We start from the raw sequence: 56,775 nt of genomic DNA, 5'->3' as shown, positions 1-56,775 counted from the left end.
TCAACCTGGGGGTTCATGACTATGTCATCAAACCATTGCGGCTGTTTCGCATCCAGCAGAGTCTGGACGAGATCCTGCAACTGCACAGCCGCCTCTGCGAGCGGGGTCGGCTGGAGCAGGAAGATCTCGACAAGCTGCTGGGCAAGGGAGGGCGCTCCCAGATCAAGGAGATGCGCGTCACTCCCAAGGGGATCGACAGCATCACCCTGCGTCAGGTGCTGGATCTGCTGGCGGGCGAGCCGGAGAACGTCTTTTCCACCGACACGGTGGCGCTGCGGCTCTCCCTCAGCCGCACCACGGCGCGCCGCTATCTGGAGTATCTGGAGTCGGAAGATCGGGTGGATGTGGATCTCAACTACGGCCAGCGGGGGCGACCGGAGCGGCGCTACCGCTGGCGCCGGGCTGGTTGAGATGCGCACTGGTGTACATTGCAGAAACAACAAGGGAGCCATGGGCTCCCTTGTTGTTTCCGGACGATGTTGGTTCTCAGGCGGCTTCCCGTTCGGCTACCGGCGCACGCCCCTTCAGCTGGGAGGCCATCACCCCGCCCAGGATCAGCCCGCCACCCAGCAGGTGATAGCCGTGGATTGGCTCGCCCAGGCCGACGACGGCGATCAGCGCCGTACAGAGCGGCATCAGGTTCATAAAGACCGAGGTGCGCTCTGCCCCCATGCAGGCGAGGCCGCGCATCCAGCAGTAAGCCGCCAGCAGGGAGGAGGCGAGCCCGGCGAAGAGCACCAGTCCCCACCCTTCGGCCGGCACTGCCATCGAGTCGGCACTGAGAGCGAGCGGCACCAGCAGTAGCACCGCCAGCAGGATCTGCATGTAGAGGTTTAGCCAGGGGCCAAACGGCAGGTGCCAGCGGCGGATCAATAGGCCGTAAAGGGCGTAGCTGGCGGAGCCCAACAACATCATGCCATCCCCCGGGTTGATGCCGTTATGGAGCAGGGCGAGCGGTTCGCCCTTGCCAAGCAGCCAGAGCACCCCGAACAGGGAGAGACTCATGCCGAGCAGTGCCTGTTTGCCGGGACGCTGGCCGAAGAAGAGCGCCCCTTGCAGCAGGGTGAGCAGTGGAATGAGGGAGCCGATCACCCCCATATTGGTAGCCGAGGTGCTGTGGGCGGCGTAATAGGCGAGGCACTGGTAGAGCACCATACCGAGCGCCGCCAGCACCAGCAGCTTGCCGAGCCAGGGGCGAACCTCACTGCGTCGCCGCCAGAGGGTTGGCAGACAGAAGGGGGTCAGCGCCAGGGCGGCAATCACCCAGCGATAGAAGGAGATAGCCGCGGGGTCGAGCACGCTGGCGGCCGCCTTGGACACCACGGTATTGGTAGCCCAGATCAGCACCGCCATCAGCGGAAAGAGAAGAGGGGAAAAGATTCGCATCAGAGGCTCCTTATTAACAGGGGGCCAAGTCTACCCTTGTCTTTATATTATCAAGTAGCGTAAAACAGACAGATGACCCAGCAGAAAAGACAACTCTTTCTGATGCACCTTATTCCGGCCCACCCGGGCTGCGTTTGCCCGCAACTGATGGCTGCTTTTGGCCTGTGCCGGGGACCGAGCCAACAGGGCGTTGCATCACGCCTGTTACTCTCTCTCGCTGACAAGGGGCGCTGATGGCCACTCACCACTTTCAGCCGCTAGATGTCGTTCTGCCCGCTCCCAATCCGCTCTTTTTCAGTTACCAGCAGATGCTGGCCGACAGCGCGACCGTGCTGCACTCCCACCCCTGGGGCCAGCTCAATATGATCAGTCTGGGGATCATGGAGATAGAGCTGGGGGATCAGCGACTGGTGGCTCCTGCCGACTATCTTATCTGGGTGCCGGCGGATCTCGAGCACACCTCCTACAACGAGCAGACCCTCGACTACACCTCCATCTACGTCAGCCACGAGCTGGCGGCCAAGCTGCCGTCAGAGCCCAGATTGCTGCTGCTTACCCCACTTATTCGCGCCCTGCTGAGCGATTTTTGCGAACGGCGGGTGAGCCATATGGCGGATGAGTGGGATCAGCGTCAGGCCGAGTTGCTGGTGGAGCGACTGGCGCGCACCCGCTGTCAGGAGAGCTACCTGCCGATGAGTCAGGACAAGCTGTTGGCTCCCATGCTGGCGGCGTTACACAGCGATCCTGCCGATCCCCGTACTCTGGTCCAGTGGGCCGGACAACTGCACACCACAGAGCGCACACTGGCGCGGCGCTGCCTGCGGGAGTTGGGGATGAGTTTCGGCCTGTGGCGGGCGCGGCTGCGGTTGCTCAAGGCGCTGGCCTGGCTCAAGGGGGACATGCCCATTCAGGAGATCAGCTGGCGGCTCGGTTACGGCTCCACCTCGGCCTTTATCGCCATGTTCAACCGGGAACTGGGCTGCTCCCCCCAGCGTTATCGCCAGCAGTCAGGCCGATAACAAATCGCCGGACATGTCATCTGGTAAAGCAAAACAAGGAGGGCGCCCGCAGGCGCCCTTTCTGATGGTATCTGTTCGCGCTAGAAGAAGCCGAGCGGGTTGATGTCGTGACTCACCAGCAGGTTCTTGGTGTTCTGGTAGTGATCCAGCATCATCTTGTGGGTCTCGCGGCCGATCCCCGACTTTTTGTAACCGCCAAAGGCGGCGTGTGCCGGGTAGGCGTGGTAGCAGTTGACCCAGACCCGGCCAGCCTGAATGCCACGCCCCATGCGCCAGGCCAGATTGCTGTCGCGGGTCCACAGGCCAGCCCCCAACCCGTACTGGGTGTCGTTGGCAATGGCCAGAGCATCGGCCTCGTCCTTGAAGGTGGTGACCCCGAGCGCCGGCCCGAAGATCTCCTCCTGGAACACCCGCATCTTGTTCTGACCTGAGAAGATGGTGGGCTGGATGTAGAATCCCCCCTCCAGTCCGCTCACCTTGGCCGGGCCGCCGCCGATCAGCATCTTGGCCCCTTCGCCGCGGCCGATCTCCATGTAGCCCAGGATCTTGTCGAACTGCTCGCGGGACGCCTGCGCACCCACCTGAGTGGCGGTATCGAGGGGGTTGCCCTGCACTATGGTGCGGGCGCGGGCCAGCACCCTGTCCATGAAGTCGTCATAGATGCTGGCCTGCACCAGCGCGCGGGAGGGACAGGTACATACTTCCCCCTGGTTGAAGAAGGTCATCAGCATCCCTTCTACCGCCTTGTCGATGTAGCTGCTCTCGTGCTGCATCACGTCGGCGAAGTAGATATTGGGGGACTTGCCCCCCAGCTCCACGGTGGAGGGGATCAGCTTGTCGGCTGCGCAGCGAAGGATATGGGCGCCCACTTCGGTCGAACCGGTAAATGCCAGTTTCTGGATCCGGTTGCTGGTGGCCAGCGCCTGACCTGCCTCGGCGCCGAAGCCGTTGACCACGTTGACTACGCCGGCAGGCAGGATGTCCTTGATGAGATCCATCATCAGCATGATGGTGACCGGGGTCTGCTCGGCGGGCTTGAGCACGCTGCAGCAACCGGCCGCCAGCACAGGGGCAAGCTTCCAGGCGGCCATCAGCAGCGGGAAGTTCCACGGGATGATCTGGCCGACCACGCCGATGGGCTCCTTGAAGTGGTAGCTGACGGTGTTCTGATCCAGCTCGGCGGCCGAGCCCTCCTGAGCACGAATGCAGCCAGCGAAGTAGCGGAAGTGATCCACCACCAGCGGCAGGTCTGCCGCCAGGGTTTCGCGCACCGCCTTGCCGTTCTCCCAGGTTTCGGCGATGGCGAGTCGCTCGATGTTCTGCTCGATGCGATCGGCGATGCGCAGCAGCAGATTGCTGCGCTCGGTGACGCTGGTCTTGCTCCAGCTGGCGAACGCCTTGTGGGCGGCGTCCAGCGCCAGCTCGATGTCGGCGGCGTCGGAGCGGGCCACTTCGCAGAACACCTTGCCGTCCACCGGCGAGATGTTTTCAAAGTAGCGGCCGGCGCGCGGCGCCACCCAGTCGCCACCGATGAAGTTGTCGTAACGGGACTTGAAGCTGACCAGGGCACCTGCCTGACCGGGAGCGGTATAAATCATCTTATCATCCTTTATGTGTGTGATCCTGACCGGACTGGCTGACAGACCGGTTGCCAGCTGATATCGCAAGGGGCGTGCCAAAGGGTCTGACCAGCAGGTAAAAGGTTACAAAAACGTTATCAAATGGGGTGTGGCGGCGTATCTTGGTTAACCAATGACCACGGCTATTGCGATAAAACTGTACCGTTTCTGGACAGTGGCCGAGACAGTCGTGCTGTTTGTGAACAGGAGGCGTGATGAGTGAGTCACTTCAACCCGGTCCCGGTCCGATCCAGCGTTCCTGGCAGCGTTGCCTGTATCAGGGGCTGAGCCGCCAGCAGAGTGCCGATCTGGACTTGCTGCCCCAAGGGGAGCTGTCGGCCCGTCAGGATCAGCACAGGGCGCTGATTTCCTGCTTCCAGCGCTTCGTGCTGCCGCTGTTTGCCCAGTTGCTGGCCGGTCGCCCCTGTCGCCTGTTGTTGTGTGACGGTGAGGGGGCCATTCTGGCCGCCAGTGGTGATGAGGGGTTCGCCCGCCATGCCGAGCGTATCTTTTTGCGCAGTGGCGCCCGCTGGGGGGAGGCGAGCAAGGGCACCAACGCCATCGGCACCGCGCTGGCCGAGCAGAGCGAGGTACAGGTGCTCGGCAATCAGCACTTCTTCGCCCAGCACAGCTTCCTCAGTTGCAGCGCTTGTCCGTTGCTCGGGCCGGATGGGCAATTGCTCGGGGTGCTCGATATCTCCACCGATGCGGCTCACCACGATGGCGATATGCTGGGCACGGTGCGGCTGCTGGCAATGACCCTCGAAAACGCACTGCTGGCACGTCAGCCGGGCTGGCTGGTGGATCTCGATCCCCAGAGCCTCTGGTCCGCTCGCCTGTTGCTGGGAGAGGAGGGGGAACTGCTCGGCGCCAACCGGGCCGGTCGGCTCTGGCTCGGCCAGCACCCTTTCGATGGCAGGCAACTGCTGCGCGAGGGGCGTGGCTTGCGGCTGGTGCCAGAAGCGGACGCGACACCTTCCCGCGCCGTGCTGCCGGGTCACTCAAGCCCGGTGCCACATCCGCAGCAGGTGCCGCTCAAGATGCTGGAGCGCGGCATTTCGCTGCTTATCGAGGGGGAGACCGGCAGCGGCAAGGAGCATCTGGTGCGGGCCCTGCACCGAGCGTCCAGTCGGCGGGAGCAGCCACTGGTGTGCGTCAACTGCGGCGCGTTACCAGCAGATCTGGTGGAAGCCGAGCTGTTTGGCTATGTGGGCGGGGCCTTCAGCGGTGCCCGCAGCCAGGGCAGTCAGGGTTATCTGCGCGCAGCCCACGGCGGCATGCTGATGCTCGATGAAATTGGCGAACTGCCGCTGCAGGCTCAAACCCGACTGCTGAGGGTTTTGCAGGAACGCAGCGTGACACCGGTTGGCAGTCACAAGCCGGAGGCGGTGGATTTCTGGCTGGTCAGTGCCAGCCACCGGGATCTGGCGGCCATGGTGCAGAGTGGCGAATTTCGCGAAGACCTCTATTACCGGATCTGCGGCTGGCGCCAGCAGCTGATGCCGCTGCGCCGTTGGCCTGCCGCTGAGCGTCTGGAGCTGATCCTGCGACTGTTGGCGGAGATGGACCCGACCCTGCGTCTGACCCGCGATGCGGAGCAACAGCTGCTGGCTCATCCGCTGCCCGGCAACGTGCGCCAGCTCAAGCAGGCACTGGAAGTGGCCTGTGTGCTGGCAGAGGGGTTGGGCTGGATAGAACCCGCCCACCTGCATCTGCCCAGTGTGGCCACTGAGCCCGGCGCCTTGCCGATGGGGGAGGCGACCAGCTTGCGTGAACAAACCCGGCGGCAGGTGCAGCAAACGCTGGCGGCATGCGGCGGCAATGTGAGCGAGGCCGCGCGCCAGCTGGGGATCAGCCGCACCACCCTCTACCGGACGCTGCGCGAAGCCCCTTGAGTGCTCACTCCCCCTCATCGGTCGTTTTCAAGACGCACATGACGGCTGGAGCCCTGCCCATCCAGCCGCTATGATGCGCCCTTGCCGGGGCATTGCGCCCTGTTGATCCAACTATTGAGGAGTTTTCTGCCATGTCACAACACATCGGTGCATTGACCCTGCTGGTCGCCGATTACGATCAGGCCATTCGCTTTTTTACCGAGGGACTTGGCTTCGCGCTCCTGGAAGACACCCGGCTCGATGAACCGGGCAAACCGGGCAAGCGCTGGGTACGGGTTGCCCCCAAAGGCGCCCCCGGTTCGGCGCTGCTGCTGGCTCGCGCCGCCACGCCCGAGCAACAGGCCGCCATCGGCCAGCAGGGCGGCGGTCGGGTGTTCCTGTTTCTCGAGACCGATGACTTCTGGGGGGATTACCAGCGCATGCAGGCGTACGGTGTGCATTTTTGTGAACAGCCACGTAGCGAGCCATACGGTATGGTGGTGGTGTTCGAGGATATCAGTGGCAACCGCTGGGATCTGCTGCAACTCGCTGCTGCCAACTGAATCTGAAAACGTTTATCATCCCGCCTGTCATAAAGTCATAAAAGTGTCACAGAAAGTTCTAATAATTGGCGCACCCATCTTCACAGAGGAGAGAGAAGGGAATGGCTAAGCGAATTCTGGTGGTCGAGGACGAAGCACCGATCCGCGAAATGCTCTGCTTCGTGCTGGAGCAGAAGGGATATGAGACGATTGAAGCGGAAGATTACGCCGATGGACTGGCGAAGGTGCGCGAACCCTACCCCGAACTCATCGTGCTGGACTGGATGATGCCGGGCGGCAGTGGCATCCAGTTTATCAAGCAGCTCAAGCAGGATGAGGTGACGCGCCAGATCCCGGTGGTGATGCTCACCGCCCGCGGTGAAGAGGAGGACAAGGTGCGTGGTCTGGAGGCCGGTGCCGACGACTACATTACCAAGCCGTTCTCGCCCAAGGAGTTGACCGCTCGCCTCCATGCGGTGATGCGCCGCGTGTCGCCCACCTCGGTAGACGAGGTGATCGAGGTGCAGGGGCTGAAACTCGATCCTGTCTCCCACCGGGTCAGTGCCGAAGAGAAGGCGCTCGACATGGGGCCGACCGAATTCAAGCTGCTTCACTTCTTTATGACTCACCCCGAGCGGGTCTACAGCCGTGAACAGCTGCTCAATAATGTCTGGGGTACCAATGTGTACGTCGAGGACAGAACCGTGGATGTGCATATTCGTCGCCTGCGCAAGGCGATTGAAGAGACAGGGCACGACAGATTGATCCAGACGGTGCGTGGAGCCGGATACCGCTTCTCAACCCGTCTCTAGAGGCAGTTATGTTGCAACCTTACGCCTGGCGGCGACAGTTGTGGCGAATGGCGTTTTTTTACGCCCCCTTCGCATTGGTTGGCTGGTTGATTGATCATCTTGCCCTCTGCCTGTTGGTGGCTGCGGTGTTGCATCTGGGCTGGCACTATCGCTTCCAGAAGCGGCTCTCTGACTGGCTGTGGCACGACCGCAGCCTGGTGCCCCCCAGCGGCAATGGCAGCTGGGAGTACATCTTCAACGGTATCTACAAGCTGCAGCAGCGTCACCGCGCCCGTCGCCGCGAGCTGGCGGGGCTGATCCGCCGCTTCCGGGAGGGGGCCGAGGCGCTGCCCGATGCCGCCGTGGTGTTTCGCACCGATGGCAGCATCCTCTGGTGCAATCGGCTGGCGGAGCAACTGCTCGGTTTTCGCTGGCCGGAGGATGCTGGCCAGCATATCGGCAACCTCATTCGCAATCCTGCCTTTAACGCCTACCTGGGCAAGGGGGCATATGACGAGCCCCTCGAGATGCACTCCCCGGTCAACGAGGAGAAGTTTCTCGAGTTTCGCATCATGCCCTACGCCTCGGATCAGGCGATGCTGGTGGTGCGGGATGTCACCCGTTTGCGCAGTCTCGAGAAAACTCGCAAGCACTTCGTTTCCAACGTCTCCCACGAGCTCCGCACCCCGCTGACCGTGCTCAAGGGTTATCTGGAGATGACCGAGGAGCCGCCCCCGCCCGCCATGTGGGCCAAGGCGCATCGGGTGATGATGGAGCAGACCATCCGGATGGATAATCTGGTCAATCAGCTGCTCACCCTCTCCCGTATCGAGGCGGCCCCGACCGTGGATCTCTCCCATCTGGTGGACATGCCTGCCATGCTGGGGCTGCTGGAGCTGGAGGCGCGGGCGCTCTCGGGCGAACGGGCCCACCAGATCGAATTTGTGGTGCAGCCCAATCTGCTGGTGCGCGGGGATCAGGAGCAGCTGCGCAGTGCCGTCTCCAACCTGGTCTACAACGCCATTCACTACACCCCGGCGGGGCGAAAAATTACCGTGGAGTGGCGCAAGCAGGGTGCGATGGCGCTGTTTGCCGTGAGCGATGAAGGGGAGGGGATTGCCCCCGAGCATCTGGCGCGGCTGACCGAGCGGTTCTATCGGGTCGACAAGGCACGCTCGCGCCACACCGGCGGCTCAGGCTTGGGCCTTGCCATCGTCAAGCATGCCCTCAGTCATCATGACTGCCAGCTCGATATCGAGAGCCGGGTCGGCCTTGGCAGCCGCTTCAGCTTTCTCATCCCGAGCCGTATGGTGGTGATTAAATAGTCTTTTATGGCAATGAGTTAGCTGCAAAAAGAGGGCCTTTGAACGGGCCCTCTTTTCATTTGTTCAAATCTGTCGTCATGTCATTAAAGTGTCACATTAAATCCATAAATTTGTCACTGCCAGGTCAGATACTGGCGCCGTCTTAAGAACGGACCTTCTGTAACTTTGGAGAGATTGGATGAAACTCAACAAACTGGCTGGTGTAATCGGATTCACCGCAGCAACCCTGTTTTCTGTCAGCGCCCTGGCTGCCGGTGTGGATAAAGACCTGCCGGATTACACACCGACCAGCGGCATTTCGGGCAACCTGTCCTCTGTCGGCTCGGACACCCTGGCCAACATGATGACCCTGTGGGCCGAAGAATTTAAGCGTTTGTACCCCAACGTCAACGTGCAGATCCAGGCCGCCGGTTCTTCTACCGCCCCGACTGCCCTGACCGAAGGGGTTGCCCAGTTCGGTCCGATGAGCCGTGCCATGAAGGCCGGTGAAGAGGAAGCATTCGAGAAGCGTTACGGCTACAAGCCGACCGCCATCCGCGTTGCAGTCGATGCCCTGGCGGTGTTCGTCAACAAGGACAACCCCATCAAGGGGCTGACCATGCCGCAGATCGACGCCATCTTCTCCAGCACCCTCAAGTGCGGCGAAGCCAAGGCTGCCACCAAGTGGTCTGATCTGGGTTTGGATGGCAACTGGTCCAGCAAGGATCTGCAACTGTTCGGTCGCAACTCCGTATCCGGTACCTACGGTTACTTCAAGGAGCACGCCCTGTGTAACGGCGACTTCAAGAGCGGCGTGAACGAGCAGCCGGGTTCTGCTTCCGTGGTGCAGTCTGTCTCTGCCTCCCTGAACGGCATCGGCTACTCCGGTATCGGTTATGTCACCTCCGGCGTGCGTGCAGTACCGCTCTCCAAGGATGGCAAGACCTTTATCGAAGCGACCTCCGATAACGCCATCACCGGCAAGTATCCGCTGTCACGCTTCCTGTACGTTTACGTGAACAAGCATCCGAACAAGCCGCTCTCCCCGATGGAGCAAGAGTTCGTCAAGATGATGCTCTCCAAAGCGGGCCAGAACATCGTTGCCAAAGATGGCTACGTGCCGGTGCCGGCCAAGGTGGTACAGGCTGACCTGAAAAAGCTGGGTATCATGTAACTGCTTGCAATCAGCATGCCCTGATAAAACGAGCCCCAAGCGGGCTCGTTTTGTTTTTGGCGGCTGTCAGTTTTGTTAATAGCGCAGGACGGATATTTTTCCGCCAGCCGGGGGCTGGCTCCCTTGCGCAGCAGGTCGGCATTTCCGAGAATAGGGCAACGTTATGGCAAAGGATCCCTTCATGATTGCGTCCCTCACCAAGTTTGGCCTGGTAGCCCTCTGTAGTTCCCTGCTGGTCGCTTGCGCCCAGTCGCCGACCGGCCGCAGCCAGATGCTGCTCTACTCTCCCCAGCAGATGAACCAGCTGGGCGCCGACTCCTTCGAGCAGATGAAGAAGCAGGAGAAGGTGAGCAAGGATGCCAAACTCAACGCCTATGTCTCCTGTGTCGCCAAGGCGGTGACCGCCCAGGTGCCGGCCAGCTATGGCATCACCAACTGGGAAGTGGTGGTGTTTGACTCCAAACAGGTCAACGCCTTCGCCCTGCCCGGCGGCAAGATCGGGGTCTACAGCGGCCTGCTCAAGGTGGCCAAGAATCAGGATCAGCTGGCGACCGTCATCGGCCACGAGCTGACTCACGTGCTGGCCCAGCACTCCAACGAGCGACTCTCGCGCAGCCAGCTGGCGGGGATCGGTCTGGCGGCTGCGGACATTGCCATGGGCACCAGCGAGTATCGCGGCGCCACCATGGCCGCCCTTGGCCTCGGGGTCGAGGTGGGGGTGATGTTGCCCTATGGCCGAACTCAGGAGAGCGAAGCGGATCGGCTCGGACTTGAGCTGATGGCGCGCGCCGGGTTCAATCCGGCCGAGGCAATCCCCCTGTGGCAAAACATGAGTGCCGCCGCCGGTGGCAACACCCCGCCGCAACTGCTCTCCACCCATCCGAGCAACGAGAACCGGATCGCCGAGTTGCAGGCGCAACAGGCGCAAGTGCTGCCGCTCTATGAGCAGGCTCGCGCCAACGGTCTGGTGCCCCAATGCAAGGTATAAGCCTGCGCATGGCGCGCAGCGACGATGCCGCCGCCATGACGGTGATGCAGCGAGCCAGCTGGCTCGCTGCCTATGGCCAGGTGCTCGGTGCCGATCTGCTGGAGCAGCTGGACGTCACCGCCCATCTGCAGATCTGGCAGAGCCGTCTGGCCGAGCCGGGCCCAAGGCCCATGCTGCTTTGTCTCGATGAGGTGGTGATTGGCCTGCTCTACTGGCAACCACAGCAGGAAGCGGGACAGAGTCATGCCCTGATCCGCGCGTTTTACCTCCATCCCGACCACTGGCGACAAGGTTATGGTAAACGGCTGTGGCAGGCGGTGGCGATGCAGATGCGCCGCGCCGGTTGCCATAGCGTCAAATTGTGGCTGCTCGATGGCAACCACATCGGCGAGGGGTTCTACCTGCGCCGTGGCTTCGTTTTTGATGGCGAGGAGCGCACCCTGATAAGCCTCGGGCAGCCCTGCCTGCAGCGACAAATGAGCCGTTTGCTCTGATCACTCTCCCGTTTTTCGCCTTCGGTCACTTTATTTTTTTTGCGAATTAATACAATGTCCCCCTTGAAACAGAGTTGGATAAACACGGGCTGACAAGGGAGTGCTGGCATGTATTACGGCTTTGATATCGGTGGCACCAAGATCGCCTTCGCGGTCTATGACGGTGCATTGAACCTCTGCCACGAGGAGCGCATGAGCACCCCGGGCAACGATTACGAGGGGTTGCAGCAGTTGATCCGCTCCCGGGTCGAGCAGGCGGATGCCCGCTTCGGCGCACGGGGCTCGGTCGGTATCGGTTTTCCCGGTGTCATCAACAGCCAGGATCACAGCATAGTGGCAGCCAATCTGCCCTCCATCAATGGTCGCCATCTGGGCGCCGATCTGGCCGAGCTGCTGGAGCGGCCGGTCAAGGTGGATAACGACGCCAACTGCTTCCTCTGGTCCGAAGTGCATCAAGGGGCAGCCGACGGCGCAGGCAGTGCGCTCGGCGTCACCATCGGCACCGGCATCGGCGGCGCCGTCTATCTGGCGGGCAAGCTTATTCAGGGGCGCAACTGGCTGGCTGGCGAGATTGGTCACTACCCCTTGCCCGCGACCATGCTGATGAAGTACCCCGAGTTGCCCCGTCCCCGTTGCGGCTGCGGCCGTCTGGTCTGTTTTGAAACCTATGCCTCCGGCACCGGTCTGGAGCGTCTTTATCACCATTTCCATGGCCAGCGCGCCACGGGTCACCAGATTGTGGGACGCTTCGAGGCCCATGAACCCCATGCGGTCGAGACGGTCGACTGCTGGCTGGAGATCATGGCCGCCGGGCTTGCCACCGCCATTTCGGTGATTGATCCCGAGGTGGTGGTGTTGGGGGGCGGCCTGAGCGGCCTGCCCGCCCTCTATGAACAGCTGCCGCTGCGTCTGCCCGGTCACTTGCTGCCCGGGGTCGCCCTGCCCGAGATACGCCAGGCCCGCTTCGGCGGCGCCGGTGGTGTGCGCGGCGCAGCCTTGCTCAATCTATGAGATCAGATGTGGGGTCTGATCTCCCCGAAAAAGGAGTCCTCATGACCCGTCTTGAAATCTGTATCGACAACCTGGAATCCCTCTTCACCGCCCAGCAATCCGGGGCGGATCGCATCGAGCTCTGCTCTGCGCTGGGTCTGGGTGGCCTGACCCCCTCCTACGGTTTTATGCAGCAGGCAGCCCGCCACGCCAGCGTTCCGGTGTACGCCATGATCCGCCCGCGCGCCGGGGATTTTTGCTTCAACGACGGGGAGTTCGAGATGATGCTGCAAGATATCGCGGCCGCACGTGCTGCGGGGTTGCAAGGGGTTGTGGTCGGTTTGCTGGATGAGGAGGGGCGGGTGCCTGCCGCCAAACTCAAACAGCTGGTGGATGCTGCAGGACCGTTGGGGGTCACCTTCCATCGCGCCATCGACCTCTCTTCCGACTGGCGCCTCGATCTGGAGACCATAGTCGCGGCCGGTTGCGAGCGCATTCTGAGCTCGGGCCATGCGCCGACCGCGCTGGCTGGGCTGGAAACCCTGCAGGAGATGCAGCAGGCGCTGGCGGGGCGTGCCAGCCTGATGCCGGGGGCCGGGGTCAATGCCGACAACGTGCGTACCATCATCGAGTTCACCGGGGTGAGCGAAGTGCATATGTCCGGCATGGGCTGGCGCGGTGGCATGGTGCCGCACGGAGTGAATATGGGCACTTCGGATGATGGTCGGGTCAATATCACCGATGGCGCCAAGGTGGCTGCGGTCAGAGCCTTGCTGGATCGCGGTTAAGCAGATCGCCGCCGTTGGGCGGCGTTCATCCGCATCTTGTGTGAAGTTCCTCCCACTGACGGGGAAATCAGGGGCGCCCCCGGCAGCACCCCGGCCAAAAGTCTGATATTATCCCGCCTCTTTACTACATGGATCTGGAGCAACATCTCAATGTCCCAATACGACTCTATCGAACAGAAGGCCAGCTATGGCATCGGCCGCAACATGGGTGATCAGCTGGCGCAGCAAGCCTTCGCCGGTCTGGATATCCCGGCCCTGCAACAAGGTCTGGCAGATGCCCTGAATGGTCTGGAGTTCGCGGTCAGCCGTGACGATATCAATGATGCCTTCCAGGTGATCACTGCGCGTATGCAAGAAGAGCAGGAAGCCGCCGCCAAGGCCGCTGCTGCTGACGGCGAAGCCTTCCTGGCTGATAACGCCAAGCGCGCTGAAGTGAAGGTGACCGACTCCGGTCTGCAGTACGAAGTGCTGGTAGAAGGCAACGGTGCCGTTCCGGTAGCCGATCAGTCCGTGCGTGTGCACTACCACGGTACCTTCACCCACGGTGGCGTATTCGACAGCTCCGTCGCTCGCGGCCAGCCGGCTGAATTCCCGGTGACCGGCGTGATCGCTGGCTGGGTTGAAGCGCTGCAGCTGATGCCGGTTGGTTCCAAGTGGAAGCTCTACATCCCCCACGATCTGGCCTACGGTTCCCGTGGTGCCGGTTCCATCCCGCCCTACTCTGCACTGGTATTTGAAGTCGAGCTGCTGGACATCCTGTGATCCTGCTGGCTTGATGCAAACGGCGACCCTCGGGTCGCCGTTTGTTTTTGGGCTATGTGATAGACAGCATTTGTCGCGACCAGCGGGCTGGAGAGCAGAAAAGGGCGGCACTTTTGCGCTTTTTACTGGTTTTTTCAGAAACGGGAAAAGGCATACTGCGACTCATTAGAGAGGATAAGGAGAACCCGATGAGCAAGAAGATGAAGAAAGTAGCGGGGCTTGCTCTGTTGCTGCTGAGTATTCCGGCCAGTGCTGATGCCATGCGCTGCAAGAACGCCCTGATCACAGAGGGAGACACCACCGCCGAGATGCTGCTCAAGTGCGGTGAGCCGATGTTGCGTGAAGAGCTCAACCGCAACGAGGAGAACCAGTTTGGCAACCTGGTGCAGGTCAAATATGGTGAACGCTGGACCTACAACTTCGGCAAGAACGAGTTCATGCGCTTTGTGACGGTGCGCAACGGCATCATTACCGATATCGAAAACGGCCCGCGCGGCCAGTAGCCGGCGGGCAAAGCATGGATGCACAACAGACAGTAGGGCAAGACCCTTTGACTCACATGTCCGGCAAGGGGTCGCGGTGACCAAGTTGTCTGACAGCCAGATTGATCTGGCGAGCCAGTCTTAGCCGCTGGCGGCAGGTCAGGCCATGGAGGCTGATCCTGCCCGCGTTGAATTCAAATGTCCCCAGCGACTCGATGGCAAAATAGCCTCGATGAAAGCTCTTGATGTAGCGAGCGATCTGCCGTGGGGATAACTGCTTGAATACCTTCATCACACGGTTCCCTGATTGCCTGGACAGGGCACACTATGGTGTCGGTCGATGACACTGATATGACGGTTTATAAAGATTTGCATGAATCCTTATTTTGCCAGTGAGTTCGGCAAATTGACGGCGTCATCGAAAAAGTTGTGCCATGACAAACCACCGCACCGATATACTGCGGGCTTGAATGGAACAAATAAAAGGGCCTGTGCGTGGAATGGGTTGATGTGGTGGACGGGAACAACCGGGTGATTGGCGTGGCCGAGCGAGCCGAGGTGCGGCGGGAGAATCTCTGCCATCGTGCCAGCTATATTCTGGTGCTCGACGACGCGGATCGGATCCTGGTGCAGCGACGCACCCTCAGCAAAGATTTCTGCCCCGGCATGCTGGATGCCTGCGCCGGTGGCGTGGTCACCACCGGTGAGGAGATGGAGCGCTCCGCCCGGCGCGAACTGGCCGAAGAGCTGGGGATTATGGATGTTCCTCTGCAGGGCTTTGGCAGTTTTTATGCCGAAGGGGAGGGCTATCGGGTCTGGGGGGGTCTCTTCAGTTGCCGCTATCAGGGGCCGCTGCAGCTGCAGGCCGAAGAGGTGAGCGCGGTATACTGGATGAGCCTGGCCGAGATTGCCGAGCGTGCCAGCGAATTTACCCCTGACTCCCTGCTGGCCATCGCCACCTGGCAGGCGAGACGCTAACGTCTCTCTTTAGATATTTTCTTTTCCAGTTCAGAGACAAGACGGGCAGCCTGATGGCTGCCCGTCTGCCTTTGTGCATTTAGTTGGTCTGCTACACCAGCTTGAGGCGTCGGTTGGTGCGCCCGCAAGCGCTCGGCTTGGCGAGCCAGTGCCCCTGCCAGTCGGTGGCTAGCCGCAGCAGCGGATACTCCAGATCGAGCCGAGTCAGCACCAGCTGGCCGGTCTCGTCGCCACTCACGGGATTGCCGCTGGCGGGATCGATGATCTCGACGATGCAGCTCTCGTTGACGATAAAGCCCTGACCGGGCTGACTCTCGTAGGCCACCACCCCCACATCCTGCCACACCAGACAGTTGAGGGCCGCAATGCCATGAATGGCGCGCAGTGGTGCCGTTTCAGGATGGGTGGCTTCGCACAGTAGGGCGCGGCGCAGCGAGTCGCTCGGGATCTCCGCCGCTTCGGCCGCTTCCAGCAGGTCGAGCAGGGTCACCAGCGGGCCGACATAGCCGGTGGGTTGATAGCGCAGCAGTGCCTCCAGCTGGCGCTGGGTATCGTGGGGCCCGCAGGGTACCACTGGAGCCCCCAGCTGGCGGGCGCCGTTATCGAAGATAAAGGCGGTGGGGCCAGCATGATAGTCGTGGCCGTTGAGCATCACTTCCCCCGCCTTGAAACCGGCGGCAAACAGCGCCCGGGCGGCCCCCCACCAGTCAGCCCCCGCATATTCGGGGATGGCCAGCTGGCCCGGACAGGAGAAGACCCGCAGCGCCTGACTGGCGGGGCGGCCGGTGAGACCGGCAAAGGGGGGATGAGCCTGCTGGGCGGCAAAGAGCTCTTTGCTGTCGAGCAGTGGCAGGGTGGCCAGCTCTGCCAGATCCTCGAGGCGACACTGGCGATAGGCGCTGGAGTAACCGGCGCAATATTGACTGACATGGGTAAGCTGATGATTGAGCTGGTCCAGTTGCTGCTGTTCGCGCATGGTGGGGGGACGAATTTCCAGACCATCGTAATAGTGTTGCATGGGGCCTCCTGGCGCCGTGAAACCAGCTCAAGAGTAGTCTGCCCAAGGGGAAAATGCCTGCAGCTATCCATGGTCAGGCTCAGAGCCGCTGTTAGGCGGCATCGTCACTCTGGGATAAACTGGCGACTTCCCATCACGACTCAGGACGAGAAATCATGATTGCTGTAGGACAACCCCTGCCTGCTGGCGAATTTACCTTTATCACCGACGAGGGCAAGCAGCTGCGGGATAGCAAGACGCTGTTCGCCGGTAAAAAAGTAGTGCTGTTTGCGGTACCCGGCGCCTTTACTCCCACCTGCTCCAATGCACATCTGCCCGGTTATGTGGTGCTGGCCGATCAGTTCATGGCCAAAGGGGTGGATGCCATCTGTTGCCTCTCGGTCAACGACGCTTTCGTGATGCGGGCCTGGCAGACGGCCCAGAATGCCGAGGCGATCACCATGCTCGCGGATGGCGATGGCAGCTGGACCCGGGCGCTGGGCCTGGCCAAGGATACCGGCGCCTTTGGCGGCATCCGTGCCCAGCGCTTTGCGTTGATTGCCAACGATGGTGTGGTCGAGCAGCTGTTTGTGGAGGCGCCAGGCAAGTTTGAGGTCTCCGATGCCGCGAGCCTGCTGGCTGCACTGTGAAATGTTAATCACGGTTTGATTTCCCCTTGAAATGGGAGGTGGCACAGCTACACTGGCGCCACTTTCCCATGGTGCCTGCCCGTTTGGGCTGGCGCTTCGTTGCAGATAACAAGAGATGAAGATCCTATGACCCTGGCTTTTGTTGCCCTGATTGCCGGACTGGCGCTGCTGGTCTGGAGTGCAGACAAGTTTGTCGACGGTGCCGCCGCCACCGCCCGTTATGCGGGGATGCCGCCGCTGCTGATCGGCATGGTGATCATCGGTTTTGGTACCTCGGCCCCGGAGATGGTGGTCTCGGCGCTGGCGGCGTCACAGGGCAATCCCGGGTTGGCGCTCGGTAATGCCTATGGCTCCAATATCACCAATATCGCGCTGATCCTGGGTCTGACGGCACTGATCAGCCCTATCGCGGTGGCCTCTCAGGTAGTGCGCAAGGAGATCCCCATTCTGCTCGGTATTACCCTGCTCTCCGGCGCTCTGCTGATCGATGGTCATCTGGGCCGGATGGATGCGGTCATTCTGGGGGCAGTCTTCGTTGCCCTGATGGGCTGGTCCATCTGGGCTGGCATGAATGGCAAGGGAGATGCGCTGGATACCGAGACCGCCGAGGATATCGAGAGCGAGGGGATGTCCCTCAAGAGTGCCATCTTCTGGCTGGTGGTCGGGCTGGTGCTGCTGATCGGTGCTTCCCGTCTGCTGGTCTGGGGGGCGGTGACCATCGCTCAGGCGCTCGGTATCAGCGATCTGGTGATTGGTCTCACTATAGTCGCGGTGGGAACCTCCCTGCCGGAGCTGGCCTCTTCCCTCATCGCCATTCGCAAGAACGAGCATGATCTGGCCCTTGGCAACGTGCTTGGCTCCAACCTGTTCAACACCCTGGCGGTAGTGGGGATTGCGGCGGGCATCCACCCGCTCGATGTGGCGCCGGAGGTGCTCACCCGTGACTGGAGCATCATGATGGGGCTGACCCTGCTGCTGCTGGTGATGTGTCTGGGCCGCAAGGGACAGGGCCGTATCAACCGGCTGGAGGGGGGCGTGCTGCTGACCTGCTTCGTCGCCTACACCGGCTGGCTGCTGACCAGTCAGTTTATCTGATAGGGGTTGGTGAAATGAGAGAGGGGGAAGCTCAAGCTTCCCCCTCTTGTTTTTGCCCAGTGAACCTGTTGGCGAGCGGTGTGCTCAGGCTACTGCCACCAGCTTCTGCCCCTTCTGGCTGCTGTCCAGAATGAGGATGCTGGCCTTGGGGAAGAAGTTGAAGGTGGAGGCGGAGGCCCAGGTGTAGGCGCCCATCACCTTGCCAACCACCAACTCGCCGATAGCCAGGTCCGGCAGCATGATGCCATCGCGGATCACATCCACGCTGTCGCAGGTCGGGCCGGAGAGCACCGAGTTGTGTTGCTCGCCACTGGCATAAGGCGTGCTCACCGGATAGGTGACGTGGTCATAGAGCTGGCCGTTGTAGCTGCCGTAGAGACCGTCATCCAGGTAGTACCAGATCTTGTCGCCACGGTGGGCCTTGCCCATCACGCTGGATACCGAAGTCATGGCCGGCGCGCTGATAAAGCGGCCCGGTTCTGCAATCTTCTGCACGGTAGCGGGCAACTTGGCCAGCGCTTCGCGGATCGGCGCGCAGAAGCCGTCGATATCGAACTCGCCCCCCTCATAATCCACCGGGAAACCGCCGCCGATATCCAGCACCCAGGGCTTGAGCCCGAGCGCCCAGGCCTGCTCCATGATCTCGCGGCAGGCGTCGATGGCCTGCACATGGCGACGGGCATGGGGCACTTGCGAGCCGACGTGAAACGACAGCCCCATCACCTTGATCCCCTTGGCGTGGGCCAGTTGCAGCAGCGGCAGCGCCTGCTCCGGAGTGCAGCCGAACTTCTTGGAGAGATCGACCTTGGTCTCGGGGTTCGGGAAGCTGACCCGCAGCAGCAGTTTCACTTCGTCCTTGTAGGGAATGAACTTCTCCAGCTCCAGCGGGTTGTCATAGACAAACACGGTGCAGCCGAACTCCAGCGCGTAACGGATATCGCTGTCGCGCTTGATGGGATGGGTATGAATGCAACGTCCCGGGCGAACCCCCTGACTGCGCACCAGATCCACTTCGCCGTTGGTGGCCAGATCGAAACAGGCCCCCTCTTCCTTCAAGACAGAGACCACCGCCTCATGGGGCAGGGGTTTGAGTGCATAGTGCAATCGTACATCGGGCAGGGCGGAGGTCAGGGCCCGATACTGTTTGCGGACGGCTGCCTTGTCGAGCAGCAGCAGGGGGGAGCCGAATTGTTCAACCAGCTGACGGTAATCTTGTGCGACCACATCTTTTGCAACCAGGGTCTCGTTCATTCTCTTTTGGTCATCCTTAGGGGGCGTGATATGCCCAAGCCATATGCGATTGAACCGGCGACGGCCGGGTCAGGCGAGCGGTCCGGTGGGACCAACCGAACACAGTGCATAATTTGATGGCAAAGTGCTTGGTTATGCAGCGGATTATCGGCTTATTGATTCTGTGTGCAAGCATTTTGATTGGATATGTCGGCAAGATTTTCTTGGTGAAACGAGAGGGATCACTGTTCTCTATCCGCCATTTTTCCCGTTTGGGCCACATTTGATCCGTGAGAGCCTAACTTGTTGATAGTTAACTAACATTTAACATTCTTGCTGCTGTTCTGGTGGTCACTAAAAAAATATAAATGGGGGTGGCCAAGTGCGAGACAGCTCACATTTTTTGGATTAACATGCCGACTTCCTAATCCAAACTAGTTCGGATGAAGGTAGCAGGAGAGCGATGGGCAACCATCCACCGAAGAAGTGAATCTTTCAGGTACCGGGCAACCGGTGTGGACTGCTACTGGACGATACTCTGGAGAGACCCGTTAAATCGGGCGCCGAAGGAGCAAGGCACCATGACTACCCGCAAGGGCAGGCTGGCGCCGGAAACTCTCAGGCAAAAGGACAGAGGGGATGGGATGGTTGTACCTGGGCTTGGCCCGTATCCGATCGCCTCTGGCCGATCGCGACACCTATGGGAAGATCATCCTTCTCCTCCTTAATTTCTGTTTCTTAAGGAGGATGCATGTCATCAATTCAATCGGCGTTAACCGCCATCGATAGCTTTATCTGGGGGCCGCCCCTGCTGATCCTGCTGGTCGGGACCGGTATCTATCTCACCCTGCGTCTGGGTCTGCTTCAGGTCGTGCGCTTGCCACTCGCGCTGCGGCTGGTCTTTGGCCGCGATCAGGGGCAGGGCAAGCAGGGGGATGTCTCCAGCTTCGGCGCCTTGTGCACCGCTCTCTCTGCCACCATTGGCACCGGTAACATCGTCGGGGTGGCTACCGCCATCAAGCTCGGCGGCCCCGGTGCCCTGTTCTGGATGTGGATGGCGGCACTGTTCGGCATGGCTACCAAGTACGCCGAGTGTCTGCTGGCGGTGAAGTATCGCGAGCAGGATGCCAACGGCCAGATGGCGGGTGGCCCCATGTACTATCTGGAGAAGGGGCTCGGTTCCAAGCCGCTGGCCAAGTTGTTTGCCCTGTTCGGCATCGGCGTGGCTTTCTTCGGGATCGGTACCTTCCCGCAGGTCAATGCTATCTCAGACGCCATGAGCCTCTCCTTCTCGGTGCCCCGTGAAGCGACCGCCGTAGTGCTGACCCTGATCGTGGCGCTGGTGACCCTGGGGGGGATCAAATCCATCTCCAGTGTGTCGAGCAAGGTGGTGCCCTTCATGGCCATCTTCTACATCGTCGCCTGTCTGGGCGTGCTGGTGAACAACGCCAGCGCCCTGCCCGATGCCGTCATGCTGGTTATCGAGAGTGCCTTCACCGGCCATGCGGCGACCGGCGGCTTCGTCGGTGCCAGCATCATGCTGGCCATTCAGTCAGGGGTGGCGCGCGGGGTCTTCTCCAACGAATCGGGACTGGGCTCTGCGCCTATCGCGGCGGCGGCAGCCAAGACCGATTCGTGCGTGGAGCAGGGGCTGGTCTCCATGACAGGTACCTTCATCGACACCATCATCATCTGCACCATGACCGGCCTGACCCTGGTGGTGACCGGCGTGTGGAGCGGCGATGCAAGCGGCGCGGCCATGACCAGTCTGGCCTTTGCCCAGGGGCTCGATGCTCATGTTGGCCAGTATCTGGTGAGCATTGGCCTGCTGTTCTTCGCCTTTACCACCATCCTTGGCTGGAACTACTACGGCGAGCGCTGCACCGAGTACCTGTTCGGGGTAAAGGCGATCAAGCCCTATCGTCTGGTCTATCTGGCGCTGGTAGCGAGCGGTGCTTTCCTCCATCTGGACATGATTTGGCTGCTTGCCGATATAGTTAACGGCCTGATGGCGGTGCCCAACCTCATCGGCCTGATTGGTCTGCGCCATGTGGTGATCGCCGAGACCCGCGCCTACTTTAGCCGGGATCTGGATAGCGAAGCTGAACCGGAGCCGCAGACGGCCTGAACGCCTCGGCCCGTTTCACGTTCCCATTGAAAAGAACAAGCCACGACTCCGGTCGTGGCTTTTCATTGGCGGGGTTGTACTTTTTGCGGCGGTACAGCACCAATGAGCTGCGATCGTGTTTGTGCAGCTGATCTCAATGGTCGGTTGCTATTGAACAGTTGCTTAATAGCCTGTGGTACACTGCAGCAATTTGCATATTTCCATACATTTCTAGTCTTTTTATACATTATGCCTGATTTATAGGGATTTTCATGAGCGCAGTCATCAGCCAAAAGCTACAGAGCAGCCGTAAAGAACTGCTGGATATTGGGCTTCGCAATAACATGCTCAACTTCCGCAAGACAGCCAAAACCTTGATGGTGGTCGATGAGCGATCTGAGGAGGTGTTCAACATCCTCTATCGCCAAGAAAAGGCCATGACCTTTGCACCGATGGCCCGCAAGAGGCTGGCCGAGCTGGCAAAAGCCGCCAAGCCTGAAGAGGCTGGGGATGACACAGCAAGTGACGAGGAGTTGCTGCATGAGTTGGATAGTTTGGGCTGGTCCAGTATCGCTGACGAGGCTGATGAAGATGAGGCGGGCAAAGCCCGTCGCCATATGGATACTCATTTGCAGACTGCCATTGATGACGAGCGTCTGTTCCTGCAGTTGTTGAAGATCCACACCGAGGCTAAAGGCTTTATTGAGGAGCAGGGCGTAAACACGCTGTTCCTAGCCCTTGGATTCTTGCATTGGTACGAAGCGGATAGCTCCGAGAACCTGCGCAAGGCACCTTTGATATTGCTTCCGGTCTGTCTTGAGCGCAGCGGCGCCAAGGATGCTTTCAAGCTGAAATATTCAGGTGATGAGTTGATGGCGAACCTTTCTCTGGTCGCCAAGCTCAAGACTGATTTTGGTTTGGATATGACCTCCTGCGCGTTCGACGAGGATAGTTTAGCGACCGATGAGAGCGCCCTTGGCCGCTTCTATGGTGATGTTGCAGATGTAGTCAGTAAGCAGGGACGCTGGAAGGTCGCCAGCAACGAGATTGCGCTGGGCTTCTTCTCGTTCGGCAAGTTTTTGATGTTCAGGGATCTCGACCCGAAAAGCTGGCCGGAAGAGAAGCAGCCTGATGCCCATGGAGTGATGAAGCGCCTGCTTGGTTCGGGCTTCGGGGATATTGGGGCGGCGTATCAGGAGGATGTGAATATTGACTCGGTGATTGCACCGGGAGATGTACGTTTTGTGAAGGATGCCGACAGCAGCCAGACAGAAGCCATTCTGGAGGTGCGTGAGGGTTCCAACTTGGTTATTCAGGGACCACCGGGTACGGGTAAGTCACAGACGATCACCAACATCATCGCCGAGCTGATCGGCCAGAAGAAAACGGTGTTGTTTGTTGCCGAAAAAATGGCTGCGCTTGAGGTGGTTAAGCGTCGTCTGGATGAAAGTCATCTGGGCGATGCCGTTCTTGAGCTGCATAGCCACAAGTCCACCAAGCAGTCTGTGCTCAAGGAGCTAGGACGGACTCTGGATCAGGGGCGACCATTGACCAACGTGGGCGAGGACGACCTTGCCAGATTGAAAGAACTGCAGGATGGCCTGAATCAATACTGCGAGGCTGTGAGTGCTTCCGCGGGCGCGAGCGGCTTGCCTTTTGTCGATGTGCTTGGCCGTTACTTGAAGCTGAAGCGTGTCTATGCCGGATTGCCGGTCATTCCTTTTGCGCCTATGGCAGCCTGGAGCTATGCAGAACAGCAAAAAAGGCTTGAGTTGGTTGAGGAGCTGGTGCTGCATCTGGAGGAGATGGGACGGCCTGATCTAAGTGTCTTTTGGGGTAGTGAGCGGACGTTCTTTTCGCCTATAGAACAGAGCAGGGCTAATGATGCACTGCAGTTGGCAGGTTCGCATCTCAATGCATTGCAGTCGGCAGCCACGGCACTCTCTGAACGGTTAATGCTGACTCAGCCGGCCACTTTGGCAGATGTGGATGTGGTATGCCGCGCTGCTAGGCGTGCGGCCGAAGCTCCGCGACTCGAAGGGGTGCAGCTTTCAACGGGCGAGTGGCAATCCAGGCGTGATGTCATTCGTGAGTTGCTGGAGGCCGGCGAGCATATGACTGCTTGTCGTGCTAAGCATGATAGCCAATTGATCGACGCTGCTTGGGAACAGGACCTCCTCGAGGTTCGACAGAGCCTTGTGGCTTATGGCGAAAAGTGGTGGAGAGTGTTTTCGGGACGTTTCCGTGCGGCACGTAGCTGTTTGCAGGGGCTAGCCCGTGAGACATTGCCCACGACCAATGGGGGCATGCTGGAGCTGGTTGATTCGGTACTGACTTATCAGCAGAACAAGAAGGTCTATGACCAGTACGAGGCATTGGGTAGCGCCCTTTTTGGTGCCCAATGGCAGCGTCAGAAATCAGACTGGGCGGTGCTTGAGCGTTTGAGCGCTTGGGTGATCAAGCTGCATGACGATTTGGGTAATGGACAGATTCCACAAGGCATCATTGCCTTCTTGGCTGGGCATACCGATGCCAGTGGCTTGGGTGATACAGTCACCAGAATAGAGCAACATGTTGTCGGGTTAGACAAGGCCTTGCGCAGTGCGCTTGAAGTCACCGGCATGCAAGCGGAGAACGCTAAGGCTGACGTCAGAAAGCTTGGTCTAGCTGCTCTTGGCGAGCGTTTGCAGCAGTGGCAAGAAAGTCTGACGGCGCTTTATCAGATGGCGCGGTTCAATGTCCTCGCGGAGCAGCTGCACAAGGCTAAATTGGACGACTTGCTGGAAATTGCCGTAAGCAGTGATGAGCCCAAGCAGCTACCTGCAATTCTGGATTTCTCTTGGTATTCGGGTTTGGTGCAGCGGGTATATGCAGAGAAACCAGCGCTGCAGCAGTTCGACCGCATTAAGCACGAACATCAGATTGCACGGTTCAAGTTGCTCGACTTGGCCTCGCTCAATCATGCGCAAACGCATTTGGCTAGACAGGTTTGGGAGGGGATGCCCAACATCAATCAGCCCGGTGAAATGGCAGTGTTGCGGGCTGAATTGAACAAGAAGCGTCGACATATCCCGATCAGGCAGCTGATCGAGAAGGCTGGTCGGGCCATTCAGCAAATCAAACCTGTTTTCATGATGAGCCCCATGTCGATTGCGAACTTCCTTCCTCCAGGAAAGCTGGAGTTCGACGTGGTGGTGTTCGACGAAGCCTCTCAGGTGAAGGCCGTCGATGCATTCGGTGCCATCATGCGTGGTAAGCAGGTAGTTGTGGTCGGAGATACTCGGCAGATGCCCCCTACCGATTTCTTCAGCCGCGATGTTGAGCTAGATGACGAGGATGCAGCGACCGCTGACATTGAAAGCATCCTGAGTATGTTCAAGGCGGCCGGAAGCCAGGAGCGCTATCTCCGGTGGCACTACAGAAGCCGGCATGAGTCATTGATTGCCGTATCCAACGTCGAGTTCTACGACAGTAAATTGGTAGTCTTCCCCTCCGCCGGCCAGCATCCCCACGCCAGTGGCGTGAGCTTCGACTATCTGCCTGATGCGCTGTATGACCGAGGTCGTACCCGAACCAATAAGGGGGAGGCTAAGGCAGTTGCACAGGCTGTCATGCAGCATGCTATTCGAACGCCTGAACTCTCGTTGGGTGTTGCCGCCTTCAGTGTGGCGCAGCGAGACCTGATTCAGGTCGAGATCGAATTGCTACGCCGGCAGATGCCAGAGGCTGAGGCATTTTTCACTTCTCAGGGCAGTGAGCCGTTTTTCGTCAAAAACCTGGAAAACATCCAGGGTGATGAACGGGACAAGATCTTTATCAGCATCGGCTACGGTCGCAATGAGTCCGGCCGGATTGCCAAAGAGTTTGGTCCGCTTAACCGTGAAGGCGGGCATCGTCGCCTCAACGTTCTGATCACACGAGCCAAAATGGCAATGCGAGTCTTCTGCAACTTCAGGGCTGACGAACTGGAGATTGATGCTGGGGCTTCCCTCGGCGTAAGGGCTCTGAAGAACTTCCTGAAATTCGCTGAAACGGGTGAGCTTGAAGTAGCTCGGGAGACCGGTAAGGCAGCTGACTCACCGTTTGAGTTGGAGGTAATAGAAGCGCTGCGTGAGCGCAATTATGAGGTTGAACCGCAGGTGGGAACTGCCGGATATTTTATCGATATCGCAGTCAAGGACCCAGAGTATCCTGGGCGTTATTTGCTGGCAATCGAGTGTGACGGTGCCGCTTACCATAGCTCGCGTTCCGCTCGGGATCGTGATCGTTTGCGTCAAGGGGTATTGGAGGGATTGGGATGGAATTTCCATCGGATCTGGAGCACGGACTGGTTCCGCAATCCGCAGCAGGAAATTACTCGTGCTGTAGCGGCCATTGAGGCGGCTCGAACCAAGATTGCTGATAGACGTGATGCGATCCCTGAAGTCGTGCCGGAACCGAAGCATGAGATCATTCGAGGAGCTTCTGCCGAGGAAGCAGTACCGAATTCGAGCCAGCCATACGTGAAAGCAAATTTGGCGCTAGTTGCATCAACAACTGAGTTGCACCAAGAAAAACCAGAGCAATTGGCACGAATGATCCAGTCAGTAGTCGATGTGGAGGCTCCTGTTCATAGCATGGAAGTGACACGACGGCTCATGGGGGCATTTGGTGTCACACGTGCTGGAATAAGAATTACAGCTGCCGTCGAAAAGGCCATTCTTCTCGGTGCAAGACAGAGGTTGTTCAACTCGAAAGATGGATTCTTGTATTCTGCGGATAGTCGAATAATCCCCATTCGTAGCCGTGCTCATTGGGGGTCTGCGGAGCGTAAATTGGAATGGGTTGCGCCAGAGGAAATTGATAATGCTCTGTTAGAGACCGTTACTCTTGGCTTCTCAATGAACAGTGATGAAGCAATTTCCGGCGCATTGGGACTATTGGGTTTTGGCCGTGCCACATCAAAGATTACGGCCGAGCTTGAGAAACGAATCCATCACCTTACCTCTACTGGGCGACTACAAGAAGCCGGAGGTGTTGTCACTACTACGGTGCAGTGATGAAAATAATGTTTACAAGTAATCTGCTGCAGACAGCCTAAGTCCACTCCTATTGCAAAGCAAAGCCACGACTCCGGTCGTGGCTTTTTTGTGCGCTATGTCTATGGTCGGGTATTTTCCCTCTCCCTTCGGGATAAGGTCAGAATGAGGGGGATAGCCCCTCGCTCAGCAGGCTATCCAGACGTGCTCGCACTTTCTCTACCAGTGCCTGATCGCTACCGCTCCAGCCGATGCAGCTTGCCAGCGTGGTGGAGGTGCCGGGGGAAAAACGCAGCTCCCCGCCCGCCAGTTCGTAGAAGCGGCTCGCCATCTTGGTACCCTCATCCACATCACCGGCCACCAGCAGCATGGCTTGTGCCAGCACGGCACCCTGGTGATCCTGTCCCGGCGCCAGCCAGCGCTGGGCGGTACCGGTGATCTTGCGTCCCCCGATCACCAGATTGTACTGACCATCGCAAAAGGATCCGGGCACGAAGTCATAGCTTCCCTCAAGGCCGTACTCCGCCAACAGGGTCAGCAGCGGCGCCCCCAGCAGCCGGTAGTAGTGGGCGAGATCTGTGGTGGTGCGGGGCAGCAGCAGGGATAGGTTGAGGATCCCCGCCCCGTGGGGCACGGCGGTGCCGCCGCTGTCGCGCACATGCACTGGCCAGCCTTCAGCTGCAAGTTGCTGGCAGGCGGCTTCGTAATGAGGGAGGCGGGTATCTTTGCGAGTGACAATCAGGCATTGGGGCGCCTGCCACAGGTGAGCGCGGGGCTGGCCGTCATGGGCACAGTCGCGCAGCCAGTGCTGCTCTTGCGCCAGTATCTGTGCGGGTGAAGTGGTATCGGGGAGGGGAGAGAGCAGGCGATAGGGCATGGCGGCATCCTCAAAAAAGGCTGCCCAGCACACTACCCGTGGCGGCTGACAAGGTAAAGCCCCGCAGTGCGGGGCTTGAGTCTGCTATCGGTTGATGACGTCTCAGGAGTGGCGCGCTTCGCGCTTGGGCAGCAGCAGGTTGAGCACGATGGCGGTAATGCCACCGGTGGCGACGCCGTAGGAGAGTACGCTCTTGGCCAGCTCCGGCAGGTGTTGCAGCACTTCCGGCACCTGTGCGACCCCCAGCCCCATGGCCAGCGACACCGCCAGGATCATCAGGGCGCGGCGATCCAGCTCCTCGCGGGCAATGATGCGCACGCCAGCGGCGGCGATGGTGCCGAACATCACGATAGTGGCGCCCCCCAGCACGGGCTCGGGGATCTGTTGCACCAGACTGGCGACCGCCGGGAACAGGCCGAGCAGCGCCAGCATGGCGGCGATAAAGAGCCCGACGTGACGGCTGGCGACGCCGGTCAGCTGAATGACGCCGTTATTCTGGGCGAAGGTGGACATGGGGAAGGTGGAGAACACCGCTGCCAGCATGGAGTTGGCACCATCGGCCAGCACGCCGCCTTTGATCCGCTCCATATAGACAGGCCCTTCCAGTGGCTCGCCGGAGATATCCGAGGTGGCGGTCATGTCGCCGATCGCTTCGAGCGCCGTCACCACGAAGATGATGGCGAGCGGCACGAACAGCTGCCAGTCAAAGCCGAGGCCGTAGTGGAGCGGAATGGGCACCATCACCAGCGGGCCGTCGAAGGTGGGGGCGCTCACTTTGCCCAACAGCAGGGCCACTGCATAGCCCGCCAGCATGGCGATCATGATGGCGGAGAGGCGCAACCAGGGGTTGCGACTGCGTTGCAGCAACACGATAAGGCCGAGCACCAGCAGGGAGAGGAAGAGGTTGGTGTGGCTGGCGAAGCTGCCATCAGAGAGGGCTGCATAGCCGCCGCCCATGCTGATGAGACCTACCTTGATCAAGGTCAGGCCGATCAGCAGCACCACTATGCCGGTGACCAGCGGGGTGATGATCCGTTTCACCAGATGGAGGAAGCGGCTCATCACCACGATAGTGAGTGCGGCAACCATCATGGTGCCGAACAATGTGCCCAACAGATCCTCGGTGGGCATGGCCGCCTGTTTGAGGGCGAGACCGGAGGCGATGATGGGGCCGAGGAAGTTGAAGCTGGTGCCCTGTACCGAGAGCAGGCCGGAACCGATGGGGCCGAAGCGGCGGGTTTGAATGAAGGAGGCGATGCCGGACATGACCAGCGACATGGAGACGATATAGCGAGTGTCGGCGGCAGGGAGGCCGAGGGCATTGGCGATAATCAGGGGCGGGGTAATGATGGCGACAAACATGGCGAGCATATGCTGCAGGGCGGCGAACAGCGTCTGGGGCAGAGGCGGGACATCCTCTATGCCATAGACCAGTTCGCTATGGGTTCGTCTGGGTGGATGTGCCTCTAGATTGGCGCGTGTGACAGCAGCCTGTTCCATAAGTACCTCGAATTGTGTGGGGAGGGGGAGAAAATTGGGCGCTATTGTAGTGATTGAAATGAGGCTGACCAGCGCTAATTATGCAAAAAAAGGTTTATTTTTTGATGGGTTGAAACGTTTGCGTGCTGCGATTATCATCTGTCGGTTTGTGTGACCGACCTCTCCTTTTTATTCTCCCCGCTAATGACAATTTTACCACTTTGTAGGTGTAGAATGAGCCCTCAGTATTCATCGTGGAGACTCTGGATGCTCAAGTTGTCAGAGTTCTGGAGTGCGAGGGTTCACTCCGAAGACTTTACTCGTACTCGCATGGGCTTTATGACGGTGCGTTTGCGCCTGCTGACCTGCTTGCTGATGCTCGGATTGCCCGCCTGGGCCGTGGTGGATTGGCTGACCTTGCCCGCCGTTCATTTCGAGCAGCTATTCCAGGCCAGGATCTTCTGCACCCTGGCGCTCTCGCCACTTATTCCGCTCTCGTATCTCATTCACTTCAAGCGGGAACGGATGAAGCTGGCCCTTGGCTACCTGATGGCCGTGATGATGCTCTTCTCCCTCTTCTGCCTGAACAGCTTTGGCGCCGGACAGGAGTTGCAGGCGGGCTATGCGGCCTTTCCCTATCTGCTGATCACCCTGTTTGCCATCTTCCCCATCCCCCTCTCCCTCGGCTTGCAACTGGCAGGCGTGGTGCTGGTGACCATGCTGCTGGGTCACTGGCTGCTGGTGGGACAGAGCATCTGGAGTCAGGCCACCCTGAATCAGGTGTGGGTGCTCGGCATGTTTACCATGGCCAGCTGCTGGGTGCAGTGCGGCCAACTCAACATGCTGCTGCGGCTATATCGGGAATCGACCACCGATGAGCTGACCGGCATGATGAACCGCCGTCTGCTGATGAAGCAGCTGGAGCAGGCCAGAATCCGGCTGCAACTCAAGAAGAAGCCCTTTGCGGTGATGCTGCTGGATCTCGACCGCTTCAAGCGGATCAACGATATCTACGGCCATCTGGCGGGTGATGCGGTGCTCAAGGAGGTGGCGACCACCCTGGGCGAGCAGCTGGAGCCTGATATGGTGCTGGGGCGTTATGGCGGCGAAGAGTTTGCCATCCTGATGCACAACTGTGCCGATCCGGCGCTGGCGAGCAAAATGGCCGAGCGGCTGCGCATTGCCGTCGAGGCGCGGCTGGTGAAGAGTCCCACCTCGGACGAATTGCTGGAAGTGACGGTGAGTATCGGGATTGCCATGGCTCGTTCCGATGACACCATCGATATTCTGATCAACCGTGCCGACGAGTGTCTCTATCAGGCCAAGATGGCGGGACGCAACTGCGTGGTGGTCGAGGGGCAGAACCGCGCAAAAACAGATGCCGCCTGAGGGCGGCATCCTGTTGGCAATGAGCTGGCGAGATCAGGCCAGCTTGTACTTGCCGGAGAGCTGCTGGGCCAGCAGCTTGAACATGTTGAACACTGCCATGGTCTTGCCGGTCGGGGTGCCATCTTCGGCCAGGAAATACTCCCCCTTGAACACCAGAATATCCCCCTTCTGCTCCACCGAATCGGCGCGCATACCGTGGATGAAGTCTTCATGCTCTTTGATGATCTTGTTGGCCATCTCAAGCAGGGCCGTCTCGGTGATCAGCTCTTTCTGTGGTTGCATGCTCGTCTCCTTAAACGACAACTGGACAGGGAAACCGTGGATCCCTGTCTCTGATTGAAGAGGCGCCCAGCATACTGCAAACAGGGTTTTTCTGTCATTGATATGACCCCGATTTGTGGCTGTTTATCCGATCACCAGATTCTTCAACCAGCAGCGTTGGCGGATACGGCGCTGCACCAGCAACACCTTGCTGAGCTCCTCCAGCAAGACCACCGCCACCACCCAGGAGAGGGGCCAGCCGAGCAGCGTGACCGCCACCCAGGCGAGCGGGATGCCGATGCACCACATGCCGACGATGTCGATAAAGATGCTGTAGTTCACATCACCGCCAGAGCGAAGTACCCCGATGATCCCCACCATGTTGAACACCTTGAGCAGCATCCCGAGGCATATGATGCCGAGCACCTGTCCCGCTTCTGTCATCAGCTCGGGGGGCAGGTTGCCGACCCACTGCAACAGGTTGGCTTGCAGCAGCCAGACGATGATCCCCACCAGCAGCGCGCCAATCGGTGCCAGCAGCAGGAACAGCTGGGAGTGCTGCCAGGCAATCTCGTACTCCTCGGCCCCGAGCCGGTGGCCGAGCAGGGTGGAGCAGGCCACCGCCAGTCCGAAGAAGAGGGAGATAAGGATGCTCTCCAGGGTGCCGAGTGTGGTCATGATGGCCAGCGAATCGGTGCCAAGATGGGCATAGAGAAAGCCGTAAATCAGCATGCCGAAGGCCCAGAGGCCGTCATGGAACAGCAGCGGCAGGGCGATCAGGGTAAAGCGCACCACCTCCTTGCGCTTGAAGGCGGCCAGCCAGTCTGGTGCGCGCGGGATCAGGCGCGCTTCATAACGCTTTACGTAGAGCAGTAGCAGGGCTGTCTGCAGCAGCCGGGAAATGGTGGTGCCCCAGGCCGAACCGGCGACCCCCATCGCCTCGAAGCCGAAGTGACCGAAGATGAGGGCATAGTTGAGGATGACGTTGGCGATGATGGCGATAATGCCGATGCGGGTCGGCGCGGCGGCATTGCCGACCGAGCGTAGCGCCGACTCCAGCGGCACCACGATGGCGGTACAGAGGATGGTGGCGCCGGTGATCATCAAGAATTGATCCGCCAGCTCGCGCAGCGCCGGCTCCTGACTGGCAAAACCGAGTACGCTGCCCGGTGATAACACATAGATGAAGGCAAAGGGCAGGGTGACCAGCAGGGCGCCCACTATGGCCAGCGCCAGGGAGCGGCGCACCCCGGCCATCTCCCCGCGCCCAAAGTATTGTGCTGCCAATACCGAGACCCCACCCGCGAGGCCCGCTATCACCAGCAGATTGAAAAAGAAGACCCGGTTACCCAAGCCGACCGCCGCCACAGCCGTGGTGCCAAGCTGGCTCACCATCATGATATCGATGAGGCCGAGCAGGGAGAACATCATGGATTGCAGCGAGACAGGCAGGGCCAGCCGCCACAATCGGGTCATGAACTCGCGATCGGTGGTTTGTTTTAAAATCGCTTGCCAATAATTCATAGTTGTTAACCGGGTATGAGAAAAGCAAGGTTTGTCAGGGTTATGATAGGGGCTGACGAGGCTCTTCTCACTGTGAGTAGCTCTCGATTTTCTTGTGTAAAACTATCCTGTTGAGGTGTTATGCCATTTGCCAGCGAGTGTCTGGAGATAGCGCCAGCCTGTGAAGAGCAGATGCTGGGACGTGAAGGGCTGCCCCTGCTCGGCGAGGCTGGGATCTTCCTGACCGGCCTCTCTCGGGTGCGGGATCACTACCTGATCCGCCGCAATCGCCCCGAGTTTCACATCCTGATGGTGAGTCACGATGAGGGTGGCGCGCTGCTCACCGACGAGGGGGAGCAAGCCATTCCGGCCGGATCGCTGATTTTCCTGCCCGCCGCTGTGCCCGGTGGGCTCAAGCTGATTGGCGAAAGCTGGCATATCAGCTGGATTTTGCTCGATGACGTGCCGCGCTGGCAGCATCTGCACCGCCTTGGCCACCGTATCTGGCAAGGGGATGGCGGCGATCAGCTCTACCATCTGCTCAGCCTGATGCAGGGGGAGGGGGTTCGCTCTTCGCTGCAACCTCAACTGCTCAGCCTGCTGCTGGCGCTGCTGGAGCGCACCCTGCAAGGGGAGGTGCGCGGTACCCCTGAACTTAGATTGCAGGCACTGTTTCGCCGGGTGGAGGCGCGCCTGGACGAACCCTGGTGTGTCGCCCTGCTGGCCCGACAGATGGCCTGCTCCGTACCCCATCTGCACCGGCTTTGTCAGCAAGCGTTCGGTATGGGGCCGATGGCGAGGGTGACCGAGCTCAGAATGAACAAGGCGCGCCAGCTGCTGCTCTATACCAACTGGCCACTTGGCGAGCTGGCGGCCCGGGTCGGTTACAGCGATGGCGCCAACTTTGCCAACCGCTTTCGTCGTCTGACTGGTCAGACCCCCGGCGCCTTTCGTCGACTGGGTCGCAAACCTTTTGCAACGGATGTGCAAACTCTTTGAAATTAATGAGACAAGCCCCTAGGATCGGCGGGTCCCTGCGTCTAGCTAACCGTTTAGGTACCAAGATCCATGTTTGAAGATAATAACCAGAAACGTCCTCTCTACATTCCCTACGCCGGTCCCGCCCTGCTGGAGACCCCTTTGCTCAACAAGGGCAGCGCCTTCACCAGCGAAGAGCGCAGCAACTTCAACCTCGAAGGTCTGTTGCCCCAGAATATCGAGACCATCGAAGAGCAGGCCGAGCGCGCCTATCGCCAGTTCATGGCGTTTGGCAACGACATGGACAAGCACATCTACCTGCGCAACATCCAGGATACCAACGAGACGCTCTTCTACCGTCTGCTGCACAACCACCTGACCGAGATGCTGCCCATCATCTACACCCCGACGGTGGGCAAGGCGTGCGAGGAGTTCTCCAACATCTATCGCCGCGCCCGTGGCCTGTTTATCTCCTATCCCGACAAGGACAGGATCGATGACATGCTGCAAAACGCCACCAAGCAGAACGTCAAAGTGATCGTGGTGACCGATGGCGAGCGGATCCTGGGTCTGGGTGACCAGGGTATCGGCGGCATGGGCATTCCCATCGGCAAGCTGTCGCTTTACACCGCCTGTGGTGGCATCTCGCCCGCCTACTGCCTGCCGGTGGTGCTGGATGTGGGCACCAACAACCAGCAACTGCTGAATGACCCCTTCTATATGGGGTGGCGCAATCCGCGTATCTCGGGGGATGAGTACGCCGAGTTTGTCGATGCCTTCATTCAGGCGGTCAAACGTCGCTGGCCCGACATCCTGCTGCAGTTTGAGGATTTCGCCCAGAGCAACGCCATGCCACTGCTCAACCGCTACAAGAACGAGCTCTGCTGCTTCAACGACGACATTCAGGGTACTGCTGCGGTGACGCTGGGCAGCCTGATCGCCGCCTGCAAGGCCTCCGGCGCAAAGCTCTCCGAGAAGCGGGTCGCCTTCCTCGGTGCGGGCAGCGCCGGTTGCGGCATTGCCGAGCAGATCGTGGCACAGATGAAGGCCGAGGGGCTGACCGATGCCCAGGCCCGCAGCCGTGTCTTTATGGTGGACCGCTTTGGTCTTATCACCGACAAGATCCCCAACCAGCTCGACTTCCAGCGCCGTCTCTCCCAACCGGTGGAGCGCATCGCCGACTGGCCGGTGGGGGACAATATCTCCCTGCTGGAGGTAATGGAGCACGGTCGCCCGGACATCCTGATCGGGGTATCCGGCCAGCCGGGGCTGTTTACCGAAGAGGTGGTCAAGACCATGCACAAGCACTGTGCCCGTCCCATCATCTTCCCGCTCTCCAACCCCACCTCCCGGGTCGAGGCGACGCCGGCTGACCTTATCCGCTGGACCGACGGTCAGGCGCTGGTGGCCACCGGCAGCCCGTTCGCACCGGTGGAGCACAAGGGCAAGCGCTACGTCATCGCCCAGTGCAACAACTCCTTCATCTTCCCGGGGATCGGTTTGGGTGTTATCGCCTCCGGTGCCACCCGGGTGACTGACGCCATGTTGATGTCGGCCAGTCGCGCGCTGGCGGAGTGCTCGCCGCTGGTGAAAGGGGAGGAGGGCTCCCTGCTGCCAGATCTGGCGGATATCCATCAGGTCTCCCGCTACATCGCCAAGATGGTGGCCAAGACAGCCATGCTGCAGGGCAAGGCGGTGCAGACCCCGGACGAGGTGATCGATCAGGCCATCGACGCCAACTTCTGGCATCCGGAATATCGCCGCTACCGCCGCACCTCGTTCTGATTTCTGCGAAAAGACGCAAAGCAAAAGGGATGCCTCGGCATCCCTTTTTACTGCACGTCTGACATGGTTATCGCCTCAAGATGAACTACTCGCTGCCGCCCTGTACGCCGGTGACGCGCACCTCTACCCGGCGATCCGGCCCAAGGCAGTCGATGAGCGCCGCCTTCGCCTTGATGGCATCACACTGGTTGCCGGTGACCGGATTACTCGCGCCATTGCCCTGGATGCTCACCTTGTCGGCAGGCAATCCCTTGCTGATCAGAAAGTCGGCAACGGTTTGGGCTCGAGCTTCTGACAACCTCTGATTGTTGGCATCCGAGCCGATACGGTCGGTATACCCTATCACGACCGCACTGCCATCCTTGGGCTGCACGTCGACGATCTGCTGGTAGAGATCGTCCAGCGCACTCATCCCCTCCTGTTTGAGGTCCGCTTTGCCAAAGGCGAACAGCACATCGGAACTGAGGTTGAAGGTCTGATCCACCACCTCCGGTTCGGCCGGTGGCGGGGGAACCACGACCGGGGCGGGCGTGGGGGCCGCTTCTTTGGGTTGGCTGCGGTTCGGGTGGATCACCAGCTCCAGCGTGGCGGTGCTGATGTCGCTGACCCAGCGCTGGGTGCCGCTGTTGGCTTTGCCGTTATCCGGATCATCGCCAACGCGCACTATGTAACGGTAGCGTGCCTGCAGATCGACCCAGTCATGGAGCCGGGCCGTCACTCCCAGACCCGCCAGCGGCGCCAGGTTGTCGTCCCCGCCATTGACCGACTCGACGTGATAGATATAGCCACCGCCCTCGGCAAAGAGCGAGAACATCTCGCTGAGCGGCAGGCGGCCAATGACTGACAGCGTGGCTCCCTTGCTGTTGAAGTCATGGCCGCTGATATCCCAGTCACCGGTGGAGAGATAGCCAATCTCGGCCCCCAGGTTTTCTGTGAAGTTGTAGCCGCCAAACAGGGAGAGCGCAGTCGCATCCTTGCCGACATCCTGACTGAAATCATTCAGATTGTGGGCAATGGCCCAGCCACCGCCAACCCCGGCATACCAGTCGTGAACCGGTTCCGCTTGTGCGCCTGTGCTCGCCAATGCCAGTGCAATCCACACAGGTTTTACTCTTATGTTCATCGCGTATCCTCGTCGATGTTTGGTGTAGTAGGGTTGCCTGCTGGTCAAACCCCACACTTATGTATAGGTGACGGGCTGTTTTTAACCACCAAAGAGGTATGGGGAGCGACACGCCGTGAACTAGGGCGCGAGACGGGAAGAGGAAGGGGGGCAATAGAGGGTTGCAAGGTGGGTGAAATATGCGGCAAGAAAAAGGAGGCCAGGTGGCCTCCTTGTTATGTCGGACTGCAGGATTACTGTTGTACTTGCTGCACGCCGGTGACGCGTACTTCTACACGGCGATCCGGCGCCAGGCACGAGATCAGCTGAGCCTTGCCCTTGACGCTGTTGCACTGGGTGCCGGTGACCGGATTGGCTTCACCGCGACCTTCGATGGCAACTTTGCCAGCCGGCAGACCTTTGCCAACCAGGAAGTCGGCCACGGTACGGGCACGCGCTTCGGAGAGTTTCAGGTTGTAGGCGTCAGAGCCGATACGGTCGGTGTAACCGACGACCACGGCGCTGCCATCTTTCGGCTGAACATCAACGATCTGCTGATACAGCGTATTCAGCGCTGCGACACCTTCTGGCTTGAGGGTGGATTTGCCAAAGGCAAACAGCACGTCAGAGCTCAGGGCGAAGTTCTTGTCGACCAGTACCGGCTCGGGAACCGGCTCAGGCGCAGGGGCGGCAACCGGGGCAACATAAGAGGTGCGGTTCGGGTGCATCACCAGCTCCAGGGTCGCGATGCTCATGTCGCTCTCCCAGGTTTTCTGCTCGTCACCCAGATTCCACAGATAGCGGTAGCGTGCTTGCACATCGATAAGGTCGGAGAGCTTGGCAGTCAGACCCAGCCCCGCCAGCGGTGCAGTGCCATTGTCGCTGTTGCCATTGCCGTTGACGTGATTGAAGTAGGCACCGCCTTCAGCAAACACCGAGAAGATGTCGCCGAGCGGCAGGCGGGCGATACCGGAGAGGGTTGCACCCTGGGTTTTGAAATCGGCACCGTCAACGCCCGCTTTACCGGCGTAGAGGTAGCCCAGTTCAGCTGCGTAGTAGTCGTTGAAGTTGTAACCGCCGAACAGGCTCAGCGCAGTGGCGTCTTTGTCTGTATCCAGACCTTGTACATCGTCAAGGTTGTGAGCATATGCCCAACCTGCACCAACACCGGTGTACCAGTCATCGGCAGCCTGAGCTGTGGTGCCTGCGGCGGCGAGCGCCAGTGCAATCAGGGTAGGAGCCATTTTGAGTTTCATCGGTTTATCCTCGTTGTGTTAGCCCATGTCGGGCAATGCACTTGTTTTTATTGCTGCGAAAAATCGCCAGCAAAGTGGATAGCGAAGGCTTTGGACTCTCATGATGCATTGGCGTCATGGACAACAGACCGGACAAGAAGCGCTTTTTAGTGCTTATCCAATACCTTACAGGCGCAACTACTTTATGCTTTCGAGACGGGGCAGGCAAGGGCAGGGAGGCGGGAGTGAGGGATGCAAGCGAGAACTAGGCAAACAAAAAGGGATGCCGCAGCATCCCTTTTTTTTCGCACTATCTGAACGAGGTCAGATTATTGCTGAACTTCTTGTACGCCAGATACGCGAACTTCTACGCGACGATCCGGAGCCAGGCAGGAGATCAGTTGAGCTTTAGCAGTTACGCCGTTGCACTTGGTGCCGGTAACCGGGTTGGCTTCGCCACGACCTTCGATGGCAACTTTGCTGGCAGCCATACCTTTGCTGACCAGGAAGTTAGCAACGGTACGGGCACGGGCTTCAGACAGCTTCTGGTTGTAAGCGTCGGAACCGATACGGTCGGTGTAACCAACAACAACAGCGTTGCCATCTTTCGGCTGGAACTCAACGATTTGCTGATACAGACCGTTCAGGGCTGCAACGCCTTCCGGCTTCAGGGTGTCTTTGCCGAAGGCAAACAGTACGTCTGAGTTCAGGGCGAAGTTCTTCTCTACAACTTGCGGAGCAGGAGCCGGCGCTTCTTCAACTACCGGAGCAGCTACCGGAGCTACGTAGGAAGTACGGAACGGGTGGTATACCGCTTCCAGAGTAGCGATGCTCTGGTTGGCCTTGTAACGCTCACCGTTGGCGTGCAGGTCAGCCACGTCCCACATGTAGCGGTAGCGAGCTTGCAGATCCAGCGCGTCATTTACCTTGTAAGTCACACCAGCACCGGCCAGCGGGGAAACTTTAGTGTCGCTGGTACCCAGACCATCGGTGTGACCCCAGTAGGCGCCGCCTTCAGCGAACAGGGAGAAGTCGTTGCCAACCGGCATACGGGCGATACCGGACAGGGTGGCACCCTGGCTCTCGTAACGGTTGCCGTCGGTGTTGCCACGACCGGTGTACTGGTAGCCCAGTTCGGTACCGAAGTTCTCGGTGAAGTTGTAACCCATGAAGGCGTTGGCAGCAGCCGCGTCTTCCTGGCCTACATTGGTGCTTTCCAGCTTGTTCAGGCCGTTGAAGTGAGTAGCACCGACACCGGCACCGAAGTAGATGTCGTCAGCGGCGTGAGCAGCGGTAGCACCCAGAGCAGCCATGGCGATGGCGATCATGGAAGGAGCCATTTTCATCATAAAAAAATCCTCGTTGAGATCGCACGTTATTCACGTGCTTCACACTTTGTAATTTATGTAAGCTGCAGGCTCCGCCGTACGGCTGGCGTCGAGTCTGGCAGATGACCCGGTATAACCGGGTTGCACACTCTCCTGGTGTGTCGAGTGCGCTGGCATGGCACGCAATGCGTGAGAAACCACTGCCAGGCAACTGATGTCATTCCGATGACGAGGCGCACTCTATGCCGATTTTAAAACATGATCAAGCTCACAAATGAGCCTTGTGGCAAATTGTGTCGTGCTCTTAACTGGCTGTTTATTTTGATTAATTAGTGATCCAGATAGGCCCTGTGCAGTTTCTTCTCCAGCTTCATATAAGCCTGAACCCAGTCGCTATGCGGGCTGGCAGGATTCGCTCTGGCGGCAAAGACCGCAAGGTAATCTGCCTGGGTTGCGCTCTGCAGCAGGGGGGTAAATGTCATCAAGAAATGTCGGGCCAGATAGGGGTCAAGGGGCCAGATGTTGAGGATGGCGCGAGCCACAGGCTGAACCGCAGCTGAACAGATGAAGTGGCGATGTCCCGCCTCCAGCCAGTCGGCCATCTCGCACATGCCCGATTCGGGCACCAGACCACCATCACCTTGGGTGGTTGCCAGCGCAATCGCCTGACCATTTACCGTGACGAGCTGCTCATTGTTATGCAGGGTGCCGTCGTGGCTGCGCAAGGCCAGGTCCGGGCATGCCTGTTCAAGAAACAGGCTGCAGCTCTCCGGCAGGGCGGCCAGCAGCTCGCTGGCGTGGCTGGACATCAAGGCCGGAAGCCAGAATGCTTCGGCGCGATATTGTTCACCTTGCAGGCGCTGTTGTGCCAGTTCTTCTGTGCTGGATACGGGGTGCAGGCGAGAGATAATGCCGGGAAACGCCATACTTATTCCTCTTAATGGGTATCCGGCGGATTATACGAGTTATTGGGGGGGCCACAATAAAGGTTTCTTTTCGAGACTGTTTACCTGAGGCGGCTGAGCGATTACCATCCCCCCTTGAAGGCAAGGGTTGTCGCCGAAAGGCGCTCATAAGATAGAGGCTCGACCATAACGAGTCCGAACAAAACTGATACACTTGACTACGAGTCGTCGCGAAAAATAAAAGGCGGAGTAAATCCGCCAAACGGAGTATGGAACATTATGAATTCAAATATCGTCACTGTTGGCAAGAAGATCCGTCAAATCCGTGAAGCGGTCGGTTTGAGCCGTCCGAAGTTTGCAGATTTGCTGGGTGTTCCTCCCACCACGCTGAAAAACTACGAGCTGGGTTACCGTGAAGTTGGGGGCGCCTTCCTGGTTGCCCTGGCGCACCACCCGGATCTGCACAAGTTCACCCTCTGGCTGCTGGCAGACAAGAAAGTCGCCGAAATCGGCCAGATTGGCCCGGATGACCTCGCCAAGGCGTGATCATCGATGTGAATAGAAATGCCGCCTTCGGGCGGTATTTTTTTTGGGTTGCCGATCGATATTTTGATCTAACACGCTTTGAATTATCCATGCAGGCCAACGAGAATAAGCGGCCCCGAAAAGTGGGCCCCCTGGTGGTATCTGGCCACCCGAACACTATTACATTCAGGATGATATGAGCAATCGTATGGAGTATGGGTATGAGCAGTAATGAGTTGGATAAACGCTATGGCCTGATGACTGCCATTGCGATGGTGGTCGGCGTGGTGATCGGCTCCGGTGTCTTCTTCAAGGCCGATGATGTACTGCGTCTGACTGGCGGTAATCTGGCCATTGCGCTGCTGGCATGGGCGCTGGGGGCATTTTCGATGATCTTCGGCGCGCTGGTGTTTGCCGAGTTTGCCCAGCGGATCGAAAAGTCCAACGGTATCGTCGATTATGCCGAAGCGGCATACGGCAAAATGTTTGGTTATCTGGTGGGGTGGTTCAAAGGCGTACTCTATTACGCCCCTCTTTCCGCCATCCTTGCCTGGGTCGCCGCTCTGTACACCATGATCTTGCTCGGCAGTGATAATCCGACCAACTCTGGTGCGACCTGGATACTGGCGGCTGTCTATATGACGGTCACCTATCTGATCAACTTCTATACCCCGGTCCTGGCGGGCAAGCTGCAAGTGGGCTCTACCCTGATCAAGTTGATCCCGCTGATCCTGGTTGCCATTGTGGGCACCATTTCAGGCTTGCTCAATGGTGTCACCGTGACCAACTTTGTACAGGCAATGGATGGGATAGGAAGCACCGGAGGCACGCTGGCCACGGCCGTGGTTGCCACCGCTTTCGCTTATGAGGGGTGGATCGCCGCCGTGACCATCAACAGCGAAATTCGCGATTCCAAGAAGAATCTGCCCAGAGCGCTGGTGATTGGCACCCTGATAGTCTTTGTGGTCTATGTCACCTATTTTCTGGGGATCGCCAGCGTCTTGCCGACGGACGAGATAGTGGCGCAAGGGGATAACGCGGTAAATCTCGCGACAACCAGCCTGTTTGGCGGGACTGCCTCGACCATTTTGACCGTGTTCGTGATTATCTCCTGCCTCGGAACCCTCAATGGTCTGGTGTTGGCGACCATGCGTATTCCCTACTCGCTGGCGATCCGCAATCAGGGGCCTGCCCCCAAGTGGATGAGCCGTATCGAACCGCATCATCACATGCCAATCAACTCGGCCCTCGCGGCAGCCTTGTTGTCGGTGATTTACTCAGTGCTGTGGTACTGCAGCATCAACGAGACATTCGGTCGTTACATCGCCCTGGACGAGATGCCGATCGTGCTGATTTATGGCCTCTATCTGTTCCTCTATGTCTGGTACATGCGAACCTTTACCGAGTTGGGCTGGATAAAGCGGTTTGTGATCCCGACCTGCGCCACCCTGGGTGCGCTCATCATTCTGTATGGCGGTATCACCAATCCCAGTCTGGGACTCTATCTGCTGGTCTCTGTGGGGGTGATTCTGCTCGGGTTGCTCTTCTACCGTAAGGAGTAACCGGGTAAGTGAGTTGAAAAAGCGCCGAATGGCGCTTTTTTCATGTGTAAACCGCAGCATGCCGACAACTAACTGCCCAGCAACCCGAGGCGGCCCAATTCATCCTTGAGCTGATCGAGGTTGCGCTCGACACAGGCTTCCCCTTCGTTGATGGCATCGCTGGCGCGATGAAAATCCATGATGGAGAAGCTGCCAAGGCGCGGGCAGAGCTGGATCTCCGGCGGGTCACCGGCCATCCGGGCGCGGGTGATCCGCTCCTGCATGATGTTGATGGAGCCACTCATCACGCTCCACAGACCCGGGGTGGCTGGTGCAGACTCACCGCGATTGAGCCACTGGCTGAGCAGGCCGCCGCTGCCGGGTTGATCCGGCTCGTCGGTCCAGGGCTGGTGCATGTCGGTGTTGAGGTTGACCGCAATCACCACCTCGGCCCCCATGGCGCGGGCCAGCGAAATGGGCACCGGATTGACCACGGCGCCATCGACCAGCCAGCGGTCGTTGATCCGGGTCGGGGTGAGGATCCCCGGCATGCCGCAGGAGGCGCGCACCGACTGGCGCAGCGGGCCCTGTTGCAGCCAGATCTCGCGGCCGGTATCGAGCTCGGTGGCGATGCAGGCGAAGGGGATGGGCAGATTCTCGAGATCGGGATCCCCCAGATGGCTGGCGGCAAGGCCAAATACCTTTTCGCCGCGAAACAGCCCACCGGAGAGGGCCGGGTCGAGCAGGCTGACCACCTGCAGGCGGGTAAAGCCGCGCACCCAGGTTTCCAGCCGATCCAGTTCTCCGGCGGCATAGGCGGCACCGACAAAGCTGCCGATGGAGCAGCCAGCGATCAAATCCGGTTTGATGCCGAGACGTTCAAGGGCGCGGATGACGCCGATATGGGCCCATCCTCTGGCGGCGCCGCTCCCGAGAGCGAGCCCTACGCGGGGTTTACGTGGCACGACAGTCCTCCAAAAAAGGGGTTGAGGGCTCAGCTTACTCCGAGAGTCAGGAGGCGTCACCCTGCCATCTTTCGCTGCGGTTGCGACCGTTGGCCTTGGCCTGATAGAGCGCCACATCGGCGCGGCGCACCGCTTCGTGCAGGGGAAGGTTCTCCTGGTGGGGCAGATAGCCGAGGCTGATGGTGACCTCCAGCCCAGGCTCGATGGCGGCCCAGTCATGATCTGCCACCGCCTTTCTCAGCCGCTCCGCCAGCTCGCCGAGCTGCGTTGCATCAGCGCGGCCAATCAGCAGCAGAAACTCTTCGCCCCCCCAGCGGATCAGGCGATCAGTGGGCCTAATCTGCTGCTGGCAGATCTGCACCAGCCGGATCAGCACGATATCGCCGACGGCATGGCCGAAGTTGTCATTGACCCGTTTGAAGTGATCCGCATCGAACATCAGGATCCCCGCTTGCAACCGGGCCAGCTCTCCCGCCTGCTCCAGCAGCACCAGATAGTGGCGGTTGAAGGCGCCGGTGAGGGCATCGTGGCAGGAGAGGTAATTGAGCCGCTGGTTGAGGCGATGGGATCTCAGGTTGGAGAGGGCGGCCAGCAGCATAAAGAGGATGGCGAGCAGGGTCGGCGTGGACTGGCAGAGCATGGCCCACACCAGCGGCAGCAGGGTGACGTTGTGCACCAGTCGCAACGGAGTATCGGGGATTGCCATGGTCAGCTGCAATGCCCCTTGCCGCCACTGGTATTCGTCGGTCGGCTCGGGGTCTTGCGGCACCACGGGCTGGTGTGCGCTGCTGGCCAGCACCTGATGGTACTGATTGAGCAGCAGATACTCACCCAGCGCTGGCGCCAGCTGATTGAGCTGCGATTGCAAGCGTGAGAGCAGGATGTCCATGCTGATCATCCCTACCAGCGAGCCGTCCTTGTAGAGAGGCTGAGACATGGTAACCATGGTGCCCAGTCCGGCAAAATCTTCGTAGGGGCGGGAGAGAATGGTGTCCCGGCTTGGGTTGGGTGACATCAGCGCATCCTGCCAGTAGTGCTTGTCATAGATGCTGCGGGCAAAACGAAACTGGCTGGAGGGAATCCAGGGATAGAGGTAGATAAAGTTGTCCACGCCAGTGAAGTAGGCCCAGGCGATCTCGCTGCCCAGGCGCTGGCTGGCAGTGGACAGCAAGGGAGAGAGGCTCAGGGCCAAATGAAGTTGCGCCTCCCGCGCACTGCCGGGGGGCGGCAGCGGGCCGTCACCGGTGAGGTTGCCCGCCAGTCCGGCCGGTAAATCGCCGGGGAGCTTGTCGAGGGCCAGCCCCTCTGGCAGCGCCTCGATATGGCGATAGAGCTGGCGAGTGAGCACCGACTGGGGGTCGCTGCGCAGTCGCTCTTCGGCCTGACCGCGCATCGCCTCCAGAAATACTTCGGTCTGTTTGAACCGATCCCGCAGGTAGATGGCGCTGTTGAGGGTATCGCTCTGGTAGAGGCGTTCTATCTGTTGCAGGCTTTGCCGCAAGGTCAGACCAATCAGCAGGATGACCACGGCGAACAGGAGCCAGGTCAGGCGTGTGAGAAAGCGGTGGTCAGACATTTTGGGCATAGGCAGTCAGTCGGGTTGCGAAGGAAATTGTCGTTAGTGTATGCGATGTGGCGTGAAAACAAACGGCGCGACCTGAAACAGAGTGAGCTTATCCCGCTCTTGTTACGTTTTGTCACATTTATACATAGTCACGGCATAGTCTGGGGCTAAAATGGCCCCAATCTGGATTTACCCTCTCACTCTTCATGGACTGTTCGATGAAAATGCGTATCTGGCTCGGCTTGGGCCTTCTTCTAATCGTGGTTGCCGGCGTCTGGGCGCTGCGTCACAGCGAACCCGCCGCCAAAGCACCGACCAGACAGGTCAATATCCGCACTCAAACCGTCAAACAGAGTCTGGCCGAGCCTACCCTCAAGCTGGTGGGCAAGCTGGCGGCCAATCGTTCTGTCATCATCAGCCCCGAAGTGACCGGTCGCATCGTCAAGATTGCGGTGCAGTCGGGTCAGAGCGTGGCGAAGGGGGAGACCCTGATCGCGCTCGATGCGGGCAAACAGCAGGCTGAGCTGGCCGAGCAGAGCGCCAGCCTGCGCGACGAGAACCGCAAGCTGAGTGATATGCGCAAGCTGGTGGCCCGTGGCGCCGTGACCCAATCCGAGCTGGAGGGGCAGGAGGCCACCGTGGCCCAGGTGCAGGCACGCCTCGATGCCGCCCGCTACGAGCTCTCCCTGCGTACCCTGCAGGCGCCCTTTGCCGGTACCGTGAGCCTGATTGATCTGAGCGAAGGGGCACTGGTGGGCAGCGGCGATACCCTGCTGCATCTCGATGAGCTCGACAAACTGCGCCTCGATCTGGCGGTGCCGGAGCGTTACCTCTCCCTGCTGCGCCCGGGCATGGCGGTCACCGCCACCAGTACTGCCTGGCCGGATCAGCAATTCAACGGCACCCTGACCACTCTCGACAGCCGCGTCTCCAACGATACCCAGAACATCAAGGCGCGGGTGATGATCCCCAATGGCAACGGTCAGTTGCGCCCGGGCATGCTGCTCAATGTGGAGCTGGCGTTGCCCGCCCAGCAGCTCACCCTGATCCCCGCCCAGTCGGTGGAGTACGCCGGTGAGCAGCGCTTTGTTTACCGTCTGGAGGCCGATGGCCGTGTCAAGCGGGTGCCTGTGGTGCTCGGCGAGACCGAAGGGGAGACCGTCTGGGTCACCGAGGGGCTCAAGGTCGGCGATCGCATCGTGGTCGAGGGGCTGGTCAATCTGCGTGATGGGGTGCAGGTGCGTGATCTGGCCGAGGTGAATGGCTGATGTGGCTATCCGATATCTCAGTACGCCGCCCGCTGGTGGCGGTGGTGCTCAGCGCCCTGCTCACCGTGTTTGGTCTGGTCGCCTTCAGCAAGTTGACGGTGCGGGAGATGCCGGACGTGCAGATCCCCTCGGTCTCCATCACCACCACCTATGAGGGGGCGGCCCCCTCGGTGATGGAGAGTCAGGTCACCAAGCCCATCGAGGATCAGCTCTCCGGCATCAGCGGCATCAAGAACATCAACTCCATGACTCGCAAGGGGCGCTCGATGATCACCGTCGAGTTCAAGCTCGGCTGGAACATGGTGGAGGGGATCTCCGATGTGCGCGATGCCCTCTCCCGCGCGCGGCCCCGGCTGCCCGATGATGTGGACGAGCCGCTGGTGACCAAGGACAGCGGCAACGGCGATGTGGCGATCTGGCTCAACTTCAGCAGCAGCCAGATGGATCGCACTGCCATGACCGACTACGCCAACCGGGTGCTGGTCGACCCCCTGAGTCTGGTGGACGGGGTGAGCGAAGTGGCGCTCTCCGGCGATCTGACCCAGGTGATGTATGTGCGGCTGCGCCCGGCCGACATGGCAGCCCGTGGCATCACGGTGAGCGATGTGGAAGAGGCCCTCAAGCGCGAGAACATCGAGCTGCCGGGTGGCGAGATCCGCAACAACTCCATGACCATGGCGGTGCAGATCGCTCGTCTCTACCACACAGCGGAAGATTTCCAGCAACTGCAAGTCACCACTGCCGCCAACGGCCAGAGCGTCTATCTGGCCGATATCGCCGACGTGGAGGTAGGAGCCAAGAACGAAGACAGCGCCTATCAGCGCAACGGCAAAGAGAGTCTGGGTATCGGCATCGTCGCCCAGTCCACCGCCAACCCGCTGGCGGTGGCGCAGGGGATCGAGAAGAAACTCGGCGAGATGCAGCGCTTCCTGCCGGAGGGGGCCAAGCTCGAGGTGGATTACGACTCCACCATCTTTATCAAGCAGGCCATCGACGAGGTGTACGAGACCTTGGCCATCTGCGCCGTGCTGGTGGTGGCAGTGCTCTATCTGTTCCTCGGGCAGGGGCGTACCACGCTTATTCCGGCCATTACGGTGCCGGTGTCGCTCATCTCCGCCTTTATCGGCGCCTGGTATTTCGGCTTTTCCATCAACCTCATCACCCTGCTGGCCCTTATTCTCGCCATCGGTCTGGTGGTGGATGACGCCATCGTGGTGGTGGAGAACATTCACCACCATCTGCAGCGGGGTGAACCGCCGCTGCTGGCCGCCTGGCACGGCACCCGCGAGGTGGGCTTTGCGGTCATCGCTACCACCGCCGTGCTGGTGATGGTGTTTGTCCCCATCGCCTTTATGGATGGCATGGTGGGGCGGCTCTTTACCGAGTTTGCGATATTGCTCTCCTTGGCGGTGCTCTGCTCCTCGCTGGTGGCGCTGACCCTGACCCCGGCCATGGGCTCCTGGTTGATGCGCCCGCTGGATAAACCGAACCGACTGACCGCCGGGCTCGATCGCGGGCTCGGCTGGCTGGAGGGGCACTATCGCCACCTGCTGGCGTGGGTGCTGCGTCGCTCCCGCTGGACGCCGCTGGTGCTGCTGCTCTGTCTGGGCGGTATCGGCGCCCTCTTTACCCAGCTGCCGACCAGCCTTACCCCGACCGAGGATCGCGGCGTCATCTACGTCTTCGTCAAGGGAGCAGAGGGGACCAGCATCGAGCGGATGAAGCGCAACATGCAGCAGGTGGAGTCCGCCATCATGCCGATGCTGGGCAAAGGGGTGGTGCAGGCGCTGAGCTTCAGTACCCCCGCCTTTGGCCGTGGCGGCGATCAGACCGGTATGGTGATCATCCAGCTCACCGACTGGGCCGAGCGCGACGTCACCGCCACCGAGTTCTCCCGCTCGCTGGGTGCCAAGCTCTCCGGCATTCCCGATGTGATGATCCGCACCTTCCAGCCCGGTTTCCGCGGCGGCTCCACCGCACCGGTGCAGTTCGTGCTGCAGGGCAACGACTATGCCGAGCTCTACCAGCAAGGGTTGGCGCTGCAACAGGCGGCGCAGGGCAGCGGCCTGATGCTGAGCCCGGATCTCGACTACGCCGAGAAGACCCCCGAGCTGCAGGTGACCATCAATCGCGACAGCGCCAGCCAGCTCGGCATTCCGGTCTCCACTGTCGCCAGCAGCTTGCAAACCCTGCTGGGCGGGGCGAGCAAGACCACCTATGTGGACAGGGGCGAGGAGTATGACGTCTACCTGCGCGGCAACCAGACCGAGTTCAACGGCATCTCGGATCTTGGTCGCATCTACCTGAAGGCCGCTAATGGCGAAATGGTCAGTCTCTCGACCCTGGCGACCGTCAAGCAGGTAGCGACCGCCAACCGTCTCAACCACTACCAGCGGCAAAAGGCGATAACCCTGACTGCCGACGTGCACCCCGACCACACCCTGGGTGAGGCCCTCGATTTCCTCGATGGCTGGGCCAACGCCAACCTGCCCACCGGTATGACGGTGGATTACACCGGTGATTCCAAGGATTACCGCGACAATCAGGGGGAGATGGTGCTGGTCTTTGGCCTCGCCCTGCTGGTGGTCTATCTGGTGCTGGTGGCCCAGTTCGAGAGCACCCTGACCCCTGCGGTGGTGATGGTGACGGTGCCGCTCGGCATCTTCGGCGGCCTGCTAGGCCTCTGGCTGACGGGGCAGGAGATGAGCATCTACAGCCAGATCGGCATGATCATGCTGATCGGCATGGTGACCAAGAACGGCATCCTCATCGTCGAGTTCATCAACCAGCTGCGCCAGCGCGGCGAAGGGTTCGAGGAGGCGATCATCGCAGGCTCGGTGCGCCGCTTGCGACCGATCCTGATGACTTCGCTCACCGCCATTATCGGCGCGGTGCCGCTGATGCTCTCCATGGGGGCAGGCTACGAGAGCCGGATGGCGGTGGGGACTGTGGTCTTCTTCGGGCTGTCGCTGGCCACCCTGGTCACCCTGCTGGTGGTGCCCGCCATCTACCATCTGATCGCCCGTCATGCTGGCATGACAGGGGCGCGGGATCAGCAGGTAGACGAAGCGCTGGCCGCCAAGGGGGCAGGGGAGTCGCACCCTCCGGCGCTCTGACCTCAATCCTGACGGAGGCCAGTAAATCAGCCTCATCATCACAAGGGCGCCTGCGGGCGCCCTTGCTATTGCGGGCGGCGGCCTATTCCGCGGGATCTATAGGGACAAAAAGCCATCGCTCCCCTTGGCCGCAACCGGTATAATGCGCGACCCGAATTTTTCCAGGTGTTCAAAATGCAGCCGGTACCCAACCTTTTCTCCTATCCCCGCTATTGGGCCGAGTGCTACGGCACGGCGCCCTTCCTGCCCATGTCCCGCAAAGAGATGGACAAGCTCGGTTGGGACAGCTGCGACGTCATTCTGGTGACGGGGGATGCCTACGTGGATCACCCGAGCTTCGGCATGGCGGTGATTGGCCGCATGCTGGAGGCGCAGGGCTTTCGGGTCGGCATCATCGCCCAGCCGGACTGGTCATCGAAGGATGACTTTATGCGTCTGGGCAAACCGAACCTCTTCTTCGGGGTGACCGCGGGCAACATGGACTCCATGATCAACCGCTACACCTCCGACAAAAAGCTGCGCCACGACGACGCCTACACCCCGGGGGATGTGGGCGGCAAGCGGCCGGATCGCGCCACCCTGGTCTATACCCAGCGCTGCAAGGAGGCGTTCAAGGAGGTGCCCGTCGTTATCGGCGGCATCGAGGCTTCCTTACGCCGTATCGCCCACTACGACTACTGGTCAGAGACCATTCGCCGCTCCATCCTGCTCGATGCCAAGGCCGATATCCTGATTTACGGCAACGCCGAGCGGCCGCTGATCGAGGTGGCCCACCGCATCGCGGCGGGGGAGAGCATCGAGACCATGCAGGATATTCGCGGCACCGCCGTCATCCGCAAGGAGCCGCTGCCGGGCTGGAAAGGGGTGGATTCGAGCAAGCTCGACCAGATTGGCCGCATCGATCCCATCATGAACCCCTATATGGAAGGGGCACCCTGCTCGGATGATGCCACTGAAGCGGCCCCTGCCGTGCAGGAAGCCCAGCCCGTGCTGGTGCAGCCGGCCAAACCCAAGCCGTGGGAAAAAACTTATGTGAAGCTGCCGGCGTTCGAGCGGGTGAAAGAGGACAAGGTGCTCTACGCCCACGCCTCGCGCATCCTGCACCACGAGACCAACCCCGGCTGTGCCCGCGCTCTGTCGCAGGCTCACGGCGATCGCATCGTCTGGGTCAACCCGCCCGCCTTCCCGCTCGAAACCGAGGAGATGGACGGCGTCTTCGGCCTGCCCTACCAGCGGGTGCCGCACCCGGCCTATGGCAACGAGAAGATCCCCGCCTTCGAGATGATCAAGACCTCGGTCAACATCATGCGCGGCTGCTTTGGCGGCTGCTCCTTCTGCTCCATCACCGAGCACGAAGGGCGCATCATCCAGAGCCGCTCGGAAGAGTCGATCCTCAAAGAAATCGAAGATATCCGCGACAAGGTGCCGGGCTTTACCGGCGTCATCTCGGATCTCGGCGGCCCCACCGCCAACATGTACAAGCTGCGCTGCAAGAGCCCCAAGGCCGAGCAGACCTGCCGTCGCGCCTCCTGTGTCTGGCCCACCATCTGCCCGCACATGGACACCGACCACAGCCCGACCATCAACCTCTATCGCAAGGCGCGCGACCTCAAGGGGATCAAGAAGATCCTCATCGCCTCCGGCGTGCGTTACGACATCGCGGTCGAAGATCCCCGCTATATCAAGGAGCTGGCCAAGTACCACGTCGGCGGCTACCTCAAGATCGCGCCGGAACACACCGAGGAAGGGCCCCTCTCCAAGATGATGAAGCCGGGCATGGGCAGCTATTACCAGTTCAAGGAGCTGTTCGACAAATACTCCAAAGAGGCGGGCAAGCAGCAGTACCTGATCCCCTACTTTATCTCCGCCCACCCGGGCACCACAGATGAAGACATGATCAATCTGGCGCTCTGGGTCAAAGAGAACCGCTTCAAGCTCGATCAGGTGCAGAACTTCTACCCGTCGCCGCTCGCCAACGCCACCACCATGTATTACACGGAGAAAAACCCGTTAAACAAGGTGAGCCGCGAGGGGGGGGATGTGTTTGTCGCCAAGGGCGAGCGCCGTCGCCGCCTGCATAAGGCGCTGCTGCGCTACCACGACCCCGCAGGCTGGCCGATGATCCGCGAAGCCCTGCTCGCCATGGGCAAGGGCCACCTGATTGGCAATGGCCCCGGCTGTCTGGTGCCGCCGGAAGGCCGCAACGAGCGTGCCGCAACTGGCAAGGGGATGAAACCGGCCCTGACTCGCCACAGCAACATCAGTCACCAGCGTGGCAATGGTGGCAATGGCACGGGTAACAAGGCGACGGGCGGCAAGCCGGTGGGCTCCCAGCTGCAGAAAGGGGCTGGTAACGGCAAGCCCGTTTCGCAAGGTACAGGTCAGGGCGCAGGTCAGAATGCTGGCAAGAGCAAACCGACGGGTAAACCCGCTCACAAGGGCAAGGCCTCGACCCGTGCTGGCTCCGCCAAGCCGGGTGCCAAACCCGCCACTCAAGGCGGCAAGCCTGCTGCCAAAGGAAATGGTGCCAAGCGACCGGCGCGGTAAGTTTTCCTGATTGGAAAACGATAGAAATAAAAAGGCGACCGGATGGTCGCCTAACCAAGTATCAGGATTTAGTTGACCACAACAACTGCAGACTCGCTGAGTCTTACATGAGAAGGCATACAAGATGTGAGCACTAGCAGTGCATCGCAAGCAGATAGCACCTAAATTGTTGAAAAACTTTGGCAGAAAATTGGTGTACTATATCCCATGAGAGCGATGAACGAGATATAGACAATGAGCAAACATATCAAGATTACCAACGTCCATTCTTTAGAAGAATTTAAAGCTGAAGACAACATTGTTCATATAAAAACAACACCAAGTAAAAATGGATTTACGCATTTTTATTGGAATATACATCGTTCAGAAATAATTGTTGGCAGTAAAGTGCAATTTCCTGTCAAGTCTATCGCGCATCTCAAAAAAAACCATGAGTCATTCTATGATTTATCTAGAAGCGAAATTCAAATAGGAGACTCAATTTGTTATATAGCAAACTTTATGGCTCTTCCTATCTTCTGTGCCACAATAATTGGAACGAGAATACATAATAATCAGCGCTTTTTTTTCCTTCGCGCCAATCACCCGCAAAATATTTTATCCTACACATGGGCAAAATATATCCCAGAACGATTCTTTTTGGTTTCAAATAATAAGAATGAGCGAGGGAGATATATTGCTCCTGATAATTTAATGTATGCACGCTACCAAGATGAATTAGATAAAATTGAAATGATATACTCAGTATATAGATCCAAAATGCTCATAATGGACTATATGACCTCTAATTCATTTTTAGGTGAAATGGCATTTTTAAAATGTCATAAATACTTGTTTAATGGCATTTATGATTGGGCTGGAAAATATAGAGTTGATGAGGTGGTAGTCACGAACAGAAACTTTCCAACCGAAAATCCTGATTCTGTTCCACAAAAAATGGCTGAATTTTGTAATTCATTTGCCAGAAAATACTTAGCTCATGTAGGTTCTGACCAAAATAAAATGATAGATGCTTTGGTTTTTGCTCATAAAGAATTAGCTTGGATCCACCCATTTATGGATGGTAATGGTAGAACAATGAGGCTATATCTTGAGATCGTCGCAAGGACAAGAGGTTTTAAAATTAGTTGGCAAAAGGCGCTCTCAACTAAAAAAAGAAAAAAGTTCTACCACTATGCTGTTCGAAAAGCGATTAGTGGCAGAACTTCTTTTTTGAAAAAAATAATTAGCCAAGCAATATCATGAAGCTGAAGCCATATGGAATGTTAATTCTGGCATTATAACCTGCAGCTTTTTAATTTTGTCCCACTCATTGGATGAAATAGAATTGCCTTCTATTTCATATGAGACTCTGGCGTTGTCAATTATCTCATCAATAAACGCGCTGGTGTTAACTACTACTTTTTTGATATGAGAAGCACCTCTTATACGCAATTCAACATGTTTCATCGCTGACTTGCTATTGTGTTTCATATCTTAACCTCACCTAGGATTTTACACTTTATAAGTATAGTCAAAATTTTTGACAGCGGACAATTTTCACACAATTAAGTCTGTCTGTAAACCACTATCATAATCCCCACCACAGAGAAACACGGTACCAACAAGGCCACTACATGGAGCTAACCACAAGCAATGATGGACACAATTAGGTGGTCTATGTCAATGTGTTTATAACCAATTGTTTTTTAAATTGATTATTGGATTTCCACCTTTCTGAGCAAGGTGCGGAAATCTGGGACATCCACCTTTTTGTGTGAGACGCATCACAACATATTTCCACGCTACCGCCCGTGGATGACAGCTTCCAATATGCTCCCTTGACCCGCGTTGGCAGCAACCTATCGCAGTTCAACAGGTTCTGGATGGCTATGGTAAGCCAAACGAAACTGCCGAAGCGAGCCTTAAAGTGACCTAACTATCAGAAATTAATCGTTTTTTGAGCTTGATCAGCAAATGGAGCCGGAAGGCGGCTTTATCGCCATATCCCGCTTTGGCAAACAGGGAAGGGGAGTGAATAGGGGCGACCTGCTGGTCGCCCCTTGTGATTGCCATATCCGGCGTGCGAAGGGTTAGCCGTTATAGCCGTAGCAGCGCTTGAGCTCCTCGAAGTCGTAGTAGTGGCTGCCGCTTTGGTAGGGCTGGCAGCCTGTTTTAAAGGCGATCTCTTTTTCGTTGTAGAGCATCTTGACCAGCACCTGCCGCTGCCTGTTCTGGTAGATGTCCCACTGAATATTGGCGGTATAGGGGGAGACCCAGCCGCCGCGCCACTCGTTGTTCTGCTGGCTGAACAGCTGATCCGCGCTGGCCCCCTGACGGCTCCCTTCCAGCTTCATCAGGGCGGCGAGGGGGATAATGGCCTCGGCGTGGGCAAAGCGCAGGGTGGCCCGTCGGCTCTGCTCGCCCTCCACTACCTGACGCTGCACCTCGCCAAACAGGCCGTCGAGCAGCGGCTGGGCAATGGCGTAGGGGGCGCTCTGGTTGGCAAAGCTCGGCCCCTTCTCGTAGAAATCTTCCGCATCGGAGAGGTAGGAGAACCAGGCAGACTCCTGTGGGGTCAGGAACTGCTCCAGCGCCCAGGGTTCGCTGCCCTGTGCCTGCGCTTCGCGGATCATGCCGGGGCCGATGATAAAGAGGTTGTAGAGCATCAGGGCGGCATCCACTTCGTCGCGCACATAGGTCATGCCGCCATCTTCCGGGTTGACGGCGACAAACTCGACGCCGCCCGCCAGATAGTCGACAAAGCCCTTGCTGTAGATACGCTCCAGCATGCTGCGGGCCATCTCTTTGGTCTTGCTCAGGTTTTTAAGCTGATCCAGCGCCCTGGCCAGCTCGGGGGCCGGGGCGATTCCTGCATCTTCGTCGCCGATAAAGCGCTGGTAGCTCTCATAGGCGGGCAGGTAGCGGGCGTAATCCCCCTCGGGCGTGGTCTTGTGGAAGTAGAGCTCGAACTTGTTGACCAGCTTTTTGTCGATCTTCGAGGGGTCATCCTGCGTGAGGTAGCACTGCGCCGAGTCGCTGACATAGCTCACGTTGCGCTTGAGGCTCTCCATAAAGTAGAAGGCGCTTTCGTTGGCCCTGTCCTTGCCCGAGGTGACCACCTTGATGCAGTGGGGCTCGCTGCTGTTGAGCAGGGTCGGCAGCCGCGCCGCCAGCCGGGTAGCGAGGTTGGCGTGCTCCTCCTTGCCCAGCGCCGAGAGCAGGCCATAGCCCAGTTTCTGGTTGGCGGCCGTCACCAGATCGACCTTGCCTCCCAGCCCCTGCCCGAGGGTGGTGAGCGCCCCCTGACGCTGCGCCTCTTCCCATACCAGCTTGGTCAGCACGTCATATTTCGGGCTGGAGAGGGAGCGCGAGCCGTGGCGCGCCACCATCTCGGTAAAGACCGGGCTGAACCCCTGAGGCGCTGGCTCGTAGCTCTCCGCCTGCTGCTGCGGGCTGTAGACCGCTTTGGTGCTGTATTGGTAGGCGGTTTTGCCCTGGCTGTCGGTAGACGATTCGTTCTCTGACTGGCAGCCGCCAAGCAAGACCAGCGAGACGGCCAAAGCCACATAAGAAGAGCGCGGGAAAGTCATGATGTTCCTTATCTATCCATATGAAAAATAAGTGAAAAACTCTATGACTTGAAAATGACCGCGGGATGTCAGCCAGATGACAGGAAGGTGACTGTTGTGAATGCCATTAGTAGGGGGACAGACGTGGCGAGCATGCCCATCAGGGAGCGCTTCTGTTATCTTGGCCTGCCCGATAGATCGGCTTGGGGCCCGTTCATGACGTGTTTGGCAGGAGCAATCAGATGGCAATAAAAACGCGATCCCGCAGGGAGAAGGTAGGCAGCGGCCTTGGATTGCTGCTCGGGATTATCGGCTTCAACCTGCTGGTGCCCTTCCTGTTTGAAAAGCAGGCGGGTTTTGATGGCAACCAGATGCTCTGGGCCGCCGTGACAGCGCTGGTCTGCTCCGAACTGGGGGCCAGAGTGGGCAAGTGGCTGGATTGCCGGGAGCAAACGAGAGCAGGCGACTGATTCAGGAGGCGGCCGACAGGTAGCGGGTTGCTCTGAACTGGCTGGGAGTAAGGCCGGTGATGCGCTGAAATTCGCGATTGAAATTGGATTTGGTCTGAAAACCGGCGTTCATCAAGATCTGGGTGATGCTCTCATCCGTGTTCAGCAGGGCCTGCCTGGCATGGGCAATCCGATATTCGTTGATGACCCTGGGGATGCTCTGCTGGCGCACCAGATTGACGGCACTGGAGATCTGCTTTGCGGGAATGCCCAGTTTGCGTGAGAGGCGGGCCAAGGTCAGCTCAGGATCCAGGTAGCAGGCTTTCTCCTTCATCAGGTTATCGAGCAGAGCCACTATCTCTCGGGCGCGATCTTCGCTCAGCAGCGGCGCTTTCTCAACAGGCTCGGGCTCGGAGGCGGGCATCTCCTCCTCTTCTGCGTCAGCGGTATTGACCCCTACCATTACCGCGGCCGCCGCCAGCATGGGCACCAGCATCAGGTGACCCAGCGACAGGATATAGGGCGCCAGCTGGCCTTGATTGAAGGCGAAGTCGAGGGAGACTGCGGCATCGATGGCCGCCGAAAACAGCAGCATCCAGCCCGCGATATGTTCCGCCTGCCTGACCCCCTCCCACTCATTGAACGAGACATAGAGCAGCAGCTGCGTCTTATCGGAAAAACGCATCAACGCAATGCCGTAGCAGAGATAGATGGCGGTCAGCAGGCCATCCAGTGGCAGTGGCAACCAGTTGTGGGTCAGCATGCCGAGGGCAACCAGCGCGGGGCCGACGCCGTGCAGCCAGGAGAAGCGGGCCCCAGGCGCCCTGGCTCGGCTGAAGATATGCCAGGCGGTCACCGGAATAAGCGAGGCGAGGATCGGCTGCGCGAGACTGAGCAGCGCCAGATCGAAGGTCCAGCGCAGCCCCACCACGGCGGTGGTGATGGCGCACAGCAGCAAAAAGAGGGCGGTCATTCTGGCCGCCCGCCCGAGGCGCGCCAGCAGCACGGCAGCCAGCAGTGCCAGCAGCAAGGAAACAATAAAGGGTATGGGTATGGCCAGCATCATGTATCCCGTGTGCAAAAAGAGGCCGTTGACCAGCCGCGGCATGCCAGCATAACGGCTCGGGTCAGGTGAATGAAGCCCATGATGGCGCAGGCGCGGTTCGAGGACGACCTGAAACCGGTTTGAGGACGCTTTGGGGCGTTTTGCTCCCCATGATAAGGGCTCCCAATCACCATAAAAGGCAGGTATCCATGTTCTCTTTCTATTGGCTGGCGTGGCAACGCGCCCTGGATTTTTCGGGTCGAGCCACCCGGGCTGAGTGTGGGTGGTTCATGTTGTGCCACCTGCTGGTCACCCTGATCTGCATCTGGCTGGACGTGCTGCTTGCCAACCTGGGCTGGCTGGATCTGAGCTACGGCCTGGTGAGCAGCGTGCCCCTGATTGCGCTGATCGTGCGTCGCTTGCACGACACCGGCCGCTCCGGTTGGTGGGGCTGGGTCTTTCTGGTGCCGGCTGTGGGGCCCTTGCTGCTTATCTATTTGCTGGTGCAGCAAAGCGGGGCAACCCATGTTGGCAAGGAGGCATCGGCATGAGACACGCACTCTGGTTGTTTATGCTGTGCTGCTCGCTGACGGTGGCTGCCGTCAACAATCCCCACGATTTTCCCAAGGGGGCGCTGGGCCTGCTGCAGGTCGACAGCCTGACCCGTGGAGAACTGCTGTGGATGCAAGGGCGGGTGGGGGAGGGAACCTATACCACCACTGATGCCGAGGGGCGCCACTGTGCCATCCGGGTGCCGGTGGCGGTCGGCAAAGTGGCGAGCAGCGGCCTTGGCATCGACTCCGCCGCGGGGCTGGCTATCGTCGTCATGACGCCGAGGCTCGATGCGGCGCTCAGCAAGGGGGAGCGGTTGAACAGCAGCGACTTCACCTTCTCCCTCGAGGCAGCTGACCCGGCGGCCGACGGCTATATCGTCAGCGGGATCGCGGCCGACGAAGGGTTTGTGCTGAACTCGCGGCGGCGCTGGATAGCCTGGCTGCTGGAAGACAAACCGGCACTGCGCTGTCAATAAGGCCTCCCTCGTCGGGAGGACGCGCCGGCCAGGAAAGAGCCGCT

At 59.3% G+C, this 56,775-nt stretch carries 48 protein-coding genes and 1 riboswitch (1 of these 49 running past the window's edge); of the genes, 30 read left to right on the top strand and 18 right to left on the bottom strand.

Going from position 1 to position 56,775, the window contains the following annotated elements; translation table 11 throughout:
* On the top strand, positions 1-410 hold the 3' portion of the coding sequence (locus BN1139_RS12945; protein ID WP_005338420.1) for a response regulator. It extends 286 nt beyond the left edge of the window; only the last 410 of its 696 coding nucleotides appear in the window; its start codon lies off the left edge, out of view; its stop codon occupies positions 408-410.
* Positions 411-486: 76 nt separating this feature from the next.
* Here the strand turns inward: BN1139_RS12945 and BN1139_RS12940 are convergent, their stop codons facing one another.
* Positions 487-1,386: a DMT family transporter gene (locus BN1139_RS12940; RefSeq protein WP_013724000.1), complete on the bottom strand. Its 900-nt coding sequence runs from the start codon at positions 1,384-1,386 to the stop codon at positions 487-489.
* Positions 1,387-1,619: 233 nt separating this feature from the next.
* Between BN1139_RS12940 and BN1139_RS12935 the strand changes: the two genes are divergently transcribed.
* Positions 1,620-2,405 carry an AraC family transcriptional regulator gene (locus BN1139_RS12935; protein ID WP_005349902.1) on the top strand — a complete coding sequence of 262 codons (786 nt, stop codon included), beginning with the start codon at positions 1,620-1,622 and terminating at the stop codon, positions 2,403-2,405.
* Between the two features lie 80 nt (positions 2,406-2,485).
* On the opposite strand, the gene exaC is transcribed toward BN1139_RS12935, so the two are convergent.
* The gene (gene exaC / locus BN1139_RS12930; RefSeq protein ID WP_005349903.1) at positions 2,486-4,003 is read right to left on the bottom strand and encodes an acetaldehyde dehydrogenase ExaC; all 1,518 of its coding nucleotides are present in this window, start codon (positions 4,001-4,003) and stop codon (positions 2,486-2,488) included.
* Positions 4,004-4,239: 236 nt separating this feature from the next.
* Here exaC and BN1139_RS12925 point away from each other — a divergent pair, with 236 nt between their 5' ends.
* The 11 genes from BN1139_RS12925 (at position 4,240) to BN1139_RS12875 (ending at position 14,234) form a co-directional block, all read left to right on the top strand.
* Positions 4,240-5,919, top strand: a complete 1,680-nt coding sequence (locus tag BN1139_RS12925) for a sigma-54-dependent Fis family transcriptional regulator (RefSeq protein WP_005349905.1) — start codon at positions 4,240-4,242, stop codon at positions 5,917-5,919.
* Positions 5,920-6,050: 131 nt separating this feature from the next.
* Entirely contained in the window at positions 6,051-6,461 is a 411-nt protein-coding gene (locus BN1139_RS12920) for a VOC family protein (protein WP_005349908.1), read from the top strand.
* A 101-nt stretch (positions 6,462-6,562) separates the two neighbouring features.
* Positions 6,563-7,252: a phosphate regulon transcriptional regulator PhoB gene (gene phoB / locus BN1139_RS12915; RefSeq protein ID WP_005338414.1), complete on the top strand. Its 690-nt coding sequence runs from the start codon at positions 6,563-6,565 to the stop codon at positions 7,250-7,252.
* A gap of 8 nt (positions 7,253-7,260) precedes the next feature.
* The gene (gene phoR, locus BN1139_RS12910) at positions 7,261-8,556 is read left to right on the top strand and encodes a phosphate regulon sensor histidine kinase PhoR (protein WP_005349912.1); all 1,296 of its coding nucleotides are present in this window, start codon (positions 7,261-7,263) and stop codon (positions 8,554-8,556) included.
* Positions 8,557-8,734: 178 nt separating this feature from the next.
* Positions 8,735-9,709 carry a PstS family phosphate ABC transporter substrate-binding protein gene (locus BN1139_RS12905; protein ID WP_005338411.1) on the top strand — a complete coding sequence of 325 codons (975 nt, stop codon included), beginning with the start codon at positions 8,735-8,737 and terminating at the stop codon, positions 9,707-9,709.
* Between the two features lie 181 nt (positions 9,710-9,890).
* A complete protein-coding gene (locus BN1139_RS12900; protein ID WP_005349916.1) occupies positions 9,891-10,697 on the top strand; it encodes a M48 family metallopeptidase in 807 nt (268 codons plus the stop codon).
* On the top strand, positions 10,685-11,191 hold the full coding sequence (locus tag BN1139_RS12895; RefSeq protein ID WP_005338408.1) for a GNAT family N-acetyltransferase: 507 nt from the start codon (positions 10,685-10,687) through the stop codon (positions 11,189-11,191). Before BN1139_RS12900 ends, BN1139_RS12895 begins: the two co-directional genes overlap by 13 nt.
* A gap of 108 nt (positions 11,192-11,299) precedes the next feature.
* Positions 11,300-12,202, top strand: a complete 903-nt coding sequence (locus BN1139_RS12890) for an ROK family protein (RefSeq protein ID WP_005343908.1) — start codon at positions 11,300-11,302, stop codon at positions 12,200-12,202.
* Positions 12,203-12,243: 41 nt separating this feature from the next.
* Complete coding sequence (locus BN1139_RS12885) at positions 12,244-12,969, top strand: copper homeostasis protein CutC (RefSeq protein ID WP_005349918.1); 726 nt, start codon at positions 12,244-12,246, stop codon at positions 12,967-12,969.
* A 150-nt stretch (positions 12,970-13,119) separates the two neighbouring features.
* On the top strand, positions 13,120-13,731 hold the full coding sequence (locus BN1139_RS12880; RefSeq protein WP_041980588.1) for a BamJ family beta-barrel-assembly machinery protein: 612 nt from the start codon (positions 13,120-13,122) through the stop codon (positions 13,729-13,731).
* Positions 13,732-13,919: 188 nt separating this feature from the next.
* Positions 13,920-14,234, top strand: coding sequence for a DUF2845 domain-containing protein (locus BN1139_RS12875; RefSeq protein WP_005349921.1), 315 nt, complete (start codon positions 13,920-13,922; stop codon positions 14,232-14,234).
* A 52-nt stretch (positions 14,235-14,286) separates the two neighbouring features.
* Here BN1139_RS12875 and BN1139_RS12870 read toward each other — a convergent pair whose 3' ends face one another.
* A complete protein-coding gene (locus BN1139_RS12870) occupies positions 14,287-14,505 on the bottom strand; it encodes a DUF1107 family protein (protein ID WP_005338403.1) in 219 nt (72 codons plus the stop codon).
* Positions 14,506-14,708: 203 nt separating this feature from the next.
* Here BN1139_RS12870 and yfcD point away from each other — a divergent pair, with 203 nt between their 5' ends.
* Positions 14,709-15,191, top strand: coding sequence for an NUDIX hydrolase YfcD (gene yfcD / locus BN1139_RS12865; RefSeq protein ID WP_005349922.1), 483 nt, complete (start codon positions 14,709-14,711; stop codon positions 15,189-15,191).
* Between the two features lie 91 nt (positions 15,192-15,282).
* Here yfcD and BN1139_RS12860 read toward each other — a convergent pair whose 3' ends face one another.
* On the bottom strand, positions 15,283-16,209 hold the full coding sequence (locus tag BN1139_RS12860; RefSeq protein ID WP_005349925.1) for a phenylacetate--CoA ligase family protein: 927 nt from the start codon (positions 16,207-16,209) through the stop codon (positions 15,283-15,285).
* Positions 16,210-16,364: 155 nt separating this feature from the next.
* Here BN1139_RS12860 and BN1139_RS12855 point away from each other — a divergent pair, with 155 nt between their 5' ends.
* The gene (locus BN1139_RS12855; protein ID WP_005349926.1) at positions 16,365-16,838 is read left to right on the top strand and encodes a peroxiredoxin; all 474 of its coding nucleotides are present in this window, start codon (positions 16,365-16,367) and stop codon (positions 16,836-16,838) included.
* A 126-nt stretch (positions 16,839-16,964) separates the two neighbouring features.
* Positions 16,965-17,933, top strand: coding sequence for a calcium/sodium antiporter (locus tag BN1139_RS12850; RefSeq protein WP_005343920.1), 969 nt, complete (start codon positions 16,965-16,967; stop codon positions 17,931-17,933).
* An 84-nt stretch (positions 17,934-18,017) separates the two neighbouring features.
* Here BN1139_RS12850 and BN1139_RS12845 read toward each other — a convergent pair whose 3' ends face one another.
* On the bottom strand, positions 18,018-19,184 hold the full coding sequence (locus tag BN1139_RS12845; RefSeq protein ID WP_005349940.1) for a type III PLP-dependent enzyme: 1,167 nt from the start codon (positions 19,182-19,184) through the stop codon (positions 18,018-18,020).
* Between the two features lie 507 nt (positions 19,185-19,691).
* Positions 19,692-19,807, top strand: a riboswitch (glycine riboswitch).
* Positions 19,808-19,914: 107 nt separating this feature from the next.
* Here BN1139_RS12845 and BN1139_RS12840 point away from each other — a divergent pair.
* Together BN1139_RS12840 and BN1139_RS12835 are read left to right on the top strand one after the other, a co-directional pair.
* Positions 19,915-21,291, top strand: a complete 1,377-nt coding sequence (locus BN1139_RS12840; RefSeq protein WP_005338391.1) for an alanine/glycine:cation symporter family protein — start codon at positions 19,915-19,917, stop codon at positions 21,289-21,291.
* A 251-nt stretch (positions 21,292-21,542) separates the two neighbouring features.
* Positions 21,543-26,309 (top strand): DUF3320 domain-containing protein, encoded by a 4,767-nt coding sequence (locus BN1139_RS12835; RefSeq protein ID WP_005349941.1) that lies wholly within the window; start codon positions 21,543-21,545, stop codon positions 26,307-26,309.
* Between the two features lie 139 nt (positions 26,310-26,448).
* Here BN1139_RS12835 and BN1139_RS12830 read toward each other — a convergent pair whose 3' ends face one another.
* Together BN1139_RS12830 and BN1139_RS12825 are read right to left on the bottom strand one after the other, a co-directional pair.
* Positions 26,449-27,165, bottom strand: coding sequence for a lipoyl protein ligase domain-containing protein (locus BN1139_RS12830; protein ID WP_005349942.1), 717 nt, complete (start codon positions 27,163-27,165; stop codon positions 26,449-26,451).
* 102 nt (positions 27,166-27,267) lie between these two features.
* Positions 27,268-28,665, bottom strand: a complete 1,398-nt coding sequence (locus tag BN1139_RS12825) for a nucleobase:cation symporter-2 family protein (RefSeq protein ID WP_005349943.1) — start codon at positions 28,663-28,665, stop codon at positions 27,268-27,270.
* Positions 28,666-28,911: 246 nt separating this feature from the next.
* On the opposite strand from BN1139_RS12825, the gene BN1139_RS12820 reads away from it, so the two are divergent.
* The gene (locus tag BN1139_RS12820) at positions 28,912-30,033 is read left to right on the top strand and encodes a GGDEF domain-containing protein (protein WP_005349944.1); all 1,122 of its coding nucleotides are present in this window, start codon (positions 28,912-28,914) and stop codon (positions 30,031-30,033) included.
* Positions 30,034-30,066: 33 nt separating this feature from the next.
* Here the strand turns inward: BN1139_RS12820 and BN1139_RS12815 are convergent, their stop codons facing one another.
* Positions 30,067-30,315 (bottom strand): YciN family protein, encoded by a 249-nt coding sequence (locus BN1139_RS12815; RefSeq protein ID WP_005338382.1) that lies wholly within the window; start codon positions 30,313-30,315, stop codon positions 30,067-30,069.
* A gap of 123 nt (positions 30,316-30,438) precedes the next feature.
* Positions 30,439-31,818 (bottom strand): MATE family efflux transporter, encoded by a 1,380-nt coding sequence (locus BN1139_RS12810; protein WP_005349945.1) that lies wholly within the window; start codon positions 31,816-31,818, stop codon positions 30,439-30,441.
* Positions 31,819-31,938: 120 nt separating this feature from the next.
* On the opposite strand from BN1139_RS12810, the gene BN1139_RS12805 reads away from it, so the two are divergent.
* Entirely contained in the window at positions 31,939-32,796 is an 858-nt protein-coding gene (locus tag BN1139_RS12805; protein WP_005349946.1) for a helix-turn-helix transcriptional regulator, read from the top strand.
* 69 nt (positions 32,797-32,865) lie between these two features.
* Positions 32,866-34,560: an NAD-dependent malic enzyme gene (locus BN1139_RS12800; RefSeq protein ID WP_005349948.1), complete on the top strand. Its 1,695-nt coding sequence runs from the start codon at positions 32,866-32,868 to the stop codon at positions 34,558-34,560.
* An 85-nt stretch (positions 34,561-34,645) separates the two neighbouring features.
* Here BN1139_RS12800 and BN1139_RS12795 read toward each other — a convergent pair whose 3' ends face one another.
* The 4 genes from BN1139_RS12795 to BN1139_RS12780 all read right to left on the bottom strand — a co-directional run bounded on the left by BN1139_RS12795 (position 34,646) and on the right by BN1139_RS12780 (position 39,151).
* A complete protein-coding gene (locus tag BN1139_RS12795) occupies positions 34,646-35,683 on the bottom strand; it encodes an OmpA family protein (RefSeq protein ID WP_005349962.1) in 1,038 nt (345 codons plus the stop codon).
* A gap of 233 nt (positions 35,684-35,916) precedes the next feature.
* Positions 35,917-36,918: a porin OmpA gene (gene ompA / locus BN1139_RS12790; RefSeq protein WP_005349964.1), complete on the bottom strand. Its 1,002-nt coding sequence runs from the start codon at positions 36,916-36,918 to the stop codon at positions 35,917-35,919.
* A gap of 308 nt (positions 36,919-37,226) precedes the next feature.
* Positions 37,227-38,246, bottom strand: coding sequence for a porin OmpA (gene ompA, locus BN1139_RS12785; protein ID WP_013723997.1), 1,020 nt, complete (start codon positions 38,244-38,246; stop codon positions 37,227-37,229).
* A 308-nt stretch (positions 38,247-38,554) separates the two neighbouring features.
* Entirely contained in the window at positions 38,555-39,151 is a 597-nt protein-coding gene (locus BN1139_RS12780) for a hypothetical protein (protein WP_005349969.1), read from the bottom strand.
* Positions 39,152-39,409: 258 nt separating this feature from the next.
* Between BN1139_RS12780 and BN1139_RS12775 the strand changes: the two genes are divergently transcribed.
* Together BN1139_RS12775 and BN1139_RS12770 are read left to right on the top strand one after the other, a co-directional pair.
* Positions 39,410-39,676 (top strand): helix-turn-helix domain-containing protein, encoded by a 267-nt coding sequence (locus BN1139_RS12775; protein ID WP_005338367.1) that lies wholly within the window; start codon positions 39,410-39,412, stop codon positions 39,674-39,676.
* Positions 39,677-39,876: 200 nt separating this feature from the next.
* Positions 39,877-41,217, top strand: a complete 1,341-nt coding sequence (locus BN1139_RS12770) for an APC family permease (protein WP_005338365.1) — start codon at positions 39,877-39,879, stop codon at positions 41,215-41,217.
* Between the two features lie 68 nt (positions 41,218-41,285).
* Here the strand turns inward: BN1139_RS12770 and BN1139_RS12765 are convergent, their stop codons facing one another.
* Both BN1139_RS12765 and BN1139_RS12760 read right to left on the bottom strand, forming a co-directional pair.
* Positions 41,286-42,161, bottom strand: a complete 876-nt coding sequence (locus BN1139_RS12765) for a patatin-like phospholipase family protein (RefSeq protein WP_005338362.1) — start codon at positions 42,159-42,161, stop codon at positions 41,286-41,288.
* Between the two features lie 46 nt (positions 42,162-42,207).
* A complete protein-coding gene (locus tag BN1139_RS12760; RefSeq protein ID WP_041980584.1) occupies positions 42,208-43,746 on the bottom strand; it encodes a sensor domain-containing diguanylate cyclase in 1,539 nt (512 codons plus the stop codon).
* 197 nt (positions 43,747-43,943) lie between these two features.
* Here BN1139_RS12760 and BN1139_RS12755 point away from each other — a divergent pair, with 197 nt between their 5' ends.
* From BN1139_RS12755 to BN1139_RS21030, 4 genes are all read left to right on the top strand, one after another.
* Positions 43,944-44,993, top strand: coding sequence for an efflux RND transporter periplasmic adaptor subunit (locus BN1139_RS12755; protein WP_041980582.1), 1,050 nt, complete (start codon positions 43,944-43,946; stop codon positions 44,991-44,993).
* On the top strand, positions 44,993-48,109 hold the full coding sequence (locus BN1139_RS12750; protein ID WP_041980580.1) for an efflux RND transporter permease subunit: 3,117 nt from the start codon (positions 44,993-44,995) through the stop codon (positions 48,107-48,109). The genes BN1139_RS12755 and BN1139_RS12750 overlap by 1 nt, the downstream gene beginning before the upstream one ends.
* Positions 48,110-48,283: 174 nt before the next feature.
* On the top strand, positions 48,284-50,656 hold the full coding sequence (locus BN1139_RS12745; RefSeq protein ID WP_041980578.1) for a YgiQ family radical SAM protein: 2,373 nt from the start codon (positions 48,284-48,286) through the stop codon (positions 50,654-50,656).
* A 234-nt stretch (positions 50,657-50,890) separates the two neighbouring features.
* Positions 50,891-51,901: a Fic family protein gene (locus BN1139_RS21030; RefSeq protein ID WP_080767407.1), complete on the top strand. Its 1,011-nt coding sequence runs from the start codon at positions 50,891-50,893 to the stop codon at positions 51,899-51,901.
* Here BN1139_RS21030 and BN1139_RS21410 read toward each other — a convergent pair.
* Both BN1139_RS21410 and BN1139_RS12740 read right to left on the bottom strand, forming a co-directional pair.
* Positions 51,896-52,129 carry a hypothetical protein gene (locus BN1139_RS21410; protein ID WP_139126164.1) on the bottom strand — a complete coding sequence of 78 codons (234 nt, stop codon included), beginning with the start codon at positions 52,127-52,129 and terminating at the stop codon, positions 51,896-51,898. The two genes, BN1139_RS21030 and BN1139_RS21410, sit on opposite strands and share 6 nt — an antisense overlap.
* 599 nt (positions 52,130-52,728) lie before the next feature.
* Positions 52,729-54,228 (bottom strand): histidine-type phosphatase, encoded by a 1,500-nt coding sequence (locus BN1139_RS12740; protein WP_041980576.1) that lies wholly within the window; start codon positions 54,226-54,228, stop codon positions 52,729-52,731.
* Positions 54,229-54,449: 221 nt separating this feature from the next.
* Here BN1139_RS12740 and BN1139_RS12735 point away from each other — a divergent pair, with 221 nt between their 5' ends.
* Positions 54,450-54,677: a hypothetical protein gene (locus BN1139_RS12735; RefSeq protein ID WP_041980575.1), complete on the top strand. Its 228-nt coding sequence runs from the start codon at positions 54,450-54,452 to the stop codon at positions 54,675-54,677.
* A 1-nt stretch (position 54,678) separates the two neighbouring features.
* On the opposite strand, the gene BN1139_RS12730 is transcribed toward BN1139_RS12735, so the two are convergent.
* A complete protein-coding gene (locus BN1139_RS12730; protein ID WP_041980573.1) occupies positions 54,679-55,719 on the bottom strand; it encodes a helix-turn-helix transcriptional regulator in 1,041 nt (346 codons plus the stop codon).
* 191 nt (positions 55,720-55,910) lie between these two features.
* Between BN1139_RS12730 and BN1139_RS12725 the strand changes: the two genes are divergently transcribed.
* Both BN1139_RS12725 and BN1139_RS12720 read left to right on the top strand, forming a co-directional pair.
* Positions 55,911-56,252, top strand: coding sequence for a DUF805 domain-containing protein (locus BN1139_RS12725; RefSeq protein ID WP_041980571.1), 342 nt, complete (start codon positions 55,911-55,913; stop codon positions 56,250-56,252).
* Positions 56,249-56,731, top strand: coding sequence for a hypothetical protein (locus BN1139_RS12720; RefSeq protein ID WP_041980569.1), 483 nt, complete (start codon positions 56,249-56,251; stop codon positions 56,729-56,731). Before BN1139_RS12725 ends, BN1139_RS12720 begins: the two co-directional genes overlap by 4 nt.
* The last annotated feature ends 44 nt before the right edge of the window (positions 56,732-56,775 follow it).

Origin of the sequence: Aeromonas veronii bv. veronii (assembly GCF_000820225.1) — a bacterium.
Lineage (GTDB): Bacteria > Pseudomonadota > Gammaproteobacteria > Enterobacterales > Aeromonadaceae > Aeromonas > Aeromonas veronii.
The sequence above is the reverse complement of the archived record's forward strand: the minus strand, read 5'-3'. Positions and strand labels throughout refer to the sequence as shown.

What these genes read in the sequence shown, in the direction of transcription:
- BN1139_RS12940 (WP_013724000.1), bottom strand. Translation starts at nt 1,386, where the DNA reads ATGCGAATCTTTTCCCCTCTTCTCTTTCCGCTGATGGCGGTGCTGATC.
- BN1139_RS12935 (WP_005349902.1), top strand. Translation starts at nt 1,620, where the DNA reads ATGGCCACTCACCACTTTCAGCCGCTAGATGTCGTTCTGCCCGCTCCC.
- exaC (WP_005349903.1), bottom strand. Translation starts at nt 4,003, where the DNA reads ATGATTTATACCGCTCCCGGTCAGGCAGGTGCCCTGGTCAGCTTCAAG.
- BN1139_RS12925 (WP_005349905.1), top strand. Translation starts at nt 4,240, where the DNA reads ATGAGTGAGTCACTTCAACCCGGTCCCGGTCCGATCCAGCGTTCCTGG.
- BN1139_RS12920 (WP_005349908.1), top strand. Translation starts at nt 6,051, where the DNA reads ATGTCACAACACATCGGTGCATTGACCCTGCTGGTCGCCGATTACGAT.
- phoB (WP_005338414.1), top strand. Translation starts at nt 6,563, where the DNA reads ATGGCTAAGCGAATTCTGGTGGTCGAGGACGAAGCACCGATCCGCGAA.
- phoR (WP_005349912.1), top strand. Translation starts at nt 7,261, where the DNA reads ATGTTGCAACCTTACGCCTGGCGGCGACAGTTGTGGCGAATGGCGTTT.
- BN1139_RS12905 (WP_005338411.1), top strand. Translation starts at nt 8,735, where the DNA reads ATGAAACTCAACAAACTGGCTGGTGTAATCGGATTCACCGCAGCAACC.
- BN1139_RS12900 (WP_005349916.1), top strand. Translation starts at nt 9,891, where the DNA reads ATGATTGCGTCCCTCACCAAGTTTGGCCTGGTAGCCCTCTGTAGTTCC.
- BN1139_RS12895 (WP_005338408.1), top strand. Translation starts at nt 10,685, where the DNA reads ATGCAAGGTATAAGCCTGCGCATGGCGCGCAGCGACGATGCCGCCGCC.
- BN1139_RS12890 (WP_005343908.1), top strand. Translation starts at nt 11,300, where the DNA reads ATGTATTACGGCTTTGATATCGGTGGCACCAAGATCGCCTTCGCGGTC.
- BN1139_RS12885 (WP_005349918.1), top strand. Translation starts at nt 12,244, where the DNA reads ATGACCCGTCTTGAAATCTGTATCGACAACCTGGAATCCCTCTTCACC.
- BN1139_RS12880 (WP_041980588.1), top strand. Translation starts at nt 13,120, where the DNA reads ATGTCCCAATACGACTCTATCGAACAGAAGGCCAGCTATGGCATCGGC.
- BN1139_RS12875 (WP_005349921.1), top strand. Translation starts at nt 13,920, where the DNA reads ATGAGCAAGAAGATGAAGAAAGTAGCGGGGCTTGCTCTGTTGCTGCTG.
- BN1139_RS12870 (WP_005338403.1), bottom strand. Translation starts at nt 14,505, where the DNA reads ATGAAGGTATTCAAGCAGTTATCCCCACGGCAGATCGCTCGCTACATC.
- BN1139_RS12860 (WP_005349925.1), bottom strand. Translation starts at nt 16,209, where the DNA reads ATGCAACACTATTACGATGGTCTGGAAATTCGTCCCCCCACCATGCGC.
- BN1139_RS12855 (WP_005349926.1), top strand. Translation starts at nt 16,365, where the DNA reads ATGATTGCTGTAGGACAACCCCTGCCTGCTGGCGAATTTACCTTTATC.
- BN1139_RS12850 (WP_005343920.1), top strand. Translation starts at nt 16,965, where the DNA reads ATGACCCTGGCTTTTGTTGCCCTGATTGCCGGACTGGCGCTGCTGGTC.
- BN1139_RS12845 (WP_005349940.1), bottom strand. Translation starts at nt 19,184, where the DNA reads ATGAACGAGACCCTGGTTGCAAAAGATGTGGTCGCACAAGATTACCGT.
- BN1139_RS12840 (WP_005338391.1), top strand. Translation starts at nt 19,915, where the DNA reads ATGTCATCAATTCAATCGGCGTTAACCGCCATCGATAGCTTTATCTGG.
- BN1139_RS12835 (WP_005349941.1), top strand. Translation starts at nt 21,543, where the DNA reads ATGAGCGCAGTCATCAGCCAAAAGCTACAGAGCAGCCGTAAAGAACTG.
- BN1139_RS12830 (WP_005349942.1), bottom strand. Translation starts at nt 27,165, where the DNA reads ATGCCCTATCGCCTGCTCTCTCCCCTCCCCGATACCACTTCACCCGCA.
- BN1139_RS12825 (WP_005349943.1), bottom strand. Translation starts at nt 28,665, where the DNA reads ATGGAACAGGCTGCTGTCACACGCGCCAATCTAGAGGCACATCCACCC.
- BN1139_RS12820 (WP_005349944.1), top strand. Translation starts at nt 28,912, where the DNA reads ATGCTCAAGTTGTCAGAGTTCTGGAGTGCGAGGGTTCACTCCGAAGAC.
- BN1139_RS12815 (WP_005338382.1), bottom strand. Translation starts at nt 30,315, where the DNA reads ATGCAACCACAGAAAGAGCTGATCACCGAGACGGCCCTGCTTGAGATG.
- BN1139_RS12810 (WP_005349945.1), bottom strand. Translation starts at nt 31,818, where the DNA reads ATGAATTATTGGCAAGCGATTTTAAAACAAACCACCGATCGCGAGTTC.
- BN1139_RS12805 (WP_005349946.1), top strand. Translation starts at nt 31,939, where the DNA reads ATGCCATTTGCCAGCGAGTGTCTGGAGATAGCGCCAGCCTGTGAAGAG.
- BN1139_RS12800 (WP_005349948.1), top strand. Translation starts at nt 32,866, where the DNA reads ATGTTTGAAGATAATAACCAGAAACGTCCTCTCTACATTCCCTACGCC.
- BN1139_RS12795 (WP_005349962.1), bottom strand. Translation starts at nt 35,683, where the DNA reads ATGAACATAAGAGTAAAACCTGTGTGGATTGCACTGGCATTGGCGAGC.
- ompA (WP_005349964.1), bottom strand. Translation starts at nt 36,918, where the DNA reads ATGAAACTCAAAATGGCTCCTACCCTGATTGCACTGGCGCTCGCCGCC.
- ompA (WP_013723997.1), bottom strand. Translation starts at nt 38,246, where the DNA reads ATGATGAAAATGGCTCCTTCCATGATCGCCATCGCCATGGCTGCTCTG.
- BN1139_RS12780 (WP_005349969.1), bottom strand. Translation starts at nt 39,151, where the DNA reads ATGGCGTTTCCCGGCATTATCTCTCGCCTGCACCCCGTATCCAGCACA.
- BN1139_RS12775 (WP_005338367.1), top strand. Translation starts at nt 39,410, where the DNA reads ATGAATTCAAATATCGTCACTGTTGGCAAGAAGATCCGTCAAATCCGT.
- BN1139_RS12770 (WP_005338365.1), top strand. Translation starts at nt 39,877, where the DNA reads ATGAGCAGTAATGAGTTGGATAAACGCTATGGCCTGATGACTGCCATT.
- BN1139_RS12760 (WP_041980584.1), bottom strand. Translation starts at nt 43,746, where the DNA reads ATGCCCAAAATGTCTGACCACCGCTTTCTCACACGCCTGACCTGGCTC.
- BN1139_RS12755 (WP_041980582.1), top strand. Translation starts at nt 43,944, where the DNA reads ATGAAAATGCGTATCTGGCTCGGCTTGGGCCTTCTTCTAATCGTGGTT.
- BN1139_RS12750 (WP_041980580.1), top strand. Translation starts at nt 44,993, where the DNA reads ATGTGGCTATCCGATATCTCAGTACGCCGCCCGCTGGTGGCGGTGGTG.
- BN1139_RS12745 (WP_041980578.1), top strand. Translation starts at nt 48,284, where the DNA reads ATGCAGCCGGTACCCAACCTTTTCTCCTATCCCCGCTATTGGGCCGAG.
- BN1139_RS21030 (WP_080767407.1), top strand. Translation starts at nt 50,891, where the DNA reads ATGAGCAAACATATCAAGATTACCAACGTCCATTCTTTAGAAGAATTT.
- BN1139_RS21410 (WP_139126164.1), bottom strand. Translation starts at nt 52,129, where the DNA reads ATGAAACACAATAGCAAGTCAGCGATGAAACATGTTGAATTGCGTATA.
- BN1139_RS12740 (WP_041980576.1), bottom strand. Translation starts at nt 54,228, where the DNA reads ATGACTTTCCCGCGCTCTTCTTATGTGGCTTTGGCCGTCTCGCTGGTC.
- BN1139_RS12735 (WP_041980575.1), top strand. Translation starts at nt 54,450, where the DNA reads ATGGCAATAAAAACGCGATCCCGCAGGGAGAAGGTAGGCAGCGGCCTT.
- BN1139_RS12730 (WP_041980573.1), bottom strand. Translation starts at nt 55,719, where the DNA reads ATGCTGGCCATACCCATACCCTTTATTGTTTCCTTGCTGCTGGCACTG.
- BN1139_RS12725 (WP_041980571.1), top strand. Translation starts at nt 55,911, where the DNA reads ATGTTCTCTTTCTATTGGCTGGCGTGGCAACGCGCCCTGGATTTTTCG.
- BN1139_RS12720 (WP_041980569.1), top strand. Translation starts at nt 56,249, where the DNA reads ATGAGACACGCACTCTGGTTGTTTATGCTGTGCTGCTCGCTGACGGTG.